We start from the raw sequence: 57671 nt of genomic DNA on the forward strand, positions 1-57671 counted from the left end.
CCGATCCTGAAAAATACTTTTCGCTCGCTGCGTTTTGGCCAGTACTTCGGGATTCAGACTCTGATGTCTGTGGCCGCAATCGGGGCGCTGGTTATTGGTGAAGCACTGGAAGCCTCCATGGTGCTGTTTCTGTTTCTGATCGGTGAGGCGCTGGAGAAGCAGGCTGCGAGCAAAGCCCGGGAGGGTATCTCTCTGTTGCTCAACCTGCAGCCGCGAACGGCTCATCTGGTGCATCTGGGGGGAACAGACGATGCTCATGAGGCGGGTGATCACAGTCATGAAGTACCTGCCGAGAGTCTGTCGGTTGGTAATGTGATCGAGGTTCGGCCGGGGGAAAGGTTGCCTGCGGATGGCGAGATCCTGGGCGAGCTGGCAATTCTTGATGAATCAGCCCTGACCGGAGAGTCGATGCCGCGCAACCGGGAAAGGGGCGAGACGGCTTTTGCCGGGGCGCTGGTGCTCGAACGGTTGGCCCGTTTCAGGGTTACGTCAGAAGCCGGGGATAACACGCTTGACCGTATTGTGCGGATGATCGAGGAATCCGAGGCACACAAAGCCCCGGTGGCCCGCTTTATTGATCGTTTTTCCAGTATCTATACCCCCCTGATGATGCTGGTTTCGCTGCTGGTTGCGGTTGTACCGCCCCTGTTGTTTGGCGGCGACTGGAGCAGCTGGATCTACAAGTCACTGACATTGCTGATTATCTCCTGCCCTTGTGCGCTGGTGATCTCGGTCCCTGCTGCGGTGACTTCTTCGCTGGCTGCTGCGGCGCGAAGTGGCCTTCTGATCAAGGGCGGGGCGGCGCTGGAAGCTCTTTCCCGGGCAAAAACCATTGCCTTTGACAAAACCGGGACTCTGACCGAAGGACGTCCCCAGATTACCGACGTTGTGGTCACACAGGGCGAGGAAACAGAACTGCTGGCGCTGGTTGCTGCAGTTGAGCGTGGATCAGGCCATCCCCTGGCCAGAGCGTTGGTCAGTTATGTGGAAGGCCGGAAGATTGCCATTCCAGCGGTAGAAGATGCCCAGACAATTGCCGGAAAAGCAGCCAGGGGGCGGGTCGGGCAAAGGGAGGTGATGGTGGGATCACCGAAACATTCTGCCGCGCTTCTGGTTGCTGCGCCGGAGCTGGGGCACCAACTGGCTGAGCTGGAAGAGGCTGGCAAGACGGTGGTGGTGGTCACGGTTGATGATCAGCTTTGTGGTTTGATTGCCCTGCGGGATGAACCGCGGGCCACGGCGATATCCGTGATCGGGGAGCTGGCAGGGCTTGGTCTGAAAACGGTGATGTTGACCGGAGATAACGCGCGGACGGCGAAGGCGCTTGGCCAGGAACTGGGTTTAAACGTTCGGGCAGAGCTGTTGCCGCAGGATAAACTGACCGAGATTAACCAGCTTTCGCTGGAAGGTTCTGTGGTGATGGTTGGCGACGGCATTAACGACGCCCCGGCACTCAAGATTGCCGAGGTGGGGATTGCCATGGGCGGGGGGACGGATGTGGCCCTGGAGGCCGCGGATATTGCCCTGATGGAAAACCGTCTTGAATCTCTTCCTGCCCTGTTGCGCCGGGCGCGGGCGACCATGGCGAATATACATCAAAATGTTGCCCTAGCGCTGGGGCTCAAGGGCCTGTTTCTGGTGACAACCCTGCTGGGTATGACAGGCTTGTGGATGGCCGTGGTGGCCGATACTGGGGCAACTGTGCTGGTCACCCTCAATGCCCTGCGGCTGCTGAACCGCAGGGCATAGCAGAGGTCAGGCCCAGTTTTTGATCGAGAGAATTTTCTGGACGGCCTGGTAGTGATCGGTATTGAGCAGGGGAAAACCCTGCTGTACCGCCGTTTTATAGAGCCTCGGGTCAAGCTGGTCCGGGGCAAGACGGCGGTCTCCGCGCCCGAGATCGAGCAGGGCCGGGATGTTGTGTTCAGCCAGAGAAAGCGAGGCCCGGATATCGGGCAGATAGAGCCCGGCAAAGCCGATCAGCTGGTCCGGCTTTGCGCCGCTGTCGAGCACAGATTCCAGATCGGGCAGATCAAGTTCGGGAACAAAGGGCACAAAATAGACCAGATCGGGGGCAAACTTCAGGAATTTCAGCAGGTTTTTGCGGCCATAGGCGCTGACAATTACCCGGGCTTCGGCCTTGTGTTCCCTGATTTTGGCGATGACCTTTTTCGGGGAGGCTTCTTTGATATCGAGCCAGAGGACTGCGCCGCAAGATGACCAGACGAGAAAGTCGTCAAGCGAAGGAATCCGGTAGCTGGTCTGAGCCCCTTTGGCATCAAGAAGATGCAGGTTGTAGATGGTTTCAGCCGAGGTTTCCCGAACCGGGCCTTGTCCACTGGTGCCATTGTCGAGGGTTTTATCATGGATACAGAAGAGTTCCCCGTCTGCAGAGGTTCTGACATCAATCTCGATAATCGCCGGACCATTTCTCAGGACTTGATCAGCGCTTTCCAGGGCGCATTCCGGCCAGAGTCCAGTCGGGGAGTAGCCCGCGCGATGGGCAATGATCAGAGGCTGCTTCAGGGCAGAAAGCCGGGTGTAGCGGGAGAGCTCCTTGGGGGAGGAAAAGCGGCGGGCAAAGGTCGGGGACAACACAGAGGCCTCAACCAGATTGAGGCTTTGGGTTTTGTTGTCAGCGGTTGCAGAAAAAAAGGTCGGAAGAGAGGTCTTTAAAGAGGAATTGCGGGACATGATGCTGATCTCTCGTGTGATCGGTCTTTGGTGCCCGCGCTGATAAAGGATCTTTATGACAGTTCTGTCTTTATCAACATGACGAAACGATGAAACTCAGCTTTTTTCCATATGAAGGTATTTTTCCAACTGCTTGAGGACCAGTTCCAGTCTGGCTTCGGGAGGCGGCGGGGTTTGCGGGTCGATCAGTGGTTCGCAGAGAGGATCGAGAGCTGCATTCTGGAATTCTAGTGAAAGGCTTAGGCGCGGGCCCTGGGCTGTACGATGGCTCCTTCCGCCCCAATGGTAGAGGTCCTGGCGCCAGCCGAGCAGGGAGCCTGCTTTGGCCGGTAGGGCGAGGGCATCCTGAAGCCGGATCTGGCCCTGATCGGTCAGGAGTGGCTCATAAGTGTTTTCACAGCTTTTGGGCAAAATCGACATACAGCCATTTTGCAGGGTTGCGTCGGTCAGGGGCAGCCAGAGGCTGAGGGAGACCAGCATTTCCTGCCCATAGAGGTTGATGACGGACTGATCGGCAGAGTCGCGGTGCGGGGGCCAACCCGTTCCTTTTCCGGCTTCGATATACCAGGCCCAGAAGTGGGGCAGTATCCGGTACTGGTCCCCGAGATAGTGGGAAAGAAGAGGCCTGGCGCGGAGAAACAGCTGCCAGACTTCGTCGTAGAGATAGATAAAAGCCTGGGGCAGGTTGTGCTGCTGAAGGCGGGTCATCGCCTGGCGCAGCGGGGCCAGCTCTGATTCCGGATAGAGCTCAGGACAAGAGAGATAACCGTCCTGCCAGAGAGTATCAGAGACCTGTTCCAGACAAGGCTCGTCAATTCCGGGCAGGGCGGGACTTTCCTTTGGGGTGTTGGTGATTGAAAGTTCCGGGTTGAGCTTGCGCCAGAAACCGAGATCCCTGCATTCGGGAGGGAGGGAGCAGGAAGGCATGGGAAGACAAGCTCAGCTGGAAGAAGATGCAGTGAGGGCCCGGGCCAGGCTTGCGTCGAGAATCGCGCCGGCCATGGCTCTGGCGGTATCGGTCAGCAGCTTTCCGTCATCAGTCTTGGGACCCTTGAGCTTTTCAAGAACATAGTCCTCTGGCAGATCAGGAATTTTCGCGGCGATAACATCAGGGTGAGCTTTGAGTTCCGCGATCAGGGCGATACAGCCAAGCCACTTGCGTACGAGAGTCTCAATCACCCGGTTTCTGTCTTCGGCGATGAAGGCGAGCTTCTGTTGATCCGAAAGTTCGGCAAAACCTGCTTTTCTGGCGGCTTGTGACAGGATGATTTCGGCGGCTTTTTCCAGATTGATCATGATTCCTCTCTCTTTATGGTCTTGTCCCAGAAACTCTGTGCCAAGGCAATCTCAATAAGACGGGGTCGCAAAAGTTAATATCAGATACAAAGCCCCTGAAGCTGATTAGCAGTGTGAAGAGAGGTGCCGAAAGGTGGGAAAAGAACCATCGCTGGAGCTGAGGGAATAGCAGTAGGTCATGAAAAAATCCGGTACGGCAGCCGCAGTTTCATCGTCACGGGTAAAGGGCAGCATAAGGCGCAGGTATTCAAAGCTTTGCGGGTCCAGAGTATAGCTGACATGCCAGAGCCGGGGCTCTGCAGCCTCAAGAGTGATTTTGAATTCCTGGAAATGGTTCTGGTAAACTTCTGAGGGTGTGCCGTCGAGGATGCTCAGGCCGTGCAGATCTTCGTTGGAAGTCGCAGAAATTTCTGTGCCATCAAGACGGTAGATAAAATCCAGTGGCTGCTGGAGGACCTCTATGATGCAAATCCGCCCCAGATGTGTTTTAAAATCTGCGGGGTTCATTATTCTTTTTAACGGCAGTTTGTTCTCGGCCCGGTACAGATCCCATAGATCAAGCAAGGTCTGGATCTCCTGGGGAGCGCTATCCAGATCTACCAGTGCAGCATGATATTTATAATCGGCCATTATATGTTTCAAACCTGCTGATCGTCAGAGCAGAACAGTTCGTGGTTGATTTCCCAGATTATCCACAAGGGCTGCTATCAATCATCACCTGCAACTATAGAGAAAAGCCCTTACTGATTCCTGAACAGTTCCAGGGGCTACTGTCAAAAAGATCAGCTTGCCTGCTGGCCTGTATTGCGGAATCAGCCCAGCAGATAAGACAGCAGGGTATCCAGCCTTATTCTTCCTGCGGCTGTTGCGCTGATGACATCGTCATTTTTGACGAGTAAATCCTCGTCGCAGAGGGCGGTTAAACGAGAGGCAGGGATCAGCTGTTCCAAATCTTGTCCCGTTTCCAGCCGGATTTCCGCAAGAGAAATCCCTTCTTTCAGGCGCAGACCCATCATAATCATTTCCTCAAATCGTTCCCGATCCGAAACAATATCAAAATTTCGGGTGGCATGGGCAGCCTGTTCCACGGTTTCGAGCCAGATTTCCGGCGCACGGTGCTGGCGGGTGGCCAGTTTTTCTGTGCGGCTGCCAGATCCGGAGGAAGAGTCATTTGGGTTCAGGGTCAGGCGGCCATGCGCGCCGGGGCCGATCCCGATGTAGTCGCCATAGCGCCAATAGGTCAGGTTATGGCGGCTTTCTTCTCCGGGGCGGGCATAGTTTGATACTTCGTAACCGGGCAGCCCCTTTTCGGCCATGATCTCGTTGGTCAGTTCATAAAGTTCTGCAGCCTTGTCCTGATCGAGCTCTTTCAGTTCACCCCGACGCCGCGCAGCATGAAAGACGGTGTTTTCCTCGATTGTCAGCTGGTAGAGCGACAGATGACCAGTGCCTTCGCCAAGGGCACGTTCTAGTTCGCGCTTCCAGGCCTTGCGGTCCTGTTCAGGCCGGGCATAGATCAGGTCAAAAGAGAAACGTTCAAAATTTTTGCGGGCGATATCAATCGCGGCCAGAGCTTCGCTGGCAGAGTGTTCCCGACCAAGAAACTTCAGGTCGTCGTCATTCAGGGACTGGATGCCCAGAGAAACACGATTGATCCCGGCCTGACTGAAAGCGGCAAACTTTCCGGCCTCAACCGAGGTTGGATTAGCTTCAAGGGTGATTTCGAGATCATTGCGCGTGGGCCAGAGCTGGCGGATACGATCAATCAGTGCTGCTACTGTTTCTGGTGCCATGAGCGAAGGGGTACCGCCGCCAAAGAAAACCGAACTGACAATCCGGCCTTCGCCACCACGCTGTTTCAGCAGCTCGGCATAGTGGTCGAGTTCCTGCAACAGTGCTGCCCGCCAGCGACTTTGTGAGACATCTTCCCGGACATGGCTGTTAAAGTCGCAATAGGGGCATTTTTTCAGACAGAAGGGCCAGTGGATATAAATCCCGAAACCTCGTCTTGCCGCTGCAGGGACTGTGCCTGGGCTTGTTTGTTGCATCTATTAGTTCATCCCGTGAAGTCACCGGGGTCTAATGGTGGACACCCTCTTGGGTGACTTCAGTTTAGCACAGACTTGTATAACAGTTTTATCCAGCAGGATTCTTCTGCTTGTCAGGCTGTGAATTTATGCTTGACCAACAGGGTAAAGGCGCGGGCCCGATGGCTCATGGAATGTTTGCGAACCGGGTCCATTTCGCCAAATGTAATGCTTTCCCCTTCGGCCTGAAAGACCGGATCATAACCAAATCCCTGATCCCCGCGAGGGGGATGAACGATGGTGCCATCCACCCGGCCTTCAAAAACCTCGGTTGTACCATCGGGCCAGGCGAGGCAGAGCGCGCAGATAAAGTAGGCTGCGCGATTGTTGTCGCCCTGTGCCGCCGCCGCAGCGAGGGCCTGTTCTACTGAGGTCATGGCCAGGGAAAAATCTTTGGTCGGTCCTGCCCAGCGGGCAGAGTAAATTCCGGGATCACCGTTCAGGGCAACAACGGCGAGACCACTGTCATCCGAAAGGGCTGGAAAACCAGATTCCTTTGCTGCAGCCAGGGCCTTAATCCGGGCGTTGGCGGCAAAGCTGTCGCCATCCTCGATCGGTTCCGGCAGGCCGAGATCACCAGCCGAGACAACATCCATGCCATAGGGGGCGAGCAGTTCTGCTATTTCCCTGAGCTTCCCGGCATTGTGAGTGGCAAGAACCAGTTTCCCGCTGTCCAGGGGACGATTCAGGTTTGATCCTTGCTGGGACTGTTGTTCGGACATTGTGTTTCCCTGTGTAGTCTAGAGGCAAGGAACTCTGCGCTGCCCAAAAGAACAGCAGCAGAGTTATCCTATCAACTTAGGCCTGGCCGATGGCCTGTTTTTGCAGAATCACCAGTTCGGCGATACCTTTTTCGGCCAGATCCAGCAGGCTGTTGAATTCGTTCCTGGAGAAGGGTTTTTCTTCGGCAGTTCCCTGGATTTCAACAACACCGAGATCTCCGGTCAGGACAAAGTTTGCATCGGCCTGGGCGTTGGAATCTTCGGGATAATCAAGATCCAGCACAGGTGTGCCTTCGAAAATGCCACAGGAAATGGCCGCAACATGGTCGGTCAGGGGAATTGAGTCGATCATGCCGATTTTCTGCATGTGCTGGAAGGCCAGATGCAGGGCGATAAATCCACCGGTGATAGAGGCGGTTCGGGTGCCACCGTCAGCTTGCAATACGTCGCAATCAACCTTGATCTGGCGTTCGCCAAAACCGCCCATATCGGCCACTGCCCGGAGAGAACGGCCGATCAGCCGCTGGATCTCTTGGGTTCTGCCGGACTGTTTGCCCTTGGCAGCTTCACGGGGTGAGCGGCTGTGGGTCGCACGGGGGAGCATGCCGTATTCGGCTGTGATCCAACCTTTACCCGTGTTGCGCAGCCAAGGGGGTGTGCCGTCTTCGACAGAGGCTGTACAGAGAACATGTGTGTCCCCGAATTTGATCAGACAGGAGCCTTCAGCATGTTTGCTGAAGTTGGTTTCGATGGAGACCTGACGCATCTGGTCTGGGTTCCGGCCTGATGGACGCATGGCGATGCCCTCAATTGATGATTGGTAAGATTGAGCGGAAGCTACCCCATGCAATGCCCTGCGTCCAGTCCCGGCACGTCTTCTCAGTGCGTCTTCCCGGATTATCTGCACAAGTAGGATCAGCTGTCGGGTGGTGTCGGTAGTACGGGTTTGGCGGCGACAAATGAATCGGTTCCTCTGAGACTGCCCTGTTCAGAAACTGAAGTTGCGCGTGGACGTATGACCCTGAAGGAGAGGAAGAGGGACAAGAGAACCAGAGGGACAAAGGCGATATGAACCCAATAGGCCGTTGCTTCCAGAACAGCCAGTGTGGCAGTGTCGCTGAAACCTGCCATCTGTGCGGGGATACCCGCCAGGGCCGGGCCAAAGGCCCCGCCGCACATGAGGACGGTCGGAATGGCCCCGGATCGCCGGTCACGCTCTTCCGAGGGGCCGGATTCAATTATCCGGGAGGAAAGATCGGCCCAGAAAATACCAAAACCTGCTCCGGCAAAGAAGATTGCGACTGTCAGAAGCCAGAGAGGGCCGGAAAAGAGAAACAGGCTAATACCATATAAACCAATGGCCGAGGTGCCGATCCCGATGGGGATCAAGAGAGGCCGCCAGCGTACGGTCTGAGAAATTCGAGCGCAGATCATCGCCGCGATAGACCAGGACATGGATTCCCAGGCAACCAGATAACCTGCATTGAGAGGAGTTAGCCCATGCACGGTCTGGAGCAGATAGGGACCGTAGACAACAAAAGAATAGGTAGAAACGGATGCCAGAAAAATAACCAGTAACCCTGTCCCTGCCGGTGTGGTGAAGTTGATCCCTTCCCGAGGAAGGAGAGGTGATTTGGCAAGCTTGTCCCGCTGCAACAGCAGGAGCAACAAGAGAAAGGCAACGCCGAGCAGTGGCAGTGACCAGTCCGGCTCCAGTCCGGCAATCGCAATGGAACTGATGGCCATGACCAGAATAATCAGTCGCAGTATGGGAAGAGCGGCGAGTTTTTCTTTTCTGGACGTGGTGATGGTTTCCTGTTCCAGCCGGGCTTTTGGGGGGAAACACAGGCGTACTGCAACAACAAAAAGCAGAGCAGAACCAGCAATAAGGTAAAAGGCCAGCCGCCAGCCGACTGTCTGGGCAAAGAAACCTCCTGCGAGAGGGCCAGTGAGGGAGGCGACAGCCCAGACGGCAGATTCCCAGGCAAAGACTTTGGGCCAGTGGTGGCGGGCAAAGAGATCACCGATCACAGTATAGCAGGTTGCGAGAATCAGACCCCCGCCTGCCCCCTGGATCGCCCGGGCGAAGAGGAAAAAAATCATATCTGATGACTGGGAAACCAGAAGGGCGCCGAATGTGAAGACCAGGCCCGCGATAATCATGGTTTTGCGTCCCCCAAGGCTGGTCTTGAGCGAACCGCCTGTGAGGGAAAAAATAATTGCCGCTGTACTGTAGACCAGGGCCGACCAGTTGATAAAATTAATGCCCTGCAAGTCACTGACTGCAGAAGGCAGCAGGGTCGAGGTAATCAGGTTATTCAGGGCGTAAAGCGTTATGCCACAACAAACAATGACCAGATGCAGGATATTTTGCGGGGTCATTTTCTGTTCTGCCTGTGCTTGGCTGTTTGTGCCTGCAGATTGTGAAGAGTCTGACATACTCTCGATTCCTGTTAATTAAAAAAGTAATTTCTTTTCATATTATCCATGACATAAAATACATTTAAAAAGCAATATCTTTTTAAATGTATTTTGATCGTGTATAGTCATCAGATGCAAAACCTCAGCAAAACAGAAGATGCTATTCTAGCACTCTTGAAAGCCCGTGGCCCCCTGTCCGCGAAGGATCTCGCACGACAGATGGAGATGACCGCTATCGGCATGCGCCAGCATCTCAAGCGCATGCATGAGCAGGGTATGATCCAGTCACAGAGTGAAGCAACAGAGAAAAGAACAGAAAAGTCAGCGGGAAGACCTGCTCTGGTCTGGGAGCTCAGCCCCCGATCCCATAACCGGTTTGGGGATGCACATGCGGTTTTGACCAAAGAGCTGATCGAGGGCGCGCGTGCAGTATTCGGTAATGAAGGTGTCGAAAAACTCGTGGCCTATCGCGAGCGACAAACCCTATCGCATTATCAGCGTGAGATGGAGGGGGCAGAGACGCTGGAAAAGCGGGTGAAAAAACTGGTCGCACTCCGTCAGGCTGAAGGCTATATGGCCGAGGCAAAAAAGGCTGATGAAGGGGAGGGATATCTGTTTATAGAAAACCACTGCCCGATCTGTGCAGCAGCCACCATTTGTCAGGGTTTCTGCCGGGCTGAGCTGGATGTTTTCCGCAGCATTCTGGGGGAGGATGTTATGGTTGAGCGGGTAGAATATCTGCTGGAAGGCGGCAGGCGTTGCAGTTACAGCATTCTTCCAAAAGGAAAAGCGGACTCATTTGTTCGGAATGAAGAACAGACCACCGAGAAAAAACCGGTTTCTCCCCGTTATCTTGTCGTTTCCTGAGGGCAAAAAAACATCCCGCCTCTGATCTATCCATTAGAGGAAAGCCGATCAGAGACGGGAAGAAATCATTGAATTACACTAGATGCAGACGCAGGCGAGTGGCGGGAAGCCGTTAAATCCTACGGAGGAATAGGTCGTGGTGTAGGCTCCTGTTGAATGCAGGAGAACCTTGTCGCCTGCTTTCAGATCCATAGGCATCATATAGGCCGTGTTCTGGTACAGGATATCCAGACTGTCACAGCTCGGTCCGGCCAGAACCACAGGTCCGGTTTCTGTACTGTGTTCTTTGCCGGGAACGGAAATAGGGTAGCGGATAGCTTCACCAATGCATTCTGCAAGGCCAGAAAACAGGCCAATGTCCAGATAGACCCAGCGCTTTTTATCTTTGTCTTCCTTGCGTGAAACCAGAACAACTTCGGCCTCAATAACACCTGCATCCCCAACAATATAACGGCCCGGCTCTACGATCATACGCAGTTTGCTGTTGCCGAAATGTCCATCCATGGCTTTGGTAATTGCCTGGCCATAGGCCTGGGCATCAGGGATGTCGGTGGTGTAATGGGCAGGGAAACCACCGCCCATATTGACCAGAGTCAGCTTGATACCGACGCGGGCCAGATCGTTGAACAGCTTTTCAACCTGGCTGAGAGCACTGTCCCACTGGTCAAGGTTGGTCTGCTGTGAACCGACATGGAAAGAGAAGCCAACAGGATTGAGCCCGGCTTCCTTTGCCTTGACGATCAGACCATAGGCCATTTCTGTCGAGCAGCCGAATTTTTTGCTCAGGGGCCATTCAGCACCGTCACAGTTGACCAGGACACGACAGAAAACGTCGGAACCGGGCGCGTGTTCTGCCAGTTTGCCAAGCTCTTCGTCACTGTCGAATGCGTAGAGGCGGATACCTTTTTTATAAGCGGCGGTAATATCGCGTACTTTTTTGATGGTATTGCCGAAAGACACACGATCCGGGCTGATTCCGAGATTAAGACAGAGGTCAATTTCGTTCAGGCTGGCGGTATCAAAGCAGGAGCCAAGCGAAGCAAGGCGCTTGATAACCTCTTCGTGCGGGTTTGCTTTGACTGCGTAGAAGATGTCTGCCTGTGGCAAAGCCTTGTCCAAGGCACGATAATTTTCTTCAACCCGGTCGAGATCTACGACCAGATGGGGAATAGAAAAATCCTGATCGGCCAGAAAAGAAGACATGCGGTTGTTCAAACGCCCACTGGTCATGGGAATTCTTGGTTCTGCCGGCAAATCAGGGTTTGCCTCTTCTTCTTCCAGCTGGATCGTGTGAATGTACTGTGTAGTAGGATCTGCAACCATTAAGTAAGCTCCCTCTCGGTGTCGGGCTCTGCCGACAAGGCCAAAAAGGACGCGTACGTCGTAGCGTAACCTGCTGGGGTCATATGACCTTGGGCCAGTGGCACGTGCGTGTGCGTCGTGATCTAAGCGCGGTTGTTTAAGACCAATCGTTTTTCAATGCAAGAACTTTTTGGCGATGAAAAAAAATTCTTAATATATTGTTTAACATCAAATAGTTAATGAATCATTTTTTCCATAATAAATGCCGTGAATCTGAAGTTAAAAGTGTCAAAAAAAAGTGACAGACAGTTCGATAAAAAACGGGATCAAGCTCGGCCTTGATTCATGTCCGGGTGATCGACTTGGATCCAGGTGACAGGGCTGGCAGTAACACCCCAGAACGCGACCCGTTGACCGAACCCTGACGCGTCACTACATTTAGGAAAGCTGTGAAGAAAGGTCTTCTTGTGAAGACCTAGCCTGACGGAACGGATATGGTGGCAAGTTCAGCCGGATAAACCAGCATCCGGTTTGATGGCAGATAAAGGTTTGGACAACTTGGTAAAACTGAACAGTTCTTCTTTGATTACCAGTGTTGTTTCCGGGATGAATGACCGTTCGCGGGAGATATTCCGGCTGGTGGTCGATGCCTATGTTGAAACTGGCGAGCCTGTGGGGTCCCGGACCCTGTCGCGCCGCCTGGGCATGGACCTTTCGCCCGCGACCATCCGAAATGTCATGGCAGATCTGGAAGACATGGGTTTGCTTTTTGCCCGCCACACCTCTGCCGGGCGCTTGCCTACGGATATGGGGTTGCGTCTCTATGTAAACGGGTTGCTGGAGCATGGGAACCTGAGCAAGGATGAGCAGGCCCGGATCAAAATGCAGTGTGCCGCAGGAGGGAAATCCCTACCGCAACTGCTGGAAGAGACCACGGGGATGCTTTCCGGTTTGTCGCAGTGCGCCGGTCTGGTTTTTGCCCCGAAGCTCTCGGAACCTCTCAAGCATATCGAGTTTGTTTCGCTTGGTCCGGGGCGGGCGCTGGTGGTACTGATTTCTGATTCCGGCACGGTAGAGAACCGGGTTGTCGATCTGCCTCTTGGCTTGCCGCCTTCTGCCCTGGTTGAGGCATCGAACTACCTCTCGGCCCGCCTGATCGGTCGAACGCTGGAAGAGGCGATTGTCGAGATCGGGATCGAGTTACAGGAACACCAGCTGCTTCTGGATGAACTTTCGCGCAAGGTTGTCGAGCTTGGACTGGCTTCCTGGGCCCAGGACATGAACGGGAATCCTGGTGGTGCCCTGATCGTGCGGGGGCAGGCACAGTTACTTGAAGACATAAATGCCCTTGAAGATCTGGAGCGGGTTCGCCATCTGTTTTCTGCATTGGAGAAAAAGGAGTCGCTGGTTCGTCTGCTGGAGCTGACAAAAACAGCGGAAGGGGTCCAGATCTTCATCGGTGCTGAAAACGAATTATTTGCCCAGGCGGGGTGTTCTGTAGTAATGGCACCTTACAAAAATAGTCGGCAGCAGGTCGTTGGTGCCATCGGTGTGATCGGCCCTACCCGGATCGACTATGCGCGGATTATTCCCATGGTTGACTATACGGCCAAGATCCTTGGCCGCATGATCGGCTAGGAGATCCTGTGTTAATGCTGGGTGCTGATACGGGCCTGATCTCCGTCATGATAACAGTTGAAATTTAAGAGTGGTTTGCAGAGAAATGCCTAAAACGGAAAAGCAGAATTCAGAAGAGAACATCGTTAGCGAAGAGCAGATGCCCCAGGATTTGGCCGGGGATTTTGATGGTGATCTTGCTGAAGATCTGGCCGAGAATCTTGCCAAAAATCTTGCGGGTGCAGAAGCAGAACAAGCCGCGGATAGCGAACTGGAAGCCGAAGAGCTGCCCAAGTCTTCTGTTGCGGCGGATGCAGCCAGAGTTGCTGAACTGGAGCTGGAGGTTGTCAAGCTGAAAGACCAGTTGCTGCGGACGATGGCCGAGATGGAAAATCTGCGCAACCGTACCCGCCGCGAAAAAGAAGATGCAATTAAATTTGCACCGCAAAGACTGGTTACCGAACTGATCGGTGTCATGGATAACCTGCACCGCGCACTTTCTGCCGTGCCAGAGGCTGCTGCTGAAGAAAATGACCAGCTTAAAACCCTGCGTGACGGTGTCGAGATGACCAACCGGGAAATGCTCAAGGTGTTTGAACGCCATAACATTACCGAGATCGAGGCTTTGGGCAGTCGCATGGACCCGCACAGCCACGAAGCGCTGTTTGAAATTCCGGATCCATCCCAGCCGGAAGGAACAATCCTGCAGGTTATCGAACGTGGATTCCGGCTGCATGATCGCCTGCTGCGCCCTGCCCGTGTCGGGGTTGCCAAAGGTGGACCTGCTGGTCCAGCCAAGGTTGATACAACCGTTTAACCGGAATGGTTACGCCGGTGCAACGCATCGGCTGTGGTGACTATGATGTCTGGTATCTCTGTCTACCCTGATGGCGACAGGTCTTTGCGGCTGTCTTCGTCGGGGTAGGTGACCCGGCGCAGGGTCAGGTTGATTCTGCCCCCGTTTTTTAGCAGCTGGCTTGAGCCATAGAGAATGCGGTCAATACCGTGATAGGCATTCCTGGCTTCTCCCGACAGAATAATGACATCCCCTGACATCAGCTTTAAAGAAGATGTCGGGTCTTTTCTGCTGGTCCCTCCCAGGCGGAACAGGGCGGTATCCCCCAGAGATACCGAGAGAACCGGCGCAGAGAAATCCTGTTCGTTTTCATCCCGGTGCAGCCCCATTTTGGCTTTTTCATCGTGATAGTGGTTTAACAGGCAGCATTCCGGGGGGGCCGGATAGCGGGCATGCTGTTTCCAGATCTGGAGAAGCTTGTCCGGGATTGGCATCCAGGGACTCTGGGTTACGGGATGTTTGGCCTGATAGCGATAGCCGTGGTCCTTGTCCGACACCCAGCCCAAGGGGCCAAAGTTGGTCATCTGCACGGAAAAAGGCCGGCCACTCCCGGGCATCCTGGGCTGAAACAGGGGTGATCTTCGGATTTTTACCCGTAATTCGGCGAGGAGCTGTTCCTGTTCATCCCGATTCAAGAGCTCGGGAAGGTATCTGAAACCTTCAATCATTCTCTTGAATATCCCCTTTGGGAATACTTCCTCCAAGGAGATCTCTTCGGGCAAGTTTTCCCTGAAGGATACCTTTCCCGGGCGGGTTTATCTTGCTGAAAACCAGACGTGTTTTCACGATTTGGGGACATTTCCGGAGCCAGGTAATCGCTTGTCCTCCCGTTTTTCCAGTACGCGGATGGCAAGAAACAGCAAGCCGCCGATCAAAGTGACGGCAAAACCAAAGTACTCGAGTGCGTTTCCCAGAGAATTATAATATCCAAATAACAGGACGGCGCTGCCAAAAAGAATATCCCCCAGAGCGATCAACTTGATCATTTCCCGCATCTTTGAGTTTGTTTTGGGTTTGTTTTGTTCCGGCAAGGGGCAAATTCTTTCGGTTGTTAGAGTATCTTAAGAGTAATTTATGATGAAAATCAGCGGGGTAATAGCGGGGTAATATACCATTGCCTGATATTACATCCAGATAACGTTTTTCTGAAAAACCTTATTTTTTTAGGCATTTTGCGTCTTGCAGTCAAAGCAAGGGCTGCATATATAGACCGTGAGCCCGAGTTATTGGACTTCACCCCTTAATAGGGACCAGCCGGCAGTGCTTGCCAACAAGGCTGCCAAATCGGTTTGCTAAATTTAAGTGTGAGGAAACAGATGAGCAAAGTTATTGGTATTGATCTTGGAACAACGAACTCCTGTGTTGCCGTTATGGACGGCAAGGACGTGCGTGTTATCGAGAACGCTGAGGGTGCCCGTACCACACCTTCCATGGTTGGATTTACTGCTGAAGAGCGTCTTGTCGGGCTTCCTGCAAAACGTCAGTCGGTTACCAACCCGTCAAACACTCTTTTTGCGATCAAGCGTCTGATCGGCCGTCGGTTCGACGATCCGCTGACCAAAAAAGATATGGGCTTGGTTCCCTATAACATCGTCAAGGCTGACAATGGCGATGCATGGGTTGAAGCCAACAATGAAAAATACAGCCCGTCACAGATTTCTGCCTTTATCTTGCAGAAAATGAAAGAAACCGCCGAGAGCTATCTTGGTGAGCCTGTCACCAAAGCGGTTATCACGGTTCCGGCTTATTTCAACGATTCTCAGCGTCAGGCAACCAAGGATGCCGGTAAGATTGCCGGTCTGGAAGTTCTGCGTATCATCAACGAGCCGACAGCTGCTGCCCTGGCCTATGGCCTGGAGAAAAAAGGCGCTGGCACCATTGTTGTTTATGACCTTGGTGGTGGTACCTTTGACGTGTCCGTTCTGGAAATCGGCGACGGTGTGTTTGAAGTGAAGTCCACCAATGGTGATACCTTCCTTGGTGGGGAAGACTTTGACGGCCGGATTATCTCCTATCTGGCGGATGAGTTCCAGAAGGAACAGGGCATCAACCTGCGCGACGACAAGCTGGCATTGCAGCGTCTGAAGGAAGCTGCCGAGAAAGCCAAGATTGAGCTGTCTTCTTCCAGCCAGACCGAAGTCAACCTGCCGTTTATTACCGCAGATGCTACTGGTCCAAAACACCTGAACATCAAACTGACCCGTGCCAAACTCGAAGCACTTGTCGATGATCTGATCCAGCGCACCATGGGCCCGGTTAAAGCCGCGCTGAAAGACGCGGGTGTTACCCCTGCCGATATTGATGAAATCATTATGGTTGGCGGTATGATCCGTATGCCAAAAGTGCATGAAACTGTTAAGAACTTCTTCGGAAAAGAGCCACACCGTGGTGTGAACCCTGATGAAGTTGTAGCGATTGGTGCTGCAATTCAGGCGGGTGTTCTCCAGGGTGAAGTCAAAGACGTCCTGCTGCTTGATGTGACACCGCTTTCCCTTGGGATCGAGACCCTTGGTGGCGTCATGACCAAATTGATTGATCGTAATACAACGATCCCGACCAAGAAGAGCCAGGTATTCTCGACTGCGGAAGACAACCAGAATGCTGTGACCATCCGGGTTTTCCAGGGTGAGCGCGAAATGGCTTCCGATAACAAAATTCTGGGCCAGTTCAATCTTGAAGGTATTCCAAGTGCGCCACGTGGCATTCCCCAGATTGAAGTTACCTTTGATATCGACGCCAACGGAATTGTTAATGTCGGCGCGAAAGACAAGGCAACGGGCAAAGAGCAGCAGATCAAGATCACTGCTTCTGGCGGGCTGAGTGATGCGGACATCGAACAGATGGTCCGGGATGCCGAAGAAAACGCCGAGTCTGACAAGGCCCGCCGCGAAGCGGTTGATGCGCGGAACCAGGCTGAAGGCCTGATTCACCAGACTGAAAAAACTCTTGCTGAAGTTGGGGACAAGATCTCTGACGCTGACAAAGGTGAAGTCGAAGCTGGTATTGCCGCGTTGAAAACAGCGCTTGAAGGCGATGATATCGAAGAGATCAAAGCCAAAAAAGAAGCACTTGATCAGGCTTCGATGAAGCTTGGTGAAGCTCTTTATGCTGATGCGGCAGGTGCTGCTGGCGAAGGCGCTGAAGCTGGAGCCGAGGCATCTTCTTCTGCCGATGATGGTGTTGTTGACGCTGACTTCGAAGAAGTTGATGACGACAAGAACAGCAAAAGCGCGTAACGCGGTTTTGGATTTCAGGGGGCTGGCTGACGCCAGCCCCTTTTCACCTTCTGATCGAGGGAAAAAGTACTGATGTCCAAAAAGGACTTTTACGAAACCCTGGGAGTTTCTCGCTCGGCTGATGCGAAAGAGTTGAAAGCAGCCTATCGCAAGCTCGCGATGAAATACCACCCGGATCAAAATCCTGATAATGCCGAGGCCGAACAGAAGTTCAAGGAATTGAATGAGGCCTATGGCATCCTTAAGGACGACCAGCAGCGCGCCGCCTATGATAACTATGGTCACGCCGCCTTTGAAAATGGCGGCGGTGGTGGTGCCGGTGGTTTTGATTTCGGTGGTGGCGGTGGTTTCGCTGATATCTTTGAAGAAATGTTTGGCGGTTTTGGCGGCGGCGGGCGTCGTTCCGGCGGAGCTCAACGTGGCGGCGACTTGCGCTACAATATGGAAATCTCGCTGGAAGATGCTTTTAATGGCAAGCAGGCCGAGATCCGGATTCCAAGCTCGGTTTCCTGTGATTCCTGTAGCGGCAGTGGCGCAGAAAAAGGCTCCAGTCCTGTAACCTGCGGCACCTGTAAAGGGAACGGCCGGGTGCGTATGCAGCAGGGCTTTTTCACGGTCGAGCGAACCTGTCACAGCTGTCAGGGTGTTGGTAAGGTCATTGAAAAGCCGTGTAAAAGCTGTCATGGCAGCGGCCATATCGAAAAAGAAAAAACCCTGCAGGTTAACATTCCAGCTGGCGTGGAAGAGGGCAACCGGATTCGCCTCAGTGGCGAGGGTGAATATGGCAGGCTGGGGGGGACTCCGGGAGATCTCTATATTTTCCTCTCGATTGCGCCGCACCGGATTTTCCAGCGCGATGGTACGGATATCCACTGCCGGGTGCCGATTTCCATGACCCAGGCTGCTTTGGGTGGCTCGGTCGAGGTGCCTACTGTTGACGGTGGACGTGCCAAGGTGACGATTCCAGAGGGCACACAAAATCGGCAGCAGTTCCGTCTGCGGGGCAAGGGTATGTCTGTGCTGCGGTCTGCTTCACGCGGGGATATGTATGTCGAGGTTTCAGTCGAGACCCCAGTAAACCTGACCAGCCGCCAACGTGAACTGTTGCAGGAATTTGAAAAAGAAGCGACGGACAACTCGCCACAGAGTTCCGGATTTTTCAAACGGGTCAAGGAATTCTGGGAAGATCTTACAGATTAGGTTTCCCGGATTTGATGATGTTAAAGCCTGTCAGGACAGCTGTTCTGACAGGCTTTTTCTTTGCTGATCTTGCGGGGTGGCTGTATCGGGGGCTTGGATCTCTTCGGTTTAGCTGCTAGTTCTTCTGCTCTGATCACAACAGGTTTCAGGATTTAGAGGAATGGGTAGCAGGATTGGGATTGTTGGCTGTGCTGGCCGTATGGGCCGCATGTTGACCGAAGTGATTAACCGCGCAGAAGGCTGTTCGGTTTCTGGTGGTACTGAACTGCCGGGCAGTCCCAACCTCGGAAAGGATCTTGGCGAACTCGCAGGCATTGGCGCTCTGGGCGTTGTGGTCGGAGATTCTGCGAAAAAGCTCTTTGAAACATCAGATGTGGTGATCGATTTTACCGTCCCTGCAGCCACGCTTTCCCATGCAAAATTGGCGGCGGAAACCGGCTGTGCGCTGGTGGTTGGTACAACAGGCATGACTGCTGAGCAGGTTTCCGAACTGGAACAGTCTGCGACAAGGGCACCGATTGTTTTTGCCCGGAATATGAGTCTGGGTGTGAATCTGCTGATGACGCTTGTCCAGCAGGTTGCAGCTGCTCTTGACGAAGATTATGACATCGAGATTGTCGAGATGCACCATCGCCACAAGGTTGATGCGCCTTCCGGTACCGCACTTGTTCTGGGCGAGGCTGCAGCAGCAGGGCGTGGTGTTGCGCTGGACAAGGTTGCCGACAAGGTGCGTGACGGGATCGTCGGCGCGCGCAAGCGTGGAGACATCGGCTTTGCGACGCTGCGCGGCGGAGATGTCGTGGGAGACCACAGTGTAATCTTTGCAGCGGATGGTGAGCGGATCGAACTGGGGCACCGGGCGAGCAACCGGGAAGTCTTTGCCCGTGGGGCCGTCAAGGCGGCGCGCTGGCTTAAAGACAAACCCGCTGGCTTCTATGACATGCAGGATGTACTTGGCCTGAAATAGGGGGCCTTCTTTCCGGTGGAAAGACAAAAAGAGGAGCTGGCTTGCTCCTCTTTTTGTCGCCAACTGCTATACAGATTGGGCTAAAGGGTTTTTACGCCCTCGAGGAAAGTCTCGATTTCGCCACGGAGAACATTGGATTCACCTGAGAGATTGGTTGTGGCATCAATAACCGAATGAGCGGCGTTTTCGGCTTCATTCGCTGCAGCTGTTACATTGTTGATGCTGTTGCTGACCTGTTCGGTTCTCTGGGATGCCTGGACCATATTCGTGGCAATTTCCTGTGTTGCCTCGCGTTGCTGCCCGATAGATTCAGCAATAGTGCGCCCGATTTCATCAATATCACCGATGGTGTGGCCGATGGATTCAATCGCTTTGGCCACTTCCCCCGTGATTGACTGCATCTGGTTGATCTGGCTTGAAATTTCATCCGTTGCCTTGCCTGTCTGGGTCGCGAGGTTCTTAACCTCGTTGGCAACCACAGCAAAGCCCTTGCCTGCTTCTCCGGCCCGGGCAGCCTCGATTGTTGCGTTAAGGGCCAGGAGGTTGGTCTGCTCGGCGATGTCGGTGATCAGTTGAATAACCGCGCCGATCTTTTCGGCATTTTCGGCCATGCGTTTGACTGTGCCGTTGATCGACTGGGATTCTCCGACGGCCTTTTCTGTGACCGAGGAGGAGCGGTCCATCTGTTCTGAAATGCTGGCAATGGTCGCAGAAAGCTCTTCTGCTGCCGCCGAGACCGTTTGGACGTTTTGTGAAGTCTCGATAGAGGCTTCTGACCCAGCGTGGGCCTGTTCACGGGTTCTGACAGCCGTGTCGCTCATGGAGCGGGCTGTTTCTCCCATCAGGGCTGTCGAGTTGGTGAACTTGCTGATAATCGTCGTGACATTTGCCCCGAAAGACTGGGTCAGTTCGTGGAGCTTTTGCGCCCGTTCTGCTCTTTCTGCTTCTGCAGCCCGGCGGGCCACACGCATCTGTTCGTTTTCGACCAGTTTGGTCTGCAGCAGCTCAACTGAACGGGTGAGTTCACCGATCTCGTCGCGGGTATGTTCAGCCGGGACATCAATCTCGATATTGCCGTTAGCCAGCTCCTGAATATTTTCAATGGCAAAATTGAGAGGTTTCATAGAGCGGTTCATGTACCAGAACAACAACAGGCCCGAGAGGATCAGGAGAATTAGACAGCCGGCATAGACGGCGATCTGAACTGTTTGCCGTTGTGTCAGTGTGGCTGTTTCGTCCAGCAAATTCACCAGATTTCCGGCAATCTGTCCGTCGGGTGTGGTGACGGGTGTAAGGGTGATGGTATAGCGCAGTTCGCCAATGGTTTCGGCATGAAGGCCTGTATTGCCGATACGGAGGCTTTCCCGGGGCAAAAGTTCCTGCAGTTCGGTGTTGGTACCGTGAACGATTTCGCCCGCCTGATTAAAAAGATATACTTCGGTTCCGTCGCTGGCTTTCATGCTTTCAAGCAATGAATTGGGGCTCAGTCTGACCAGAGCAATGCCTTCTACACCTGTGAGAGATCTCAGCGGGGCTGCAAGGGTCAACATCAGCTTGCCGTCTTCGGCTAGCTCAAATCCCCATTTGTAATCCTCGGATTCCAGCGCTGGCTTAACCAGGGCAGAGGTCACCTTGGCGGCGTCGCTTTCATAACTGTAGAGCGCTTGTCCCGATTTATCAAAAAGGGCAATCCGGTCAAAGTTTCCATCGCCGATCAGGATCTGGGCCAGAATACTCAGGCTGCTGGCGACGGAGGAGGGATCGCTTTTTTCCAACCCGCCCATTGCAAGAGGATCATTTTCAATTTCAAAGAGGCTGGATTTGATCTGTTCGACCCGGCTTTGAGCCAAGCTGTTCCAAAGGTTGGAGCGAGCATCCAGTGTTGTGGAGATATAGCGTTCATTGTTCAGCTTTTCAATAAAGCCGGTACCAATAAACACAAAGAGTCCAACCGCCAGCAGGCCGGTAATGGAACCCAGGGTGATGCGTGTTTTCAAAAGCATTTCAGTTGCGGCCCCTCGCCATCAATGTAAATCGATTTGAAGGAGATCCCTGCCTGACCCCGCTTCATAATCTGTCCGAAAATTGTATGGACTTTTGTTTAGAATTTTTTCGCAGTTTAGGGGGGGAGGGGTGAAGAAAATATTAAACTGATCTGTCCGGTTTTGTTTTAAAAAACGGAGCGCACAAAGTCTGATCACAATAATGTTTCGATAGGGAAACGATTCGATTGATCCTCAGGACTGGTGAGTATTTCTCATCCAGACACAGGGGATTATATCAAGGGACTATTCCCGGCTTCCAAGAGAGTTATGCGCGTCTGATTCTCTCGCGGTAAATGGTATAAAGTCCGCTTGCGACCACAATCAGGGCCCCCGCGATAGTCCAGGAGTCCGGCAAGTCATCATAGAACAGCCAGCCAAAGAGTGTTGCCCAGACCAGCAAGGTGTAATTAAAGGGCTGAATTGCCGAGGGAGTGGCGTACTGAAAGGCAAAAATCAGAAAGAGATGACCCAGGCTGATAAAGATACCGCCGCCGATCAGCGCGATCCAGCCATTCAGGTCCGGCTGTACCCAGAAAAAGGGAACCATGAAGCTGGTAATAAACAGGGGAACAATCCCGGTATAAAACTGGGAGATTTGTCCGTCATCATAGCGGCTGCTGATTCTGAGGAGAATCTGATAGATGGCAAAGGCGGCTGCGGCAACCAGCGGTAAAAACAGCAGGGGATCAAAGGCGTCAAATCCAGGGCGCAGGATCACCATGATCCCGGAAAAACCAACAAGAACAGCCATCCAGCGACGCAAGCCAACAGCTTCTTTCAGCCAGAAGGCCGAGAGAGCTGTGACACAGATAGGGGCGACGGCGACGATGGCATGGACATCGGCAATCGGCAGCAATTTGAAACTGAGGGTAAAAAGGAAAGCTTCTCCGACAAGAAAGGCTGAACGGAAGAGCTGAAGGGGGAGATTCTTGCTGCGCGATATCCTGATGACATCCCCCAGACCGCCGCGTTTGACTGCCATGCCGACCACCAGAAAAGACAGGATCATATAACGGACCCATAGCAGCTGCGGCAGAGAGTAGTTCTGGGAGACGTGTTTGACCACGGCATCACCTGAGGAAAAAAAGGCCATGGCCAGAATTGCAAGGAGGATGCCTTTACCCGTGGTGTCGAGCAGAGACGTTTCCTGCAGGTGGTTTTTATCAGTCATGGCGTTCCTGGCCCGGAGTGATGAGTTGAATCAGGAAAGCCTGTCGGGTGGTTTTGCTGATCGGAAAGACCATGAGGTCAAAAAATCAAGTCGGCAAGGGCAGATCTGTGCTTTTCTTCTCAAGACCCCGCGCCCGTTCCCGATAGAAGGTGTAGAGACCGCTGCTGACCACGACGGTGGCTCCGAGAATGGTCAGGCTGTCCGGCAGATCGCTAAAGACCAACCAGCCCAGAAGCGTGGCCCAGATCAGAATGGAATAGTTGAAAGGCTGAAGGGTTGCAGCAGTCGCTTTCTGGAAAGCCATAATCATCAGGCAATGTCCGCTGGCATGGAGGAAACCTGCCCCAAGCAGTCCTGCCAGAGCCCCCAGGTTTGAGGGCAGGGACCAATAGAAAGGCAAAAGCAGACTGGTCAGCAACATGGGCACCAGACCGGTAAAGAGCTGGACTACCCGGTAATTGTCGCTCTGGCTGCAAAAGCGCAGCAGGATCTGGTAGATTGCAAACTGGGCGGCGGCACCAAGAGGAAGCAGGAGCAGGGGATCAAAGCTGTCTGCACCGGGACGGAGAATGATCATAACGCCGATAAAGCCGACAAAAACCGCTGCCCAGCGCCTTGCTCCAACATATTCACGCAGCCAGATGGCAGAAAGCGCGGTCACGATGATGGGAGCAACGGCACCCACGGCATGAACCGAGGCAATTGGCAGCAGGGTAAAGCAGAAAGCAAAACCAAAATCCTGCCACAGAAGAAAAGCAGATCGAAAAATCTGCAGGCCAGGTTTGTTCGGGTGGAAGGTCTTTTTGAGTTCTGCTGGTCCTTCGCGCAGAAGGGTTATCAGAACAACAATCAGGAATACAAAGCTGTAGCGGACCCAGAGTATCTGAACCAGGGATTGCTCTCTGGCGATATTCTTGAGAACAGCGTCTCCCGAAGCGAAGAGCAGGGTTGCCGTAATGAGAAAGAAAACACCGCTTATGGGAACAGCTGCGGACTGATTTTGCGACGACAAATCAACCATTTTGGGGCGCGGGTCGCTCATAGTCGGAAACTCTCGAAAAGGGACCTGCCCTGGATGCATAGGAGGTCTGCGGCTTTGGACTTGCCCAGAAAACGGAAGTGTCTATACTCCGCGCAAATTCTAGTCCAGCAGAAAGCCTAACGGAAGCTACTAATGAGCGTGAACGTAAATCAGTCAGAGACTGCCTCTCTCGATGTCGTCGGCATCGGCAATGCCATCGTTGATATTGTTGCCCCTGCTGAAGACAGCCTGCTGCAGGAGCAGGGGATTATCAAGGGAGCCATGACCCTGATTGATCAGGATCACGCGGATGCGCTTTATGATGTCATGGGGCCTGCGATTGAACGTTCTGGCGGTTCCGCGGGCAATACCATGGCTGGAATTGCATCACTTGGCGGGCGTGGTGGCTATATCGGCAAGGTACGTGATGACCAGTTCGGTCAGGTATTTCGCCATGATATCCGCGCAGCAGGGGTAAAGTATGATATACTCCCTGCCACGGAAGGACCTTCAACGGCCCGCTGCCTGATTTTTGTCACGCCCGATGCCGAGCGTTCGATGAACACTTATCTGGGGGCCTGTGTAAACCTGACAGTCGCTGATATTGATGAAAAAATGATCGCTTCAGCGCAGGTTACCTATATGGAAGGCTATCTCTGGGACCCGGAAGAAGCCAAGAAAGCTTTTATCCTGGCGGCCGAGATTGCGCACGCTGCCGGACGGAAAGTGGCTTTGACCTTGTCAGATTCCTTCTGTGTGGCACGGCATCGTGAATCTTTTCTCGATCTGGTGAAAAACCACGTTGATATCCTTTTCGCCAACGAAGAAGAGACCATGGCGCTGTTCGAAGTTGATAACTTTGATACGGCACTTCAGCAGGTTAGGGCCTGTTGTTCAGTTGCGGCCCTGACCCGGAGCGAGAAGGGTTCTGTCATCTGTTGCGGCGATGAAGTTCATGTGATTGATGCTGAACCGGTTGATCATGTGGTTGACACGACGGGGGCAGGCGACCTATATGCTGCAGGCTTCCTTTTTGGTTACACGAATGGTTACAGTCTTTATGACAGTGGCCGCATCGGCTCCATTGCTGCAGCCGAGGTAATTTCGCATTTTGGTGCACGCCCGGAAAAATCCCTGGCGACACTGATAGGGGAAAAATTTAAGTAGGTCATTGCACTGTCACAAGACTGCGCTAGAGACCTTGTGGGAATGGTGGTTCTTTGCTTGCGGGCAAAAGACATTCCTGGCCGGAGTTCCGGTCTGACAAGACCAGTGACTGAAGGATAACGCGGGGCGCGGTAGCCCCTCTTTAAAATACATGAGAGAGACAGGCATGAGCACAGCGCTTCGCAATGTGGCGATTATCGCGCACGTTGACCACGGCAAAACCACTCTGGTGGATGAGCTTCTTAAACAGTCCGGATCCTACAGTTCGCACCAGCAGGTGTCCGAGCGGGCAATGGACAGCAACGATCTTGAAAAAGAGCGTGGCATCACCATTCTGGCAAAGTGTACCTCGGTAACCTGGGGCGATACCCGGATCAACATCGTTGATACACCGGGCCACGCCGATTTCGGTGGTGAAGTCGAGCGTATCCTCTCCATGGTGGACGGTGTTGTTCTGCTGGTTGATGCCGCTGAAGGTCCGATGCCACAGACCAAGTTTGTGACCTCCAAGGCACTGGGCTGTGGCCTGAAGCCGATTGTGGTGGTGAACAAGGCAGATAAAGCCGATGCCCGTGCTGAGTGGGTGGTTGATCAGGTGTTCGATCTTTTCGTCAACCTTGACGCGACTGAAGACCAGCTGGACTTCCCGGTTCTCTTTGCTTCTGCAAAACAGGGCTGGGCTGTGAATGATCTTGCTGATCCGCGCGAGAACATGGATTCCCTGTTCCAGCTGATTATCGATACCCTGCCTGCACCAAAAGAAAAGGTCGATGCACCTTTCTCCATGCTGGCAACCACGCTGGAAGCCGATAACTTTCTTGGTCGTATTCTGACTGGGCGTATCCACTCGGGTGTCGCCAAAATCAACATGCCGGTCAAGGTGATCACAGCTGCGGGCAAGGTTATTCCAAACTGCCGCCTGTCCAAACTTCTGGCATTTGATGGTCTGAAGCGTGTGCCGGTTGAAGAAGCCCGTGCCGGGGACATTGTCGCCATTGCCGGTATTCCTGATGCCACGGTTGCAGATACCATCTGTGATATGTCGATCACCAAAGGTATTGATGCCCAGCCGATTGATCCGCCAACGCTGGCGATGACCTTCTCGGTCAACGATTCTCCACTGGCAGGTCGTGAAGGCGACAAGGTTACCAGCCGTATGATCCGTGATCGTCTGTTCCGCGAAGCCGAAGGCAACGTGGCCATTCGTATCAAGGAAAGCGATTCCAAGGATGCTTTTGAAGTTGCCGGTCGTGGTGAACTGCAGCTGGGTGTTCTGATCGAGAACATGCGCCGTGAAGGCTATGAGCTGTCGATCTCCCGTCCCCGCGTGCTGATGCACAAGGACGAATCCGGTCAGTTGATGGAGCCACTGGAAGAAGTGGTGATCGACGTTGACGAGGAATACTCCGGTGTCGTCGTTGAGAAGATGGCTGAACGCAAAGGTGAAATGACGGACATGCGCCCCTCTGGCGCTGGCAAAACCCGTATCACCTTCCTTTCGCCTTCGCGTGGTCTGATCGGCTATCATGGTGAATTCCTGACCGATACTCGCGGAACCGGCATCATGAACCGCCTGTTCCACAGCTTTGGTGCTTATCGTGGTGCGATTCAGGGCCGCCGCCAGGGTGTTCTGATCTCCAACGGCACAGGCAATGCGGTTGCCTATGCGATGTGGAACCTCGAAGATCGTGGCGAAATGTTCATCAATCCAGGTGATGCACTGTACGAAGGCATGATCATTGGTGAGCACAGCCGGAACAACGACCTTGAGGTCAATCCGCTGAAAGCCAAGCAGCTGTCCAACGTGCGTGCTTCCGGAAAGGACGAGGCGATCAAGCTGACTCCGCCGCGTATTCGTTCACTGGAACAGTCTCTGGCCTACATTCAGGATGATGAGCTGGTGGAAGTGACGCCAAAATCCATCCGTCTGCGCAAGCAGTTCCTGGTCGGGCACGAGCGCAAGCGCAACTCCCGTACCCAGGAAGCACTGGGCTAGGTTAAGCACTGGGTTAGGTTCCTGTCTTCAGGCAGAACCTGATATAGATCTAAAAAAGGGCTGCTCTCAGGCAGCCCTTTTTGCGTCAGGAGCTTTCAGCGGACGTCGATGCTTCTTCCTTGCCAAGGGGGAAGACAAAGCGCTGGTAGAGGAAACCGATGCCGATCAGGCAGAGGCCAAGGCCGATGAAGGATGCGACGCGGTAGAGGCCTGAAAGCGCGGACATATCCCAGAGGAAGACCTTGCCGATGACCAGCAGGACCATGGCGAGAGAGGCATGACGTACCCGTACGATATCCCGCAGGATGCCGATGGCCAGTAACAACCCGGCATAGATCAGCCAGGCAAGGGAATAGCTGTAGCCCTCGGCATTAAGTATATCCCCCGTTGCCATGCTGTCGGGGTGGAAAGCACGGCGAACCTCCAGAGTGATATCAAGCAGGACCAGCAGCAGGGCTGTACCGCCAAGCCAGGGCATCAAAGGCAGGTGGTTCTGGTTCCGGGCTTCGCGGTAGAGCACGCCTGCTAGCAGGCCGGGCAGCAGATACGCCAGGGTGAGCAGGTTGAACAGCGGCCAGTTGCCGACAAATTCATTGGAGAAGAGCGGGTTGTTGCCCAGAACCTGGAACAGCAGGATATTCCCCGCCGCCATAACCAGTAGAATCTTTGAGCCCCAGTCGCTGAGAAAGCGGGGGGTAATCCGGTTGCGGTAGTAGAGGAAACAACCGGTGATCAGCCAGGCGAGGCTCTGCAGGCTCTGCTCGAGCAGGCTGGTGTAGGAAGCCAGGATCGAGCCGTCATTGGTGAAATAGCGAATTTCCAGACTGACCAGAGCCACAGCAATGGCCAGAGCCCCTGATTCGAGCAGGGTAATAAGCTGGTCGTCCTTTTCTGCCTTGAACAGACGGGCTGCGGTGGCAAAGGCCAGAGCCGGAATACCAAAGCTGTAGAGCAGCCAGAAGGCATCGACACCTTCCAGTGGCGTTTCCGGGGTGAAGTGGTTCAGGGCTGTCAGTCTGATGGCGACGATCAGGGCGATGTAAAAAGCCGAGGTGCGGATATAGGGCAGGCGGATCTGCCCGTTGATCCAGGCGGCGGAAGGCAGCAGCAGTGCCAGGGCTATGGTCAGGCCGGTTTTTTCGAAAGCGATGGCAAAAGCCAGGCCGATGGCGGCAAGAACGGCCAGGGCATAGACGCCAAGCGCGATTTCTGTCCCAGCCTGTTCCCGATAGGGCAGCAGCTTTTTAACGGCGAGCGAGGCAACCAGAGCAAGCAGGATCGCCAGCCCGCTCCAGGACAGGTCTGTGCCAAGGAGTTCAACACCAAGGACATGCAGCCGGAGATAGACAATCAGCAGGGCGGTCAGTGGAACCGCCGCGGAAAGCGCCGCGAAATAGGCGGGGGTTCGGGATCTGGTTATCTTCCAGAAGCCGAGGCCTGCCACGATGAGGGCGATGAAAATTGAAAGGAAGAGATAGAAACCAAGCCCTTCGGGGATAAAGGGGCCAACTTCTGTTCCCACAGCCTGTCCGGCAACAAAGAAGGTTTCGGGCAGATCAAGGCTGTCGGGGAAGGGGTGGAAAGCAACAATGGACAGGGCAACCAGCACAAGCGGTACCAGCAGGACTTCACAGTGTTGCAGTCGGAAAGCGGCAAAACCGATTGTTCCGCTGACAAGGAAAAAGGCGATCAGGGCCGAACCTGAATAGTGGTCGTTGTCGAGCAGAACCAACTGCAGGAGGAGAACAGCAGAGGCGGCGACCAGTCCCAGGACTTTTTCCGGGCTGAGGAGATCCTTCAGATCAAAGGGATGTTTCATCCCAGCCGGCTTCTGGAGAAAGTCCTCATAGCGCGGGGCAATAAAGAGACCGAGCATGAGCAGCTGTCCCAGGGCCAAAGGATAAACATCGCCGTTGCTCCAGGCCCCAACCATCCAGATGATCTGCCAGAAAAACAGCCCTGCCAGCGTGCTCCAGCCCAGCCACCACCAGTTCTGATAGCGCACGACAGCAAGGGCAGAGGCACTGATAAAGCTCAGATAGCTGAAAAGAACCCAGGCTGAAGGGTTGCCTGTGGAGATCAGCAGCGGCAGGGCAAAGGCACCAAGCATGCCCATGGCGGCAATAAAAGGTCCCTGCAGCAGCGAAAGCCCCAGACCTGCCAGGGCAACAATTGTGAGCAGGACAAAGGCAAGAAGTGGCGGCAGGAGATCATAGAGGCCATAGGCGGCATAGATACTGCCATAGGTGATGGCGAGACCTGCAGCGGTCAGGGCAGGGGGAACATGGTTGGGTTTCAGGGCGGCAATAGCCCGCTCGATCGGACGCCGTCTGAGCCATTCACCCCCGAACATCAGAGCGATACCGAACAGGGTGCTGACGGTAAGACGGAAGCCGGGTGACAGCAGCTGGTTCTCAATCGAGTATTTGATCAGGAACACCCCGCCAATAATGACGGTCAGGCTGCCAAGCCAGACCAGCCACTGCCGGGTGAAAGCCTCTTCGAAGCTTTTCCACGGACTGGTTTGGGGACTGGTTTGGGGACTGGTTTGGGGACTGGTTTGCGGGTCTTGTGGCGGAGGCGTGCCGGTTTTGGCAGCAAGGTTTTTGTCAGAAGGACTGGAAGAGGCTGCGTTTGCTGTTTCCGGTGAGGGGCTTTTCCCCGGGATGTTTTCCGGGGTGGTATTTCCCGCGATTTCAGGCTGTGGGGCAGCGGATGCCGTTTCTGAGGCGGATTGATCTGCTGTGGGTGGCTTTTCGATGCTCTCCTTCACAACCGTATCCGTTGCGCTATGGGCCTTTGAAATGACGGGAGCTGCTGCAGGTTTTACAAGCGGTTGCGCCGAACTCAAGGCCATCTTGAGCGTGGTGATTTCTCGCCGCAAGCTGCCAATTTTAACCAGCGCAATGATTGCCAGTATCGGGCCGCCGAAAATCACGGCAAGGCCGAGTAACACCAACAGAATTTCGTCCAAAAGACCCCCTCAAACCAACCTGTGCTGACACGTAAAGCTGGTTACCAAAGCAAAAAAATCACGCGATCATAGCCTTATAGAGGCGTGATCGACAACAATTACATATGACCTGGATTTTCCCGGGAAAAGTACAGACCGCGGAGTTGGCTGTCGGAACAGTTTTCCAGCTTCAGGAGGTTGATATAGGGGTCACCTTTGATTCCCAGGAGTTCAGCAAAGGCAGGTTCTGTTTTAATGCCACGGTTTTTCAGGGCGATTACCGATTGTTTGAAAGAAGGGCCACAGAGGTCAAGCAAACGCTTCTCGATAGCAAAATGTCGAACGCCATTCTGTTGGCTTAAAGGCTGGTTCTGGATAAAAAATTCGACCGGCCACTCCTGCATTTCGAAAGTGACGATGCGGGCAGAAAGGGAGGAAAAGTGATATTCTTTTTCGAGATAGTCCGGATAGTGACCATAACAGTGCCGCAAATGTCGGGACAGCACAGCGGGATCATCCGCCTGGCAGGCAATATCGAGATCACTGCTGTCGATGTCGATCTCCAGCGGCGGGGTGCCGATAATTGTGTATTGATAGCCCTGAAGAACAGAGGTGAGGTCGAGTTGGGCAATTACCTGAAGGTAATCCCTAGGCATTGTCTGTTTCAAAACCTCTAAAAGGCAGATCCGGGCTGCGGACCAGCCAGTTGCTGTCAGGATAATGGCAGGCTCCGTCAATCAGGTGCAGGGTGTAGGCTTGACGGGATTTGTCCGAGCGATTCGGACCGCTGAGATGGGGGAGCTGACCATGCAGGACGATCAGCGATCCCTGCTTGACATCAAGGGGGACCCGATCTTCTTCAGGCCAGGAGCTGTCGTTTAGCTTCTCGGTGACCAGCTTGCCTGCAGCATTGCGGTAGTGGCGTTTTTTGAGCGGAGCCTTGTGATGGCCGGGCAGGCCCCACATACAGCCGTTTTCAATAGTGGCATCCTCCAGCGCGAACCAGAGCCCGATGCAGGAATGGGGTTCGGTGTAGAGGAAGGTGCTATCCTGATGACAGACAACTTCTCCCCCAATGCGGGGTTGCTTGAAAATATACATCGATTGTGACAGCAAGGGCTGGGCCATCCCAAGGTTGGCGGCAATCTGTGCCAGAGCGGGGTTGCGTGAGAAGGCTGAAAATACGGGGTCGAGGTCGTGCTGAGCATGGCCGATCTTGTTGATGGAGAGCGCCTTGCTCTGTTTCAGATTACCCTGTTCATCAAAGGCCTCTTCTTCGAAGAAGCAGCGGATCTTGTCGCCTGATTGCTCGAAATAGCTGTTGCCCTCGTGGCTTTTCTGCGTTGTTGAAAACACGGCGCGAAATTCATCTGGATCGAAGGCTTCCACGATTTCTCCAGCCCGTTGCATCAACTGTTCACAGACCTCGCGGCTGACAAAGTTCTCCAGCACCAGCACACCATTGTCGTTGAACGATTGTTTCATCTCTTCGGTAAGCTGCCCCTGTGCTGGAGCAGGGAAACGCGGAGCTGTTCTGGAGGCGGCACGGGCAGAGTTTTCGGTCATCGCTGGAGCAATCCCTGTGAAATAAATTTTATCATTTGATCAAAATTATACTATGGGTTGATTTCCAGCAAGCATCCTTGTTTCTGCAATTGGAACAGCTGTGCAGGCATTTGTTATAAAGTGGTAAAATAGCTTTATATTATTGTAATTATTCGACAGACATTTTGCTGCTAGCCCCTTATGCTCACCACCTTATGATCAGGCAGGCCGCAGAATATATTTCTGCCATCTTCTGGCCTTTTTAAATGGGTGGAATTGGGCAGAACCCAGGGGGAAGTATGAAATCATCGGAAGACAAAGCACTGCACAGCTGGAAAGAATCACTGTCTGTATATCTGCATCCGAAAGTGATCGGCATGCTCTTTCTGGGCTTTTCCGCTGGACTGCCATTCCTGCTGATTTTTTCGACCTTGAACGTATGGCTTCGCGAAGCAGAAGTTTCGAGAACTGAAATCGGTTTTTTTGCCTGGGTTGGCATTGCCTTCTCTATAAAGGTGCTCTGGGCACCTTTGGCTGACCACTTTCGACTTCCTTTTCTGGGACATCTTGGTCGACGCCGTTCCTGGATGTTGCTGGGACAGATCGGTGTGATTATCGGTCTCATCGGTATGTCTGTGACAGATCCTGTAGCCAATCTCGGCCAGATGGCGATCTTCTCGCTGATTGTTGCGTTTTCTTCGGCAACTCAGGATGTGGGGCTGGATGCCTATCGGATTGAGGCGATTGACCTGGATTATCAGGGCGCAATGGCGGCGAATTATCAACTTGGCTGGCGTGTTGGTGCCTTGGTGGCAGGTGCTGGTGCCCTTTATATGGCTGACCAGTCGTCCTGGGTTCTGACCTATCAGGCGATGGCTGTGCTGATGGGGGTTGGTATCTGTACAGTATTGATAGTGAAAGAACCGGTGGTTGATACGGCGGACAAAGGGGCGCGTTTTGAATGGGAAGGTAACATAGAAGAACGGTTTGCTCATTTGCGAGGGGTACACGGCAAAATAGCAGAAAAACTCTATGATACAGTCTGGCGCCCTTTTGTTGAATTTGTTGCGCGCAATCGTTCTTCGGCCATTTTCATCCTTACGCTTATCTGTATCTATCGGATCAGTGACATTGTCATGGGAAACATGGCCGGACCTCTTTATGTAGATCTGGGGTATAGCAAGACCGAAATCGCCAACGTTACCAAAATTTTCGGATTTTTCACCACTATGGCCGGGGCCTATATCGGCGGTGTTTTCCTGATGCGAATTGGAATGCTTCGCTTGATGTTGCTTGGGGCATTTCTTGTGGTGGTCACAAATCTGCTTTATGCCGCCCTGGCCCAGGTTGGCCACAACATTCCTTTTCTGGCCTTTACGATTGGTGCGGACAGTTTCACCGCAGGCTTGGCCGGAACAAGCTTTATTGCCTATCTTTCAAGTCTCGTGAACAAAAGTTACACCGCAACCCAATATGGGCTCTTCAGCTCTATCATGACTTTGCCGGGTAAATTTTTGTCAGGATTTTCCGGCATCATTGTCGATCACACGGACTATACGACCTTCTTCCTCTACGCTTCGGTTATGGGAATACCAGCTATTTTTCTGGTGTTGTATCTGATGCGACTGGAAGCACGGGATAAGATAAAGAAGATAAACACGGCCACTGAGGTGCTCGAATAGATGCGTGTTCTGGTGGTTGGCGGCGGGATTGCCGGCTTGTGCTGTGTCCTTGCTCTGCGACAGAAAGGGATCTCTGCTGACGTTATCGAAAAGGCGTCAGGCTGGCGGGCTGAAGGGGCAGGATTGCACTTGCCCGGTAATGCGATCAGGCCGATGGAGCAGTTGGGAATTTTGTCTGAGGTAGCGCAAAAGTCTTTTGCCTTTCCCACTATACGTTATTGCGATGACCAGGGGGACAAGCTGTTTTCACTGGATCTTTCCTCGTCTGACTGGCCGCATTTTCAGGCGTTGCGCCGGGCAGATTTCCATCAAATTCTGGTTGACCGGATCGGAAATGCCTCTGTTCGTTTCGGAACTGAAATAAAAAACCTGTCCTATAGCGCTTCGCCATCGTCAGAGACGGCGGGCCGAAAATGCGCTCATGTGATCTTCTCAGACGGGCAGCAGTCGGAATATGATCTGGTGATTGCTGCAGATGGGATAAACTCTTCTCTGCGCAGACTATTATGGGGTGATGCTGCTCAACCTGTTTATGCAGGTTTCTGCTGTTGGCGCTGGACCAGCAACTTACCTCTGAAGCTTGCAGAACCAAGCTTTATGCTGGGGCGGGGCAAGGTCTTTCTGGTCATGCCGATCGCGAAGGACCAGAGCTATGTTTTTGCCGCAATGGCCGGATCGCTAGATCTTATTGCGGATGTTACAGCGGCCCCGGACATTCTGAGACGTGAGTTTGCTGAATTTGGCGGGGCTGTGCCGAAGCTGTTAGAAAATCTGGATCAGGATGGTCCGGTCTTGCCAGGAACCCTGGCACAAATGCTTGTGTCTCCGTGGTCAAAAGAGTCTGTCGTTCTCGTCGGAGATGCGGCCCATGGCACCTTGCCAACATTGGCTCAGGGCGCAACCATGGCGATGGAGGATGCCCTGGTTTTGGCAGAATCTTTGAAGAGCTCAAAAAACCTTGATGAGGGCCTGAAGGCCTACGAGGCCCGCCGCTTGCCCCGGGCCCAGTGGGTGCAACAGCAGTCGCTCAAGCGTATGGGGCTGGCCAGACTGAAAGCCCGGCCACTGGTTTTCCTGCGCAACAAGCTTATGGGCCGACTGGGCGCAAAAATTCTGGCATCGGGCTGGCGACCCCTGATCGACCAAGGCTTTTAAAGCTCGTGCTTAACCTGCTTTTTGCAGGGGCAGGGGCGACAGAACGGCTTGAATCAGCTCGGGATCAGCGATCCCCCTGATCTGGTCAAAAAGCTCCTGCGCTTCCGGATAGTGCTGTTTGAGAAAGACCAGCCACTGTTTCAGGCGTCCAGGGCTGTGTTTCGGGGGCAGCCGTCTGCGGACCTCGTCATAGAAGACCTGAAGAATTGGCAAAAGCTGATCCCATGTCATGGGCGTATAAGGGGTGCCTTTTGGATGGCAGACGATGATCAGGGCCAGATCCGGCCAGGCAATTAGCCCCCGTCCGATCATGACATCCTCACAGCCGCTTATCGAACGGCATTTCCAGTAATCTTCCGGGGAACAGATATCGCCATTGGCAATGACCCTGATTTTTACCGCTTCGCGAATACGGGCGATCCATTCCCAGTGGGCCGGGCGTTTATAGCCTTCAAGCTTGGTCCGGGCGTGGACGCAGACTTCATTAGCCCCGGCGCTTTCTATGGCAAAGGCATTCTCAAGCGCCAGAGATTTATCCTCGTAACCCAGGCGCATTTTTGCCGTCACCGGAATGTTCGCTGGAACGGCTTGGCGCACTGCCTTGACGACCTGGTGGATGACATCCGGTTCTTTCAGCAGAACCGATCCACCCTTGTTTTTATTCACTGTTTTTGAGGGGCAGCCAAAGTTGAGATCAATGGCTGGCGCGCCCAGTTCAACCGCCAGAAGTGCGGCTTCGGATAGCGTTTCGGGATTGCTGCCGAGAAGCTGGATGGAGACGGGAACACCGGACGCCGTGCATCCCTTGTTATGGAGTTCGGGGGCGAGACGGTAGAGCATCTTGGCGGGCAGGGTCTGATCGTTCACCCGGATAAACTCGGTCACGCAGCGGTCAATCCCACCGATGGCGGTCAGCAGCTTGCGCATCTGGGGGTCAACGAGCCCTTCCATCGGGGCCAGGATCAAGGTCACAGTGCTATTCTCCATCAACAAGGCCGGCGGCAAGTGCAGTATGATGGGGCATCATACTGGCAAAAGAAGCCGAACGGCTTTGTACCGCCAGTCACTGGGAAGAGTCAAAACACGCTTTTGGATGTCTGCTCTGCGATAAAAGATGAGCATCCCTGAGATTGCCAGAAACAGCAGGTGATCAGGAAAGAGGCACAGTATTTCGGGTTCTGTTGAGTTCTTTCAGCAGTAAAAAAAGCATTTCCATATCGGCCTCAGGGGTCACGGTAGCGCCGAGATCCTGTTGCGCGCGCGAGAGAGATTGCTGGTATTCGGGCGCATTACTATCCAGATATCCCAGTTCCCCGAGTAACCGCTGCACCGAGTTATCGGGTTGCGGGTTAACATAAAAGACGGTTTTTGGGGACTGTGGTGATACAGGCAGACGCCAGCTCGCACGGGTCTGTTCATCAAGCGAATTGCCCGGAACAAGCAGAAGTCCACCCTTGCCCAGGATAAAGCGATGCAGTTGTCCGTCCGACTGCTTCGGGCAGTGGTTTCGGGATTCTGCCCCCTGTCCACAGAAAGGATAGAGCGTCTGGATATGCTCCCAGCCCCGACGATATCCGGCCATCACAGTCAGGTCATCGGGGTCAGGACTGTCTTTTACCCCGAGCCAACCGGTGTGATCCCCTAACGGCGCTTCCAGTTTGATCCGGGCCCAGTTGTTCAGCAGGGAAAGCAGACTGTTGCTGGAGGGGACAAAGCCGCGGGCGACTTCATAACTTTCTGCTACTGAAAAGATAGTTGAATCATCTCGTTGATAGCCCGCGACAAAAACCATCTCACCGGGCTGGAACCATCTGCCTTCGACCGCATTGTAGAGGCAGGAAGCGGGAGCAAGAACATCAGCCTGTCCAACCATAACGGCATTGCAAAAATGCCGTCCGGCGACATTCAGGCGGCCCAGTGTACTCCAGGGATATTCACGGGCTTCAAGGTCGGCTCTTGAAGCATCAGCCAGAAAGCGGGGTACTTGTTCCGTGCCCGGTGATTTCCCGGCTGTATCTGCAGGTAACGCTACTGGTGATTGGCGGGTTTCTGGCGCTTTGGTGCTGGCGCAGGCTGTGAGGAAAAGGGCGAAAAGGCAACTAAGGTATGGATGGAGCTGACAGGAAAGCTTCGAAGTTTTAAAGGGCTGCTTCATCATCCTTTTGGGCCTTCTTTATCTGGCGGGAGCTGTGCTGCTAAACGTCGAATTTCTGAACAGAATGTCAGGAAGCCGGATCGGCTGACAAGGCTTTTCGGTTCAGGGCATCGAAGAGACGGTATAGAGCGCCCGTGCCAATTCGGTCGCTTTGTTCCAGAGCACCGTTTTCCTCAGCCTTCTCCAATGCTGCTTTCAGGATTTCCTGTGTTATTTGGTTTTCCAAGAGGTAACCCTGTTCTTTGAGAAGTCGGCTGATTGTATCAAGCGGAACAAGCCTAATGTTATCCAGCTGTTGCGAAGGGGCTTGTCCTCGGGTGGGAAGCGACCAGGCGCTGAAAACCTCATCAGTGTCACCTGCGACAAGAACATTCACCGTCTTTGGAGACAGAATAACCTGGGTCAATGACCCGTCTATGGTGACATCGGGACAGAGTTCCTTTGCTGCGCCATTGAGACAGAAGGGAAATGTCGAAAGAGCGTGTTGCCATCCGCGGCGATAGCCAACGGGTAAAGACAGACTGTTCCCATCATCTGCCTTCCGGGTAACACCCAGCCATCCGGTTTTTTGGCCAAGTTGAGAAGTGAGCCTGATTAAGGCCCAGTTTCGGAAAAGGGAGGTCAAGCTTTTATCCTGTGGGTTATACCCCTTGCCGATTTCGAATTCGACTACCTTTGCATTCAGGTCGCTGTTGTCCCGTTGGTAGGCACCAACGTAGGTCATATCTTGGGAGGAATACCACTTGGATTCTGCCTGATTAAAAAGACAGGAGGCTCTTGTCAGCGCAAGATCTGGGCCGACTATGGTTGCGTTACAGAAATGAGTACCGCCGACGTTCAATCGTCCCAGCGCGCTCCAGGGATACTCACGGGCATCAACGACAGCCACGGCCCGGTTTTCCATAAGCTTGTTGATGGGCCTCTCTGAAAAGGAAAGTTTGGAAAGATGTATGTCGGAAGAGCTGCGGTTATCGAGATAAAGATAACCCGCTATAGCTGTTATCAAGCCGATCGCAAGCAAGCCTGCAATTTTTATTCTCATTCCGGTCACCTGCAGTGGTTCATTACCACCTAGTTAAGCACGAGAGCCCGGTAAAACACATGCGTAATGTCCGAAGCCTTCAGGCCCTATAAAAGAAAGCTGGCCGCAGAATATGCGGCCAGCGAACGAATTTAAGAGAAATTGTCAGGACTGTTAAGCTGCCTTGGCAGCGCGGTCCAGTGAATAACCAGCAGAGCGCACAGTGCGAATCAGATCCTGTTCTGTGCCTTCATTCAAGACCTTGCGCAGCCGCCGGATGTGAACATCGACAGTGCGGGGTTCGACATAGACATCGTGGCCCCAGACTGAATCAAGCAGCTGTTCGCGGCTGAAGACCCGGCCAGGATTCTGCATCAGGTGACGCAACAGTTTAAATTCGGTTGGGCCGAGGTGAACTTCGCGCTCACCACGGTGAACCTTGTAAGCCGCCAGATCCATATTGATGTCTTCAAAGATCAGGGCTTCGGTTACGGTTTCCGGTTTGCTTCGACGCATGATGGCGCGAATACGGGCCACCAGTTCTGCAGGGGAAAAAGGCTTGGTCATGTAGTCATCGGCCCCGGAATCCAGGCCGCGGATTTTGTCGGTTTCCTCGCCACGGGCTGTCAGCATGATGATCGGCACATCGCGGGTTTCCTGCAGACGCCGCAGCTGGCGGCAAACCTCGATGCCGGAAAGAAGAGGCAGCATCCAGTCGAGCAAGATCAGATCGGGAGTTTCTTCCTTGGCACGGAGAAGGGCTTCTTCGCCATCATGGGCTTCGTTGACCCGGAAACCTTCTTTTTCAAGGTTGTAACGCAGAAGGGTGGTCAGGGCGACTTCATCTTCGATGATTAAGGCCAGGGGTTTCATGGAAAGATCCTTTTTTTCCATTACGTTAAATTTCTACTTCACTGTTATCGTCGTCGTCTTCTTCGGTCGAGAGAATCTGGAAAGGTGTACGGTCGCCTTTGGGACGTTTGCCTTCCAGTTTGTGCCCGGTCGAGAGATAATAGATGGTCTCGGCGATATTGGTGGCATGATCGCCCATACGCTCGATGTTTTTGGCAATAAACAGCATATGCGTACAGGCGCCGATATTCCGGGGATCTTCCATCATATAGGTGAGAAGTTCCCGGAAAAGAGACGTGTACATTTCATCGACTTCTTCATCGCGATGCCAGACATCAATTGCCCGGTCCTTGTCGCTGTGAGAGAAGGCATCAAGGGTGTCCTTAACGATTTCCTGAACCAGCTTGGACATCCGCATGATGCTGGTAACAGACTTTTGCGGTGGCATCTGGTTAATTGCGATACTGCGTTTGGCGATGTTCTTGGCATAGTCGCCAATCCGTTCCAGATCTGATGAGATCTTGAGGGCGGAAATAACCGCGCGCAGGTCATTGGCCACGGGCTGGCGCAGGGCAATCAGCTGGACCACGGCGGCTTCGAGTTCTTCTTCAAGAAGGTCAATCTTGGCATCTTCAGCCCGGACCAGTTCTGCCTTGGCACTGTCGCGCTGGACCAGGGCATCGACAGCTTCGGCAAGCTGGTTTTCTGCCATGCCACCCATACGGATGATGATTTCGTGAATGGTCCGCAATTCCTTGTCAAAGGAGCGGACGATATGGTCATTCGAGTTCTGCATAGTTTTATCCTTACCCGAAACGTCCGGTGATGTAGCCCTGGGTGCGCTGATCTTCCGGGCTGGTGAACAATTTGTCGGTTTCACCGACTTCTACCAGTTCTCCAAGATGGAAGAAGGCGGTTTTCTGAGAGACTCTTGCCGCCTGCTGCATGGAATGTGTCACAATTACAATCGTGAAGTTCTCGCGCAACTCGTCAATCAGTTCCTCGATCTTGGCGGTTGCAATGGGATCAAGGGCAGAGCAGGGTTCATCCATGAGGATGACCTCGGGATTGACGGCGATGGCCCGGGCGATACAAAGGCGCTGTTGTTGGCCGCCGGACAAGCCGGTTCCCGGTGAGTCCAGACGGTCTTTGACCTCTTCCCACAGACCCGCACGCCGCAGGCTTGATTCTACGGTTGCTTCCAGCTCGTCCTTGCCACTGGAAATACCATGCAACCGGGGACCATAGGCGATGTTGTCGTAGATAGACTTCGGAAAGGGATTGGGCTTCTGGAAGACCATGCCAACCCGGGCTCTGAGTAACACAGGATCGAGGCCAGAATTATAGATATCAATCCCTTCCAGATTGATCCGGCCTTCAACCCGGCAGTTTTCTATTACATCGTTCATGCGATTGATGCAGCGGAGGAAGGTTGATTTTCCACAGCCGGAGGGGCCGATTAGTGCCGTGACCTCGTTGGCGGCGATGTCCAGTTCGATTGATTTCAGGGCCTGATTTTGACCGTAGTAAACATTGACGTCACGGGCGATGATCTTGGGCTCGGCCATAGCGGCTTTCTCGCGTGTTTTGAAATTTTGCATATCCATTGCGTCGGGCATCCTGTTTCTCTACCAGCGTCGTTCAAAGCGTTTGCGTAAGAGTACTGCAATTGCATTCATCACGACCAGAAAGGCCAGCAAAACCATGATGGCCGCTGAGGTTTTTTCTACAAAGCCGCGCTCCGGACTATCCGCCCAGAGAAAAATCTGTACCGGCAATACCGTGGCAGCATCGTTAATGCTGCCGGGAATATCGGCGATAAAAGCGACCATCCCGATCATCAACAAGGGGGCCGTTTCCCCCAGAGCCTGGGCCATGCCGAGAATGGTTCCGGTCAGTATACCCGGCATGGCCAGGGGAAAGACATGATGAAACACTGTCTGCATGCGTGAAGCGCCCATTCCGAGGGCAGCTTCACGGATGGATGGTGGTACGGCCTTTAATGCTGCGCGGGAGGCGATAATGATGGTTGGAAGAGTCATCAAAGCCAGAACCATTCCACCGACTATAGGCGCCGAACGGGGCAGGCCGAAGAAATTCAGGAAGATTGCCAAACCGAGCAATCCGAAGACTATCGAGGGAACTGCTGCCAGATTGTTGATGTTCACTTCAATAATATCTGTCCAGCGGTTGCGCGGGGCAAACTCCTCGAGGTAAATCGCGGTCAGCACCCCGACCGGAAAGCAGAGCGCAAGAGTAATGGCCAGGGTGTAAAGCGATCCGATAACAGCGCCGAGAATGCCGGCTTCTTCTGGTTCACGGGAATCTGCCTGGGTGAAGAAATCGACATTGAATTTTGTGATGATCCGGTCATCGGCCTCGAGGGTATCAAGCCAGCCCAGTTCCTGGTCCTTGACCTTGCGATCAGCCTGAACGACATCCCGGGAAATAAAGCCCTTGATGTAGCTGTCCACATCGTCGGATGCCTTGATGGCAATCGTCGCGGTCGTCCCAACCAGCTTTGGATTTTGGAGTACGGCATTGCGCAAATCGTATTCGGCCGCACTGCCAACCAGGCCATAGAGCGAGCGTTTTTCGTTGCGGCTTTCCGCTTCCGGAAACTGCTCTCTCAGGGCATCGCGCAGAATCCCACGATAACTGGCCGCAGCAAGATCTTCCTGTCTGCCAGTTCCTTTGGGATCAATGGTGGCTTGATCAAGCCGAACATCAAGCAGGATATAGGTCTGTTCAAAGGCAGTGTAGCCCTTGGAAATAATCGAGGTCAGCAACAAACCCAGGACCAGCACGGCAGTGAGAACGGCTGCAAGTCCATAGAGTTTGAAACGGGTTTCCGCAGCGTTGCGTCTTTTAAGCAGCGCCTTGTCAATTTCCAGGGGAGGGTTCAATTCCATTGGTACAGGGCTATCAGTCATATTTTTCACGATATTTGCGCACCACTTTCAAGGCCACGACGTTCATGGCGAGGGTGACGATGAAGAGCAGAAGGCCCAGAGCAAAGGCCGCGAGCGTTTTGGCACTGTCAAATTCCTGATCTCCGACCAGCAGGGTGACAATCTGGACTGTTACGGTTGTGACAGCTTCCAGCGGATTGGCGGTAAGATTTGCAGCAAGGCCAGCAGCCATAACCACAATCATTGTTTCGCCAATCGCCCGGCTCATGGCCAGCAATACTGCGCCTACGATACCGGGGAGGGCGGCAGGAAGGATAACCTTGGTGATGGTTTCCGACTTTGTTGCCCCCATGGCGTAAGAAGCATCACGCAGAGACTGTGGAACTGAATTCATGACATCATCAGACAGGGAAGAGATAAAGGGAATGATCATGATACCCATCACCATTCCGGCAGCGAGTGCGGATTCCGAGGAAACGCTGAGCCCAAAAAGCTCCCCGCTGTTGCGGAAAAAGGGGGCAACAGTGAGTGCGGCAAAAAAGCCATAAACTACGGTTGGAATCCCGGCGAGGATTTCCAACAGTGGTTTGGCAAAGGCCCGGAATTTTTTACCGGCGTATTCAGACATATAGATTGCCGACATGAGACCGACGGGAACGGCAACGATCATGGAGATAAAGGTGATCAACATTGTTCCGGCAAAAAGAGGTACAGCACCGAAAGAACCGGAGCCACCGATCTGGTCTTCGCGTAAAGCAGTCTGGGGGCTCCAGTGCAGGCCAAAGAGAAATTCGCTAAGCGGAACCTTGTTGAAAAACCGCAGGGTTTCAAAAATCAGGGAGAAAACAATACCGACTGTTGTCAGGATGGCGATGGTCGAACAGACCATCATAACAATCGAGATGATTTTCTCGACCTTGTTGCGTGCCCGTAAATCAGGGTTGATGGTTTTCAGGCTGCTGAAAAGTCCGGCAAGGGAGAGGCTGATGGCTACGACGGCCATAGCGAAATAGCTGGTTTGGCGGAAGAAGATATAGCTGTCTGTTGCGGCCTGCAGGTCGCTGTTGACTTCGCGACTGATAATGCCTCCCGAAGCCAGGTTGATCACGTCATTTACATAGAGAGTGATCTGGTCAGATGTAAGGTCCTGGTTTGAAGCACTCAGCTTTGAGGAGACAATCGCTTCTGCAATCGCCGGTTCAAAAGCCATCCATCCAGCCATAAGCAGTAAACTGGGCAGGCCACACCAAATTGCGGTGTAGAGCCCATAATAGGGCAGGCGGGAATGTAAGGGGTGGTAAGCGTGACCAGAGAGAGCAACCGCGCGGCCCTTCCCCAGAATGTATCCGAGAATGATCAGGAATATCAGCGCGAAGAAGAGAGCTAGCTGTTCCATACTGTTTTTTTACCCGTCTTCATACCCGTCAGGGAAATCATAGATCCGGTTTATTCTATCAGAAACTGGCGGTCTGTTGCCAAGCCGCCAGTTTCTCAAGAATAAACTTCCGTGTGGTTACATGCTCAGCTGCTCAAGTCCCTGAGCGGCATTGCCGATAACTGTACGTTCTTTGGTCGGCAAGGGGATCAGGCCCTTGTCAGCCAGGTAACCTTCGTCACCCCATGCATCGTCACTTGTGAAGGCTTTCACAAACTCGGCAATACCGGGGACGGAGCCTACGTGCTCTTTCTTGACGTAGAAGTAGAGTGAACGGGAAACGCCGTAATCGCCTGATGCAATGTTGTCAAAGGTTGGTTCTGTTTTATCAACGATAGAACCCTGGATTTTGTCGGCATTCTGGTCAAGGAAACTGAAGCCGAAGATGCCGAGAGCTTTCGGGTTGGCTTCGAGTTTCTGGATGATCAGATTGTCGTTTTCACCGGCTTCGATATAGGCGCCATCTTCACGGATGGTATGTGCAACAGCTTCAAAAGCTTTGCTGTCGCTTTTGCGCAGATCGGCAAGACTGTCAAATTTCTTCGCGCCGCCTTCCATGGCCAGCTCGACAAAGGCGTCACGGGTACCGGATGTTGGTGGGGGGCCGAGAACCTCGATTTTTGAATCCGGCAGACTTGGATCGATATCGCTCCATTTCTGGTAGGGATTGTCGACCAGCTTGCCATCAACAGGAACCTGTTTGGCCAGAGCCATGTAAATCTGCTGCAGGCTCAATTCGAAACGATCACTTTCTTTGGAGTTCGCAAGAACAATACCGTCGAAGCCAATTTTTACTTCTGTGATGGAGACACCGTTTTTGGTGCAGTCTTCATACTCGGAAGATTTGATCCGGCGAGAAGCGTTGGTGATATCGGGATGCTCGACACCTACGCCGGCACAGAAAAGCTTCATGCCGCCGCCGGAGCCGGTGCTTTCAACGACAGGCGTTTTGAAGCCGGTTGTCTTGCCGAAATTTTCAGCAACGGTTGTTGAAAATGGAAAAACAGTAGAAGAGCCGACAATGCGGATCTGGTCGCGTGCCTGGGCCGCGCCAGCGATTGCTACCATCATGCCAGCCAGGGCTGTCGCAGTGAGAACTTTTTTGATCACGTTCATATCTCCGCTTTATAGCGTTAGTATAATCTCTACTACGCATTTTCCCGGTTTTCCGGGCTCCTCATGCAGCAACACTTTTTCGTTTTGCGAGGTTATGCGCTGTCGATCATTCGACGTGGCAAACATAACTTCCCCAGGCGATAGTTCTGTGACTCATCCGTGACACTTTTGTTACCCTGATTTTGGTGAAAAGGGGCTGTTCAGGCAAGAGAAATAAATCATAAACTATTGATGTATAATGATATCTATAAGAATCAAAAGTTCAGTGGACAAGAAAACATTTGCTGGAGAGCATATGAAGCTTTTGTGAAATTGACCAGATGTTGTCTTTTCCTTAAGGAAGAATTCATCCTTAGAGCCAGTCTTGTAAACAAGAGGAAGAGCGTAGGGGAGGCCTTTTGTATCTCACGCAGATCAGCGAGATATCAGGCGAGGTTTGAGCTTTCCCACGCGGGCAGGTTCATCTCGCTCATGGCGGCTTTGGGCAGATAGACTGTAAAGGTTGATCCACGGCCAACTTCGCTGTCGATGGTGAGCACCCCCCGATGTCGATTGACGATATGTTTAACGATCGCCAGTCCCAAGCCTGTTCCGCCCAGTTCGCGCGAGCGTGCGGCATCGACCCTGTAGAAGCGCTCGGTCAGGCGGGGGATGTGTTCGCGGGGTATTCCATCACCCTGATCGATGATCGCAATGGCGACAGAAGGGCGGCCCAATCTGCGCATACCCTGACTTCCGGGCCCGTAGGCTTTGCCGCGGATGGTAACGGTTGTACCTTTATGTCCGTATTTGACGGCATTCTCGAGGAGGTTCTGGAACAGCTGGGTCAGGGCTTCGGCGTCGCCAAGAACCGGGATGCTGTTCTCCAGATCGGGACTGAGATCTTTTCTTATGGTGATCTGCTTGTTTTCAATCTGGGTATGCAGACCTTCGGTAATCTTAGTAATAATATTATTCAGGTCGGTAATCCCGGTAGGAGGGGTATGTTCCAGCAGTTCAATGCGCGAGAGCGACAACAGATCAGACACCAGATGGGACATGCGTTCGGATTGATCCTGCATGATGTTGAGAAATCTTTGTTGGGCTTCGGGATCATCTTTTGCAGGACCTTTCAGGGTTTCAATAAAACCCATAAGACTGGCGAGCGGTGTTTTGAGTTCGTGACTGGCATTGGCGATAAAATCACCGCGCATCTGGTCAACCTTTTTGGCCGCGGTCTGATCGTGCAGACTGACAATCACGCGGGTTCCGTCCCAGGTCTGTTCGTTCATACGGGCGATACGGGCCAGCATATAACGCTCCACACGTCCGTGGATTTTGAATTCGACAAAACGCGAGATATTTTCACTGCTGTTTTCGACGCTATCGACGGCACTGAGAATACCGGGATTGCGCAGAATAGTCGAGAGTTCCCGCCCGGTAATGTTGTCACCAAAGATGGCCTGGGCCGCTGGATTTCCCCTGATAATCTGCCGTTTTTTTCCAAGCATGATCAGGGGATCTGGCAGAGAGGAAAGAATGGCTTCGTTGCCCTCTGTCACGGCTTCGAGTTGACGTCTGTATTGCTGGCGTTCCTGGGCCATGCGCGAGAGCGAGAGATTCAGTTCGGGATAGAGGAAACTTCCGGCTGCGGAGGGGATGCCTGGAAGGGGGTCTTTGCCCTTGAGCTGTCGAAGAGCGGTTATGTACTCTTTGAGTTTTTCGACGTGGGAATAGTGGCTGCTGAGAATATAACCTGTGCCAAGCAGGATGATGACACCCGCAGCCAGAGCGGCCTGCCACACGATAAGGTGCAGGATGACCAGCAGAAATAACACGGCGATTCCGGGGGAGGTCAGAATCAGCGACGACGTAAAAAGTCTGCTGTATTTTTCCTGTCGTTGTGGCATGGCGACCCATATTTTTCAGGTGTTGCTGGAGCAGTGATTCCCCGATGATGCCCTATACTTAACCTGCCTTCATGACAGTTTGAAGACGGTTTTAAAATTTATTATATTTCAATGGCTTCCGGAATTAAACCCGGAAGCCATTGTCATGATCGCGCGTCGTATTACAGAAATGTTAAATCTGTTCTAGAGAAAGGGTTCGTCCATTTCGTTTGTAGAGGCCTCGTAGGCACCCAGTGCGGCCATTGTTACCAGATCTGTAACGGTGGCGCCCATCGGGACAATCTGTACAGGTTTTTCAAGGCCCACCAGAATGGGGCCGATCACCGCCGTGCCTCCGCCTGCTTTCTGGATCAGCTTGGTGGTGATGTTGGCTGAATGCAGGGCTGGCATGATGAGAATATTCGCCGGACCTGTCAGGCGGGAGAAGGGGAACAGCCTTTTTTGCAGATCAAAATCCAGGGCCAGGTTCGCTTGCATCTCGCCTTCGTATTCAAAACTCACGTTCATGGTATCAAGCACGGAAACAGCCCGTCTGATCCGGGTTGTGGTATCCCGGGTCGGATTGCCAAAATTGGAGAAACTCAGAAAAGCGACGCGGGGCTCATAGCCCATGGACTGAACATGGGAGGCTGCCTGTACCGCGATGTCCGCCAGCTGTTCCGAGGTTGGAACTTCGTTGACAGAGGTGTCGGCGACAAAAATAGCCCGTCCGTCAATGATCATCATCGACATGCCCATGGCGCGCTTGCCGGGCTTGCAGTTGATGGCCTGCATTGCGTCTTCCAGCGAGACGGCAAAACTTCGGGTCAGCCCCGTGACCATGGCATCGGCGACACCATGGGTCAGCAGACAGGCAGCGAAGATGTTCCGGTTCTGGTTAACCATGCGCTGGCAATCGCGATAGAGCATTCCCCGACGCTGCATACGTTCATAGACATAGTCGGTATAGCGCTCGCGCTGTTCGGAATTTGTCGCGTTGTGGATCTCGATAAAGTCACCATTGATACCGAGGTTTTTCATGGTGCTCTTGATCAGTTTCTCCCGGCCGACCAGCAGAGGCATTCCGTATCCTGCGTTGTAAAAGGATACCGCTGCGCGAATAGCGGACTCTTCCTCACCCTCGGCAAAAACAACGCGTTTTGGATGGCTTTTGACCTTTTGGGCAATCCGCATGAAAGTTGTGGCAGCTGGGTCAAGGCGGGCAGAAAGTTCTCTTTCGTAAGCCTCGAAGTCTTCGATATCCTTGCGGGAAACACCGCTGTCCATCGCCGCCTTGGCAACCGCGCAGGGAATCACAGTGATCAGGCGCGGATCAAAGGGGGCGGGAATGATATAGTCGCGACCATAGCGCATCTGGCGGCCGGCATAGGCTTTGCCAACCTCGTCGGGAACATCTTCCCGGGCCAACTCTGCCAGGGCCATGGCAGCAGCAACCTTCATGCTCATGTTGATGCTGGAAGCCCGCACATCAAGAGCACCACGGAAAATATAGGGGAAGCCCAGGACATTGTTGACCTGGTTGGGGTAGTCCGAGCGTCCGGTTGCGACGATGGCGTCGTCCCGTACGGTCGCAACGTCTTCCGGCGTAATTTCGGGGTCCGGGTTGGCCATGGCAAAGATAATCGGATTGGGGGCCATGCTCTTGACCATATCGGCTGTCAGTGCGCCTTTGATCGAAAGACCAAAAACCACATCGGCATTTTTCATCGCGTCTTCGAGGCTGCGGTCATCGGTTGGTACGGCGTGGGCGGATTTCCACTGGTTCATACCATCCTGTCTGCCCTGATAGATAACACCGCGGGTGTCGCAAAGCAGAATGTTCTCATGGGGAACACCAAGCGCTTTTACCAGTTCGGTACAGGCGATCCCGGCGGAACCGGCGCCGTTGACCACCATCTTGATTTTCTTGATGTCTTTCCCCGTCAGGTCGAGCGCATTGATCAGGCCAGCGGCGGCGATGATTGCGGTGCCGTGCTGGTCGTCGTGGAAAACGGGGATGTCGAGCAGTTCCTGAAGGCGCTGTTCAATAATAAAGCACTCGGGTGCCTTGATGTCTTCAAGATTGATGCCGCCGAATGTCTTGCCGAGGAAGCGCACACAGTTGACAAATTCGTCCACATTTTCCGTATCGACTTCAAGATCGATCCCGTCCACATCGGCGAAGCGCTTGAAAAGAACGGCCTTCCCCTCCATCACAGGCTTGGAACCCAGTGCCCCAAGGTTTCCCAGTCCCAAAACCGCGGTGCCATTGGAGATGACTGCAACGAGGTTGCCTTTGGCAGTGTAGTCGTAAGCGGCGGCAGGGTCTTCTGCAATCCTGAGACAAGGGACAGCCACGCCGGGGGAATAGGCCAGAGCGAGATCTCGTTGGGTTGTCAGGGGTTTTGTGGCTCGTATTTCCAGTTTACCCGGTCGGCCTGAGGAATGAAGTTCCAGCGCTTCTGCGTCGGTAATCCGGGAATTGTGCTTGGGCACGGGTAGGTCTCCGCTTTTTTATATCTGAGGGTCGGTGTCTTAGGGTTAAGGTCTGGTATGCTGAACCTTTTGGCGGTTCTTGGCAGTATATTGCATTGCGACAAAGTTCTTGGGAAGGGAAATTGTACAATAATGTCGGAAAGCGCGTTGAATGAACTAATATTATTAGTCAATACATCTGTTCAACTCTTCGTTCCGTTCTCCGAGTAGTTCTCCGGGCAGTTCTCAGGGCAGTTCTCCGGGCAACCTGTCGGTTAAAGGATAACTAAGGAGCGTTTGTTGGCAGTTTTAATGCTCTGTTCCTGAGATATTGCACGCTCCAGAAAGCAGCGTTTTGTTGTAGAGAATAATTATATCCCTGAGCTCCTTCAGGAATATTCACTCCCAGATCGCAGTTGCATCAGGAGATAATTTACAAATCTTCAACCGTCATTTCCTCTGAAACATGCATAATTATTATCAGTTTCTTTGTTTTTTCCGATGCAATATACCCAGAGCTGACGCATTATGACTTAAGTCTTGATGACATATCTAACCTATTTTCAGAGACAGATCGGTTCGTTCATCCGTGAAATATACATATGCTGAAACCCGTTAAGACCATTAACGCCAAGGTGTTGTTTCTGATTGTGCCTGCCGTCTTACTGGTTTCGCTATTTCAGAACATGGTGGACAGTTATCTTGATTATCAGGATGATCAGGAGATGATTGCCACCCAGTGGCAAAATCTGGCGACGACACAGGCCAATGTGGTTTCGGGATATCTCTGGAATTTCGATATTGAAGCGATCCAGTCTCATCTTGATAGTCTGGTTGAGTTCAACGAGGTTTATAGCGCGGAAGTTTACGACGAAAAGCAGAGCCTGGTTTCTGGCTCGGGCGAGATTGAGGTCGATGGTCCGGCTTACAGAGTTATCACTCTGGACATCATCTACAAGGACCCTTTTGTCAATCGGAAGATCGGGCAGTTTGTTCTGGTAATTGCCCATACGGATATTCCAACTCTGCTGCTGAACAATCTTTTGCAGGAGCTTCCCGAGACTATTCTTATGGTCCTGGCTCTGACCGGGATTATTGTTCTTGCGAATCACAAATTTGTTTTCAAGCCACTGCGAGAGTTGAATCAGGGTTTTTCGACTTTTGATCAACAGCTTCTCCGGCACAAGATACCGATTAGCTCAGAAGACGAGGTAGGAGAGTTGATTGATGGCTATAACCGGATGATTGAAAAGCTGGAACAACACGAAAAACAGCAGTTACTCTATGTCCAGGGGCTGGAGGCAGCCAACCGGGCCAAAACTGATTTTCTGGCAAACATGAGCCACGAGTTAAGGACGCCTCTCAACGCGATTATCGGCTTCTCCGAGATGATCAAATTTGAGATGCTTGGAAAGCTGGATGAACCAAAATATCGTGATTATGCCGAAGATATCTACAGCAGTGGTACTTTGCTGCTGGAAATTATCAACGATATCCTTGACATGTCCAAGATCGAGGCCGGAGAAGTCCACCTTAACGAAGAGATTATTGATCTGCGAGAAGTGGTTCAATCCTGTTATCGCATGATTAACGGTCGCGCTGAACGCAACAAGATTTCAATCGGGACGAAATTCCAGCCAGACTGCCCTTATCTCTATTGCGACAATACCCGTGTGCGACAGGTGCTGCTAAACCTCTTGAGCAATGCAGTCAAATTTACCCCTCCTGGAGGAAAAATTACGATTGAGGTCGGTGTCTCGGCTCAGCAACAGCTGGAAATCGTGGTCGCAGATAACGGCATTGGTATTCCCGAAGAAAAAATTGCTGAAGTTCTCAAGCCTTTTATACAGGTAGACAGCCACCTGACCCGTCAGCATGAAGGAACCGGTCTTGGATTGCCTCTGTCGAAAACGCTTATGGAGCTCCATGGCGGCAGCCTGCGGCTTGAAAGCAAGCTGGATAAGGGAACCAGGGTGATTATGGTTTTTCCAACGGAACGGATCAGAGAATCTGTGTCTCTGGCAAGATAACGGGGCGTAACCGGTTCCCTGTTTCATAGACTTTGCTCAACCAGATGACTGTGCTAACTTCCAGCACCAGTTTTCCTATAGTTTTAGAGTTGATTTATTTTGTGACCGAAACGATTTCTTCTGCAGCATCCCCTTCTCATCATTCTGCAACTGATTCCTTGAAACAGGATGATCCGGGCGCAGCCAGGAATCCAACTTTGCCTGGAAAGGCTGAAGGAAAGATGGGTTCAGCAGACAGCGGAAAAGCAGAAAAAATCACACCGATGATGGTTCAGTACCTTGAAATCAAGGAGGCCCACCCCGGGTCCTTGCTGTTTTATCGGATGGGAGATTTTTACGAACTGTTTTTTCAGGATGCTGTTGAGGCGTCGGCGGCACTGGATATCACCCTGACCAAACGGGGGCATCACAAAGGGGCAGATATTCCCATGTGCGGCGTGCCTGTTCATGCGGCGGATGGCTATCTTTCCCGTCTGATCAGAAAAGGTTTCAAGGTTGCGATCTGTGAACAGATGGAAGATCCGGCGGAGGCCAAAAAACGTGGAACAAAATCGGTCGTAAAACGGGGCGTTGTTCGCCTGGTAACACCGGGAACGATCACAGAGGACGAGCTGCTTGATGTTCGCAGTCATAACTTTCTTGCCGCCATTACCGATGCGGCGGGTGGTTATGGTTTGGCCTGGCTGGACATGTCGACGGGTGATTTTTTTGCCCAGCCTGTGCAGGTGGCAGGAGACGGGCAGCTGGGCGCCTTGCTGGCAGCACTGGCACGTTTGAGCCCGGGGGAGCTTCTTTTGCCGGAGCGGCTGTATCAACGACAAGAATTTTTTGAGATCATCAACGAGTGGCGCGAGGCTATCTCGCCTCTGCCTTCCTCTCGTTTTGACAGCGAAAATGCCCGGCGCCGCCTTGAGGAAGTCTTCTCGGTCCGGGCACTGGATGCTTTTGGGGAGTTCTCCCGGGCGGAAACAGCCGCAGCCGGAGCCCTTCTGGACTATGTTGAGCTGACCCAGAAGGGGAAGCTTCCCCGGCTTTCAGCACCGAGGCAGGTTCGTTCTGGCGCTGTGATGGAGATTGATGCTGCGACCCGTCGCAATCTGGAGCTGACACAGGCGCTCACAGGCGGGCGCAAAGGCAGTCTTTTGGCAACGATCGACCGCACCATTACCGGGGCGGGAGCTCGATTGCTGGGGGCCTGGATGTCTTCGCCGCTGACCGACGCAACCGCGGTTATTGACCGTCTGGATATGGTTTCCTGGGCGGTTGAACAGGATAATCTGCGTCAGGACCTGCGCAACAGCCTGCGGCAGTGTCCGGATATCGAACGCGGTCTCTCCCGGCTGACAATTGGACGGGGCGGCCCCCGGGATCTTGCAGGTATCAGGGATGCCCTGCAGGAAGCTTCGCGGCTGAAAGATCTTTTGTCCCGTATGGCAGGAGATACTCTTCCCGAAGGACTGCAACGTTTGGCTGTTCAGCTGGGAGATCATCAGGAACTCTGTGCCAAGTTACAAAAAGCCCTGCTGGAAGACCTCCCGCTTCAGGCCCGGGATGGTGGTTTTATTGCCCGGGGTTTTGCTCCGGCGCTGGATGAATTTAAACAGCTGCGGGATGACAGTCGGAAATTGATTGCGGGCCTGCAGTCCAAATATATCGAGATGACCGGTGTTAACAGCTTGAAGGTCAAGCACAACAATGTTCTGGGCTATTTTATTGAGGTCAGCCCGACCAATGCTTCCCGGGTGGACACCGGCCCGGATTCCGAGTTTATTCATCGCCAGACCCTGGCCTCGGCGATGCGTTTTACCACGGTTGAGCTTTCTGAACTGGAGCAGAAAATTGCGGGGGCTGCAGGCAAGGCTCTGGCGATTGAGCTTGAGCTCTATGAGGAACTGGTTACAGGCGTTGTTGAGACAGCAGATACAGTTGCTTCTGCTGCCCGGGCTCTGGCGACACTGGACGTGATTTCCGCGCTTGCCGAGTTGGCAGTGACAGAGCGCTGGAATCGCCCCAAAGTTGATCAGTCTCTTGCTTTTGATATCGTCGGCGGGCGACATCCTGTGGTGGAAGCAGCACTGGCAAAAACCCAAGATGGCCCTTTTGTTGCCAATAACTGTATCTTGGAGGGGCAGGAAAGGTTGTGGCTGGTGACAGGGCCGAATATGGCAGGTAAATCGACTTTCCTGCGCCAGAATGCCCTGATTGCGGTTCTGGCCCAGATGGGGTCCTTTGTACCAGCTGAATCAGCGCATATCGGGGCGATTGATCGGCTGTTCAGCCGAGTTGGCGCAGCAGATGATCTGGCGCGCGGGCGTTCGACCTTTATGGTTGAAATGGTTGAGACAGCGGTAATTCTCAATCAGGCGACAGAACGGTCTTTGGTGATTCTGGACGAGATCGGGCGCGGGACGGCGACCTATGATGGTCTGTCTATTGCTTGGGCCTGCGTCGAGCATTTACATGAAGCAAACAGATCCCGGGCACTTTTTGCCACGCACTATCATGAGCTGACAAGTCTGACGGCCAAGCTTGAATCTCTTTCCTGTCACTCTATGCGGGTCAAAGAATGGCAGGGGGAAGTCGTGTTCCTGCATGAGGTAACGTCCGGGGCTGCTGATCGTTCCTACGGCATTCATGTGGCCAGGCTTGCTGGTTTGCCTGCAGTTGCCATTGCCCGGGCAGAGCAGGTACTCGAGACTCTGGAGAAAGACGGACAGGCAGGTAATTTGGCGCATCTGGCCGAGGACCTACCTCTTTTTGCCAATTTGCAACGGGCTGAGGCAGAAGCCCTGTCGCCAGCCGGAGGCAAATCCGAACTTGAGTTGCGACTGGATGCTGTGGCACTGGACGATCTGACACCGCGCGAAGCGCTGGATCTTCTTTATGAGCTGAAAGGGCTTGGGCGGAGCTGATTGTCCCTGCTATGCTCATCTCTTCAAAGGACGATAGTCATCCAAAGTCTTTGTTCCCAGCAGTTTTTTCCCTGGCGATGATGTTTCAGTAAAGCAGGTGTAGATGCCGATTACTTCTCTAGATTATGCCTATAATCAGGATGTTAAAAATAAGACCGCTATTTTTCCTGCTACAGAGCTGAGTAAAAAAATTGCCGAAATACGTGCAACAAAAGAGCCAGCCCTAACCAAACGCAATCAGGTTCTTGCTCTGTTGCGGGATGCTTTGGGTGAGGGGCGTGCGGAAGTTCGCAAGCGGTTCGACGAAAAAGCTTCCGGGACAATGGTTGTTCGCGCCAACTGCTTTTTGGTCGATCAAATCGTCAATTTTGTCTATCACTTTGTAAATGAAGAACTTTACCCGGTGGGGGTCCCGTCCAAGGGGGAAAGCCTTTCGGTTGCGGCTGTGGGCGGATATGGACGCGGAGAGCTGGCACCGCAGTCTGACGTGGATATCCTGTTTTTGCTGCCCTACAAAAAAACGCCCAGAACCGAGCAAGTTGTGGAAGCGATGCTCTATTTTTTGTGGGATCTGAATTTTAAGGTCGGCCACTCTGTACGCACCCTGAAGGAGTGTATCCGCAGTTCACAGGCAGATCTCACTATCAATACTTCTATTCTGGAATCCAGGTTTCTTTGCGGCGATTTCAAACTTTTTACCCAGTTGCGTAAAACCTATGACAGGGTGGTAAGATCCGGACATGGGGCCAGCTTCATCGAGGAAAAACTTGCCGAACGCAGTGAACGCCACAAGAAAGTCGGGGGGTCCCGCTATACGCTTGAGCCGAATATCAAAGAGGGCAAGGGCGGCCTGAGAGACCTGCAGACCCTTTTCTGGATCGCCAAGTTTATCTATCAGGTTGATGATGTTTCCAGCCTGGTTGAAAAGGGTGTTTTTACCCGGCAGGAAGTCCGTCAATTTGAAAAGGCGCAGGCTTTTCTCTGGTCGGTACGCTGTGCCCTGCATTATCTAACCAATCGTCCGGAAGAGCGTTTAAGCTTTGATGTTCAGCGGGAGTTGGCGGACTGGATGCAGTATACGGATCATGCAGGGACCAAGGGTGTCGAGCGCATGATGAAACACTATTTCATTGTCGCCAAGGCGGTCGGTGGGCTGACCCGTATCTTCTGTGCTGCACTAGAAGCCGAGCATAACCGTCGATCAGGCTTTCGCCTGCCCCTGCCTTTTTTGCAACGCAAGCGGACGGTGGAAAAGTTCCGGCTTGAAGGTGACCGCCTGACATTCCGGCAGGAAGATACGCTGGAAAAAGATCCCCTGGAAATGCTGCGGATCTTCCATGTGGCGCAAAAGCACGATCTTGATATCCACCCCGCAGCCCTGCGAAAAATCACGCAGAACCTGCGATTGATAAAGCAGCATCTGCGGGATAACGAAGCAGCCAGCAGACTGTTTCTGGATATTCTGGCCTCGCCAAAGGATCCGGAAAAAACCTTGCGACGTTTGAACGAGTCAGGGGTTTTGGGGCGGTTTGTTCCCGATTTTGGCCGGGTCGAAGCTCTGATGCAGTTCAATATGTATCATCACTATACAGTGGACGAGCATACACTTTTTGCCGTGGGGATTTTGCATCAGATTGAAAAGGGTCTGTTGCAGAAAGAAGCCCCAATCGCCAGTGAGGTGGTGCACAAGGTCTTGTCACGCAAAGTTCTCTACGTGGCGGTTTTCCTGCACGACATTGCCAAGGGACGATCAGGAGACCATTCGGTTGAAGGTGCCAAGATCGCTTTGCGGATTTGCCCGCGTATGGGCTTGACGGCAGAAGAAACGGAAACGGTTTCTTGGCTGGTGCGCTATCACCTGACCATGAGTGAAACCGCCTTTTCCAGAGACATTGACGATCCCAAAACCATTCAGGATTTTGCCGAGATCGTGCAATCGCCGGAACGTCTGCGTCTCTTGCTGATTTTGACGGTTGCCGATATCCGTGCGGTTGGGCCAAATGTCTGGAATGCCTGGAAGGCTGCCTTGCTGAGAGAGCTTTACTGGCGCACGGAAGAACTTCTTTCGGGAGGGCTTGCGGCTGAAGGGCAGGAGCGGAGGGTGCAGGTGGCCTGGGAAAAGCTGACTGCCGCACTGTCGCACTGGCCGGCACAGGAACTGGCGTTGCATTTGGAGCGGGGGACGGTTTCCTACTGGATCTCCAGTGATACAGAAACCCAGGCGCGGCATGCGGAACTGATCCGTCAGGCGGAGAGTGATAAGTCACCCTTTACGGCAGAGGTCAGAGTGGATCATTACCGCCAGGTGACCGAAGTGACCATCTATGCAGCTGACCATCCAGGGCTTTTCAGCAGGGTGGCAGGTGCCTTGGCTGTTTCCGGGGCCTCGATCGAGGGGGCAACCATCCATACTCTGCGCAATGGCATGGCGCTGGACAGTTTTTACATTGCTGATTCCCACAGCAAGACCTTGATTGAAGAACCGGATCGGCTAGAGCAGATTGAAACAGCGATAGAGCAATCGCTTACGGGAGAGCTGAAAGCGGCAAAACTGTTGAAAACCCTGCCGACCCGGCTGCCGAGCCGCGTGCTCAAGGCCATGCGGGTCAAGCCGCGTGTTCTGATCGATAACAAGGCCAGTGCGAGCTATACCGTGATCGAGGTCAATGGCCAGGATCGGCCGGGCCTGCTTTATCATTTGACGCAGGCGCTGACCAAGCTGGGGCTACTGGTTCATTCCGCCCGCATTGCGACGTACGGTGTGCGTGCGGTTGATGTGTTTTACGTCGAATCTGCACTGGGCGACAAGATCTCGAGCCAGCAAAAGCTGAATACGATCCAGAAAAAGCTGCTGGAGATTCTCGAACCCTAAAGAGTGGGCAAATGAATTCTGTCCGGAAAGGCGCTGTAGAAGATTGTGTCTTGAGCGGGGTCCCGAGTGGGGCTGATAGCATATTGGCTTTTCTGTCTCAGGTGGACAGACGCGCCGCGTCTCTTTCATTCAGGTGCCGGGGAAATTTGTGTTAATGTAGCTGGAATAAGTAGCGGGGACAGAATTATTGCGCTGTCTCTCCCTGTGATAACTCTTTCCCGGGAACAGACAGTGTCCTCCTCTCTGGCCTTTGATTTCCTGAGTCCACGCTGCCAGCAGTTCCATGACTACTGGTGGAGACTGAACGAGTCTTCCGGGCAGGCTGTGCCTTATAAGGCGGATTTTAACCCGGCAGAAATCAAACCGGTTCTGCCGTATGTTTTGCTCCATGATCTCGCCACGCCGGGGAAATCTCTTTTGCGGCTGGTCGGAACGGCTATCGTTGACCGGATGGGGATTAACGCAACAGGAAGGGACTACCTGGACTTTGTTTCACAAGAACGCAGAGACAAGGCCTATCGGCATCTGCAGACCACGTCTTCCCTTCCCTGCGGCATGAGGGTTGTGATTGAAGGGAGATATCTATCGGGGCGGGTCAATGTTTCCGAGACTGTTGGCTATCCCCTTGAAGCAGCAGGAGGTGCCTCGCGATATATGATCTTCGTCGACGACATTGTCGAGACCATGGAATATCAGGATGTGAGTGACAAACAGCTTGAATATTACCGGGTCAGGCGGCGGGACTATATCGATATTGGCGCTGGAATTCCTGCCGTCAAACCTCCAGAATGACTCCAGAAATTATTGCAAAAAACTATCTGCTGGCCAGCAGGGCACTTGCCCCGATTAAGGCCCCACCACTGATCCGGTTGACCATCTGCACCTTGCCGGACCGTTTCAGGAGGGGAACAAGCTGACTGCCGCCGAGGGCATAGCTCATCAGCCAGAAGAATTCGATCACAACAAAGCTTCCTGCAAGAATCGCGAGCTGGGGCCCCTGTGGAAGGTCCAGATTGATGAATTGGGGTAAAAAGGCGGCAAAGAAAATCATTGCTTTAGGGTTGCTGGCACCGACCAGAAACGCCTGGCGATAAAGCGAGAAAAAATCTTTTTTACGGCTTGTCGTGCTGGTGCTGCCAGATGCGGTATTATCCAGTGCCATCGCCGGGCTGCGCCAGGCCTTGATTCCCAGATAAAGCAGATAGATGACGCCGCCCCACTTGACCACGGTAAAGGCCTCTGCTGATGTTGAAAGAATGGCACTTAAACCTGCTGCAGAGGCAAAAAGCATGATCAGCATGGCTGATACGCCGCCAAGGGAGCTGGCAAAGGCTGCCCGCTTTCCCCGAGTCATGCCAATGGTCATCGAAAGCAGCATGTTTGGCCCCGGGGTCATCGAAGCGATGCAGGTGGTGACGACATAGATCAACCAGGTTTCAAGCGACATTTGGCAGCCTTCCAGGGCAGGAATCAGAGCAGGAATCGGGATACAAGAAAATTCATCGAGACTATAGGGAGATCCTCTGTCACTGAAAAGCCATGATTATGAGTGATGAAGGCCGGGTGACAGGAGCAGGTACCCTGCCCCGGATTTGATGGATCTGTCGCCTAGAAACTGGACTTTGGCAGGATGAGCAGAGTTTAGCTCTTTCTGGCTGTTACTCTCTGGTCTTTTCATCAGACAGGGTGGAATCTCTTCCCAAGAGATGGGCCATCCATTAATAAAGAGCGTGTTATTATCTGAAGTTTATGTCTCGTAACCTGTGTTCTGAAGCTGTTTTCGTTGCTTCAAGGTGAACCGGGAAGGCGTGTAGGGGGCGGAGTTCTGTATGTCTTTGGGGAAAAATCTGACAACAGTCAGCGGGTTTACGGGCTTGAGCCGTATTCTTGGTTTTGTGCGCGATATCCTGATTGCGACCTCTCTGGGCACCGGACCTGTTGCGGATGCATTTTTTGTCGCCTTTCGTCTCCCGAACCTCTTCCGGCGTCTCTTTGCCGAGGGGGCGTTCAACGCTGCATTTGT

Annotated in this window: 45 protein-coding genes (2 of these 45 cut by a window edge); 16 read left to right on the forward strand and 29 right to left on the reverse strand. The window is 53.2% G+C overall.

Going from position 1 to position 57671, the window contains the following annotated elements; translation table 11 throughout:
- On the forward strand, window positions 1-1749 hold the 3' portion of the coding sequence (locus B152_RS0100845) for a heavy metal translocating P-type ATPase (protein WP_211212085.1). It extends 717 nt beyond the left edge of the window; only the last 1749 of its 2466 coding nucleotides appear in the window; its start codon lies off the left edge, out of view; the stop codon is at window positions 1747-1749.
- A 6-nt stretch (window positions 1750-1755) separates the two neighbouring features.
- Here the strand turns inward: B152_RS0100845 and B152_RS0100850 are convergent, their stop codons facing one another.
- The 8 genes from B152_RS0100850 to B152_RS0100885 all read right to left on the reverse strand — a co-directional run bounded on the left by B152_RS0100850 (window position 1756) and on the right by B152_RS0100885 (window position 9238).
- Window positions 1756-2694 (reverse strand): glycerophosphodiester phosphodiesterase family protein, encoded by a 939-nt coding sequence (locus tag B152_RS0100850; RefSeq protein WP_020590475.1) that lies wholly within the window; start codon window positions 2692-2694, stop codon window positions 1756-1758.
- A gap of 96 nt (window positions 2695-2790) precedes the next feature.
- Entirely contained in the window at window positions 2791-3621 is an 831-nt protein-coding gene (locus B152_RS21975; protein WP_020590476.1) for a phytanoyl-CoA dioxygenase family protein, read from the reverse strand.
- Window positions 3622-3633: 12 nt separating this feature from the next.
- On the reverse strand, window positions 3634-3990 hold the full coding sequence (locus B152_RS0100860) for a hypothetical protein (protein WP_020590477.1): 357 nt from the start codon (window positions 3988-3990) through the stop codon (window positions 3634-3636).
- 105 nt (window positions 3991-4095) lie between these two features.
- Window positions 4096-4620, reverse strand: coding sequence for a PAS domain-containing protein (locus B152_RS0100865; protein WP_020590478.1), 525 nt, complete (start codon window positions 4618-4620; stop codon window positions 4096-4098).
- Between the two features lie 182 nt (window positions 4621-4802).
- The gene (hemW, locus tag B152_RS0100870; protein WP_020590479.1) at window positions 4803-6038 is read right to left on the reverse strand and encodes a radical SAM family heme chaperone HemW; all 1236 of its coding nucleotides are present in this window, start codon (window positions 6036-6038) and stop codon (window positions 4803-4805) included.
- A 113-nt stretch (window positions 6039-6151) separates the two neighbouring features.
- The gene (gene rdgB, locus B152_RS0100875) at window positions 6152-6799 is read right to left on the reverse strand and encodes an RdgB/HAM1 family non-canonical purine NTP pyrophosphatase (protein WP_020590480.1); all 648 of its coding nucleotides are present in this window, start codon (window positions 6797-6799) and stop codon (window positions 6152-6154) included.
- Between the two features lie 76 nt (window positions 6800-6875).
- Window positions 6876-7595 (reverse strand): ribonuclease PH, encoded by a 720-nt coding sequence (gene rph, locus B152_RS0100880; RefSeq protein ID WP_026261165.1) that lies wholly within the window; start codon window positions 7593-7595, stop codon window positions 6876-6878.
- 119 nt (window positions 7596-7714) lie between these two features.
- A complete protein-coding gene (locus B152_RS0100885; RefSeq protein ID WP_020590482.1) occupies window positions 7715-9238 on the reverse strand; it encodes an MFS transporter in 1524 nt (507 codons plus the stop codon).
- A 114-nt stretch (window positions 9239-9352) separates the two neighbouring features.
- On the opposite strand from B152_RS0100885, the gene B152_RS21980 reads away from it, so the two are divergent.
- A complete protein-coding gene (locus B152_RS21980) occupies window positions 9353-10087 on the forward strand; it encodes a helix-turn-helix transcriptional regulator (RefSeq protein ID WP_157230766.1) in 735 nt (244 codons plus the stop codon).
- A 78-nt stretch (window positions 10088-10165) separates the two neighbouring features.
- Here the strand turns inward: B152_RS21980 and B152_RS0100895 are convergent, their stop codons facing one another.
- Entirely contained in the window at window positions 10166-11302 is a 1137-nt protein-coding gene (locus B152_RS0100895) for a type III PLP-dependent enzyme (protein WP_026261166.1), read from the reverse strand.
- Between the two features lie 621 nt (window positions 11303-11923).
- Here B152_RS0100895 and hrcA point away from each other — a divergent pair.
- Both hrcA and B152_RS0100905 read left to right on the forward strand, forming a co-directional pair.
- Window positions 11924-13027, forward strand: a complete 1104-nt coding sequence (gene hrcA / locus B152_RS0100900) for a heat-inducible transcriptional repressor HrcA (RefSeq protein ID WP_020590485.1) — start codon at window positions 11924-11926, stop codon at window positions 13025-13027.
- Between the two features lie 85 nt (window positions 13028-13112).
- On the forward strand, window positions 13113-13823 hold the full coding sequence (locus B152_RS0100905) for a nucleotide exchange factor GrpE (RefSeq protein WP_020590486.1): 711 nt from the start codon (window positions 13113-13115) through the stop codon (window positions 13821-13823).
- 62 nt (window positions 13824-13885) lie between these two features.
- Here the strand turns inward: B152_RS0100905 and B152_RS0100910 are convergent, their stop codons facing one another.
- Both B152_RS0100910 and B152_RS0100920 read right to left on the reverse strand, forming a co-directional pair.
- Complete coding sequence (locus B152_RS0100910; RefSeq protein WP_020590487.1) at window positions 13886-14530, reverse strand: alpha-ketoglutarate-dependent dioxygenase AlkB family protein; 645 nt, start codon at window positions 14528-14530, stop codon at window positions 13886-13888.
- Window positions 14531-14644: 114 nt separating this feature from the next.
- Entirely contained in the window at window positions 14645-14848 is a 204-nt protein-coding gene (locus B152_RS0100920; protein WP_157230767.1) for a hypothetical protein, read from the reverse strand.
- Between the two features lie 330 nt (window positions 14849-15178).
- On the opposite strand from B152_RS0100920, the gene dnaK reads away from it, so the two are divergent.
- From dnaK to dapB, 3 genes are all read left to right on the forward strand, one after another.
- Window positions 15179-17098, forward strand: coding sequence for a molecular chaperone DnaK (gene dnaK, locus B152_RS0100925; RefSeq protein WP_020590490.1), 1920 nt, complete (start codon window positions 15179-15181; stop codon window positions 17096-17098).
- 72 nt (window positions 17099-17170) lie between these two features.
- A complete protein-coding gene (gene dnaJ / locus B152_RS0100930; RefSeq protein ID WP_020590491.1) occupies window positions 17171-18298 on the forward strand; it encodes a molecular chaperone DnaJ in 1128 nt (375 codons plus the stop codon).
- A gap of 160 nt (window positions 18299-18458) precedes the next feature.
- Window positions 18459-19265 (forward strand): 4-hydroxy-tetrahydrodipicolinate reductase, encoded by an 807-nt coding sequence (gene dapB, locus B152_RS0100935; RefSeq protein WP_020590492.1) that lies wholly within the window; start codon window positions 18459-18461, stop codon window positions 19263-19265.
- An 80-nt stretch (window positions 19266-19345) separates the two neighbouring features.
- Here the strand turns inward: dapB and B152_RS24835 are convergent, their stop codons facing one another.
- From B152_RS24835 to B152_RS0100950, 3 genes are all read right to left on the reverse strand, one after another.
- Entirely contained in the window at window positions 19346-21268 is a 1923-nt protein-coding gene (locus B152_RS24835) for a methyl-accepting chemotaxis protein (RefSeq protein WP_020590493.1), read from the reverse strand.
- A gap of 307 nt (window positions 21269-21575) precedes the next feature.
- Window positions 21576-22481, reverse strand: coding sequence for a DMT family transporter (locus tag B152_RS0100945; RefSeq protein WP_020590494.1), 906 nt, complete (start codon window positions 22479-22481; stop codon window positions 21576-21578).
- Window positions 22482-22566: 85 nt separating this feature from the next.
- On the reverse strand, window positions 22567-23523 hold the full coding sequence (locus B152_RS0100950) for a DMT family transporter (RefSeq protein WP_020590495.1): 957 nt from the start codon (window positions 23521-23523) through the stop codon (window positions 22567-22569).
- 132 nt (window positions 23524-23655) lie between these two features.
- On the opposite strand from B152_RS0100950, the gene B152_RS0100955 reads away from it, so the two are divergent.
- Window positions 23656-24669 (forward strand): adenosine kinase, encoded by a 1014-nt coding sequence (locus B152_RS0100955; protein ID WP_020590496.1) that lies wholly within the window; start codon window positions 23656-23658, stop codon window positions 24667-24669.
- Between the two features lie 166 nt (window positions 24670-24835).
- The gene (gene typA / locus B152_RS0100960) at window positions 24836-26665 is read left to right on the forward strand and encodes a translational GTPase TypA (RefSeq protein ID WP_020590497.1); all 1830 of its coding nucleotides are present in this window, start codon (window positions 24836-24838) and stop codon (window positions 26663-26665) included.
- 85 nt (window positions 26666-26750) lie between these two features.
- On the opposite strand, the gene B152_RS0100965 is transcribed toward typA, so the two are convergent.
- The 3 genes from B152_RS0100965 to B152_RS0100975 form a co-directional block, all read right to left on the reverse strand.
- The gene (locus tag B152_RS0100965) at window positions 26751-29639 is read right to left on the reverse strand and encodes a DUF2339 domain-containing protein (protein WP_020590498.1); all 2889 of its coding nucleotides are present in this window, start codon (window positions 29637-29639) and stop codon (window positions 26751-26753) included.
- 98 nt (window positions 29640-29737) lie between these two features.
- Window positions 29738-30274 (reverse strand): DUF4269 domain-containing protein, encoded by a 537-nt coding sequence (locus tag B152_RS0100970; protein WP_020590499.1) that lies wholly within the window; start codon window positions 30272-30274, stop codon window positions 29738-29740.
- A complete protein-coding gene (locus tag B152_RS0100975; protein ID WP_020590500.1) occupies window positions 30267-31184 on the reverse strand; it encodes a phytanoyl-CoA dioxygenase family protein in 918 nt (305 codons plus the stop codon). Before B152_RS0100975 ends, B152_RS0100970 begins: the two co-directional genes overlap by 8 nt.
- Before the next feature lie 278 nt (window positions 31185-31462).
- Between B152_RS0100975 and B152_RS0100980 the strand changes: the two genes are divergently transcribed.
- Together B152_RS0100980 and B152_RS0100985 are read left to right on the forward strand one after the other, a co-directional pair.
- Window positions 31463-32845: an AmpG family muropeptide MFS transporter gene (locus tag B152_RS0100980; RefSeq protein WP_020590501.1), complete on the forward strand. Its 1383-nt coding sequence runs from the start codon at window positions 31463-31465 to the stop codon at window positions 32843-32845.
- The gene (locus B152_RS0100985; RefSeq protein WP_020590502.1) at window positions 32846-34000 is read left to right on the forward strand and encodes an FAD-dependent monooxygenase; all 1155 of its coding nucleotides are present in this window, start codon (window positions 32846-32848) and stop codon (window positions 33998-34000) included. It abuts the gene before it with no gap.
- Between the two features lie 9 nt (window positions 34001-34009).
- Here the strand turns inward: B152_RS0100985 and B152_RS0100990 are convergent, their stop codons facing one another.
- The 11 genes from B152_RS0100990 to B152_RS0101040 all read right to left on the reverse strand — a co-directional run bounded on the left by B152_RS0100990 (window position 34010) and on the right by B152_RS0101040 (window position 47855).
- Window positions 34010-34987, reverse strand: coding sequence for a tRNA dihydrouridine synthase (locus tag B152_RS0100990; RefSeq protein ID WP_211212086.1), 978 nt, complete (start codon window positions 34985-34987; stop codon window positions 34010-34012).
- 163 nt (window positions 34988-35150) lie between these two features.
- Window positions 35151-36158, reverse strand: coding sequence for a hypothetical protein (locus B152_RS0100995; protein WP_020590504.1), 1008 nt, complete (start codon window positions 36156-36158; stop codon window positions 35151-35153).
- A 64-nt stretch (window positions 36159-36222) separates the two neighbouring features.
- Window positions 36223-37197 carry a trypsin-like serine peptidase gene (locus B152_RS0101000; RefSeq protein ID WP_020590505.1) on the reverse strand — a complete coding sequence of 325 codons (975 nt, stop codon included), beginning with the start codon at window positions 37195-37197 and terminating at the stop codon, window positions 36223-36225.
- Window positions 37198-37350: 153 nt separating this feature from the next.
- On the reverse strand, window positions 37351-38049 hold the full coding sequence (gene phoB, locus B152_RS0101005) for a phosphate regulon transcriptional regulator PhoB (RefSeq protein WP_033405503.1): 699 nt from the start codon (window positions 38047-38049) through the stop codon (window positions 37351-37353).
- Between the two features lie 25 nt (window positions 38050-38074).
- Window positions 38075-38824: a phosphate signaling complex protein PhoU gene (phoU, locus tag B152_RS0101010; protein ID WP_020590507.1), complete on the reverse strand. Its 750-nt coding sequence runs from the start codon at window positions 38822-38824 to the stop codon at window positions 38075-38077.
- Window positions 38825-38834: 10 nt separating this feature from the next.
- Entirely contained in the window at window positions 38835-39635 is an 801-nt protein-coding gene (gene pstB / locus B152_RS0101015; RefSeq protein WP_020590508.1) for a phosphate ABC transporter ATP-binding protein PstB, read from the reverse strand.
- Between the two features lie 21 nt (window positions 39636-39656).
- Window positions 39657-40961, reverse strand: a complete 1305-nt coding sequence (gene pstA / locus B152_RS0101020; protein ID WP_211212088.1) for a phosphate ABC transporter permease PstA — start codon at window positions 40959-40961, stop codon at window positions 39657-39659.
- Window positions 40954-42336, reverse strand: a complete 1383-nt coding sequence (pstC, locus tag B152_RS0101025; protein WP_020590510.1) for a phosphate ABC transporter permease subunit PstC — start codon at window positions 42334-42336, stop codon at window positions 40954-40956. Before pstC ends, pstA begins: the two co-directional genes overlap by 8 nt.
- Before the next feature lie 117 nt (window positions 42337-42453).
- Window positions 42454-43491, reverse strand: a complete 1038-nt coding sequence (locus B152_RS0101030; RefSeq protein WP_020590511.1) for a substrate-binding domain-containing protein — start codon at window positions 43489-43491, stop codon at window positions 42454-42456.
- A gap of 425 nt (window positions 43492-43916) precedes the next feature.
- The gene (locus tag B152_RS0101035; RefSeq protein ID WP_020590512.1) at window positions 43917-45380 is read right to left on the reverse strand and encodes an ATP-binding protein; all 1464 of its coding nucleotides are present in this window, start codon (window positions 45378-45380) and stop codon (window positions 43917-43919) included.
- Between the two features lie 183 nt (window positions 45381-45563).
- Window positions 45564-47855, reverse strand: coding sequence for an NADP-dependent malic enzyme (locus B152_RS0101040; protein ID WP_020590513.1), 2292 nt, complete (start codon window positions 47853-47855; stop codon window positions 45564-45566).
- A gap of 581 nt (window positions 47856-48436) precedes the next feature.
- On the opposite strand from B152_RS0101040, the gene B152_RS24840 reads away from it, so the two are divergent.
- The 4 genes from B152_RS24840 to B152_RS0101060 all read left to right on the forward strand — a co-directional run bounded on the left by B152_RS24840 (window position 48437) and on the right by B152_RS0101060 (window position 56440).
- The gene (locus B152_RS24840) at window positions 48437-49864 is read left to right on the forward strand and encodes a sensor histidine kinase (RefSeq protein ID WP_020590514.1); all 1428 of its coding nucleotides are present in this window, start codon (window positions 48437-48439) and stop codon (window positions 49862-49864) included.
- 221 nt (window positions 49865-50085) lie between these two features.
- Window positions 50086-52776, forward strand: coding sequence for a DNA mismatch repair protein MutS (mutS, locus tag B152_RS0101050; RefSeq protein ID WP_051082934.1), 2691 nt, complete (start codon window positions 50086-50088; stop codon window positions 52774-52776).
- A gap of 103 nt (window positions 52777-52879) precedes the next feature.
- Entirely contained in the window at window positions 52880-55648 is a 2769-nt protein-coding gene (locus B152_RS0101055; protein ID WP_020590516.1) for a [protein-PII] uridylyltransferase, read from the forward strand.
- 231 nt (window positions 55649-55879) lie between these two features.
- Window positions 55880-56440, forward strand: coding sequence for a PAS domain-containing protein (locus B152_RS0101060; protein WP_020590517.1), 561 nt, complete (start codon window positions 55880-55882; stop codon window positions 56438-56440).
- 22 nt (window positions 56441-56462) lie between these two features.
- On the opposite strand, the gene B152_RS0101065 is transcribed toward B152_RS0101060, so the two are convergent.
- On the reverse strand, window positions 56463-57095 hold the full coding sequence (locus B152_RS0101065) for a LysE family translocator (protein ID WP_020590518.1): 633 nt from the start codon (window positions 57093-57095) through the stop codon (window positions 56463-56465).
- 382 nt (window positions 57096-57477) lie between these two features.
- On the opposite strand from B152_RS0101065, the gene murJ reads away from it, so the two are divergent.
- Window positions 57478-57671 carry the beginning of a murein biosynthesis integral membrane protein MurJ gene (murJ, locus tag B152_RS0101070; protein ID WP_020590519.1) on the forward strand. Its footprint extends 1438 nt past the window's final position, so 194 of the gene's 1632 nt are visible here — the first part of the coding sequence; it begins with the start codon at window positions 57478-57480; the stop codon falls past the right edge of the window.

The organism is Kiloniella laminariae DSM 19542, assembly GCF_000374005.1.
In the GTDB taxonomy this organism is placed as follows: domain Bacteria; phylum Pseudomonadota; class Alphaproteobacteria; order Kiloniellales; family Kiloniellaceae; genus Kiloniella; species Kiloniella laminariae.

What these genes read in the sequence shown, in the direction of transcription:
- B152_RS0100950 (WP_020590495.1), bottom strand. Translation starts at nt 23,523, where the DNA reads ATGAGCGACCCGCGCCCCAAAATGGTTGATTTGTCGTCGCAAAATCAG.
- phoU (WP_020590507.1), bottom strand. Translation starts at nt 38,824, where the DNA reads ATGCAGAACTCGAATGACCATATCGTCCGCTCCTTTGACAAGGAATTG.
- B152_RS24835 (WP_020590493.1), bottom strand. Translation starts at nt 21,268, where the DNA reads ATGCTTTTGAAAACACGCATCACCCTGGGTTCCATTACCGGCCTGCTG.
- B152_RS0100990 (WP_211212086.1), bottom strand. Translation starts at nt 34,987, where the DNA reads ATGGAGAATAGCACTGTGACCTTGATCCTGGCCCCGATGGAAGGGCTC.
- B152_RS0100865 (WP_020590478.1), bottom strand. Translation starts at nt 4,620, where the DNA reads ATGGCCGATTATAAATATCATGCTGCACTGGTAGATCTGGATAGCGCT.
- pstA (WP_211212088.1), bottom strand. Translation starts at nt 40,961, where the DNA reads ATGACTGATAGCCCTGTACCAATGGAATTGAACCCTCCCCTGGAAATT.
- dnaK (WP_020590490.1), top strand. Translation starts at nt 15,179, where the DNA reads ATGAGCAAAGTTATTGGTATTGATCTTGGAACAACGAACTCCTGTGTT.
- B152_RS0100980 (WP_020590501.1), top strand. Translation starts at nt 31,463, where the DNA reads ATGAAATCATCGGAAGACAAAGCACTGCACAGCTGGAAAGAATCACTG.
- pstC (WP_020590510.1), bottom strand. Translation starts at nt 42,336, where the DNA reads ATGGAACAGCTAGCTCTCTTCTTCGCGCTGATATTCCTGATCATTCTC.
- B152_RS0100910 (WP_020590487.1), bottom strand. Translation starts at nt 14,530, where the DNA reads ATGATTGAAGGTTTCAGATACCTTCCCGAGCTCTTGAATCGGGATGAA.
- B152_RS0100945 (WP_020590494.1), bottom strand. Translation starts at nt 22,481, where the DNA reads ATGACTGATAAAAACCACCTGCAGGAAACGTCTCTGCTCGACACCACG.
- rdgB (WP_020590480.1), bottom strand. Translation starts at nt 6,799, where the DNA reads ATGTCCGAACAACAGTCCCAGCAAGGATCAAACCTGAATCGTCCCCTG.
- B152_RS24840 (WP_020590514.1), top strand. Translation starts at nt 48,437, where the DNA reads ATGCTGAAACCCGTTAAGACCATTAACGCCAAGGTGTTGTTTCTGATT.
- B152_RS0100995 (WP_020590504.1), bottom strand. Translation starts at nt 36,158, where the DNA reads ATGATGAAGCAGCCCTTTAAAACTTCGAAGCTTTCCTGTCAGCTCCAT.
- B152_RS0100850 (WP_020590475.1), bottom strand. Translation starts at nt 2,694, where the DNA reads ATGTCCCGCAATTCCTCTTTAAAGACCTCTCTTCCGACCTTTTTTTCT.
- mutS (WP_051082934.1), top strand. Translation starts at nt 50,086, where the DNA reads ATGGGTTCAGCAGACAGCGGAAAAGCAGAAAAAATCACACCGATGATG.
- B152_RS0100885 (WP_020590482.1), bottom strand. Translation starts at nt 9,238, where the DNA reads ATGTCAGACTCTTCACAATCTGCAGGCACAAACAGCCAAGCACAGGCA.
- hrcA (WP_020590485.1), top strand. Translation starts at nt 11,924, where the DNA reads ATGGCAGATAAAGGTTTGGACAACTTGGTAAAACTGAACAGTTCTTCT.
- B152_RS0100955 (WP_020590496.1), top strand. Translation starts at nt 23,656, where the DNA reads ATGAGCGTGAACGTAAATCAGTCAGAGACTGCCTCTCTCGATGTCGTC.
- B152_RS0101035 (WP_020590512.1), bottom strand. Translation starts at nt 45,380, where the DNA reads ATGCCACAACGACAGGAAAAATACAGCAGACTTTTTACGTCGTCGCTG.
- B152_RS0100985 (WP_020590502.1), top strand. Translation starts at nt 32,846, where the DNA reads ATGCGTGTTCTGGTGGTTGGCGGCGGGATTGCCGGCTTGTGCTGTGTC.
- B152_RS0100970 (WP_020590499.1), bottom strand. Translation starts at nt 30,274, where the DNA reads ATGCCTAGGGATTACCTTCAGGTAATTGCCCAACTCGACCTCACCTCT.
- B152_RS0101000 (WP_020590505.1), bottom strand. Translation starts at nt 37,197, where the DNA reads ATGAGAATAAAAATTGCAGGCTTGCTTGCGATCGGCTTGATAACAGCT.
- B152_RS0101055 (WP_020590516.1), top strand. Translation starts at nt 52,880, where the DNA reads ATGCCGATTACTTCTCTAGATTATGCCTATAATCAGGATGTTAAAAAT.
- B152_RS0101030 (WP_020590511.1), bottom strand. Translation starts at nt 43,491, where the DNA reads ATGAACGTGATCAAAAAAGTTCTCACTGCGACAGCCCTGGCTGGCATG.
- B152_RS0101065 (WP_020590518.1), bottom strand. Translation starts at nt 57,095, where the DNA reads ATGTCGCTTGAAACCTGGTTGATCTATGTCGTCACCACCTGCATCGCT.
- B152_RS0100860 (WP_020590477.1), bottom strand. Translation starts at nt 3,990, where the DNA reads ATGATCAATCTGGAAAAAGCCGCCGAAATCATCCTGTCACAAGCCGCC.
- B152_RS0100975 (WP_020590500.1), bottom strand. Translation starts at nt 31,184, where the DNA reads ATGACCGAAAACTCTGCCCGTGCCGCCTCCAGAACAGCTCCGCGTTTC.
- rph (WP_026261165.1), bottom strand. Translation starts at nt 7,595, where the DNA reads ATGCGTCCATCAGGCCGGAACCCAGACCAGATGCGTCAGGTCTCCATC.
- typA (WP_020590497.1), top strand. Translation starts at nt 24,836, where the DNA reads ATGAGCACAGCGCTTCGCAATGTGGCGATTATCGCGCACGTTGACCAC.
- B152_RS0100920 (WP_157230767.1), bottom strand. Translation starts at nt 14,848, where the DNA reads ATGATCAAGTTGATCGCTCTGGGGGATATTCTTTTTGGCAGCGCCGTC.
- dapB (WP_020590492.1), top strand. Translation starts at nt 18,459, where the DNA reads ATGGGTAGCAGGATTGGGATTGTTGGCTGTGCTGGCCGTATGGGCCGC.
- B152_RS21980 (WP_157230766.1), top strand. Translation starts at nt 9,353, where the DNA reads ATGCAAAACCTCAGCAAAACAGAAGATGCTATTCTAGCACTCTTGAAA.
- dnaJ (WP_020590491.1), top strand. Translation starts at nt 17,171, where the DNA reads ATGTCCAAAAAGGACTTTTACGAAACCCTGGGAGTTTCTCGCTCGGCT.
- phoB (WP_033405503.1), bottom strand. Translation starts at nt 38,049, where the DNA reads ATGAAACCCCTGGCCTTAATCATCGAAGATGAAGTCGCCCTGACCACC.
- B152_RS21975 (WP_020590476.1), bottom strand. Translation starts at nt 3,621, where the DNA reads ATGCCTTCCTGCTCCCTCCCTCCCGAATGCAGGGATCTCGGTTTCTGG.
- B152_RS0100905 (WP_020590486.1), top strand. Translation starts at nt 13,113, where the DNA reads ATGCCTAAAACGGAAAAGCAGAATTCAGAAGAGAACATCGTTAGCGAA.
- pstB (WP_020590508.1), bottom strand. Translation starts at nt 39,635, where the DNA reads ATGGATATGCAAAATTTCAAAACACGCGAGAAAGCCGCTATGGCCGAG.
- hemW (WP_020590479.1), bottom strand. Translation starts at nt 6,038, where the DNA reads ATGCAACAAACAAGCCCAGGCACAGTCCCTGCAGCGGCAAGACGAGGT.